The sequence below is a fragment of the Quyinboa mangrovi genome (assembly GCF_042219825.1).
Lineage (GTDB): Bacteria > Bacteroidota > Bacteroidia > Bacteroidales > UBA5342 > JBHJHP01.
Genome location: NZ_JBHJHQ010000007.1, coordinates 1 through 57,671 on the forward strand (window position 1 = coordinate 1; position 57,671 = coordinate 57,671).

The window sequence follows — 57,671 nt, forward strand, 5'->3', positions numbered from 1 at the left end:
AGCAACCTGGTTTACAGAGACAGTATTAATGCACTGAGCACAGCCATTGCTTCTGCCGGAACAGACAACACAGCTCTACAGAGTGAAGTTGATGCGATTGAAACAGGTTCAGGACTTGGAACAGACGGAACCTATACCGCCAATGGAACAGCTAACTACATTAGTGGTGCCACCAGTCTGGTGAATGCAGATGATCTGCTGGATGCAGCCATTAAAGAAAATGCTGATTCAGTAGCCAACTACTCAACATACTTTGCATCACAGTCAGACAGCAACCAGGTTTACCGTGACAGCATCAATGCACTGAGCACAGCTATCGCTGCTGCCGGAACAGACAATACAGCTCTTCAGGGCGAAGTTGATGCAATTGAAACAGGAGCCGGTCTTGGAACAGACGGCACTTATACCGCCAATGGAACAGCTAACTACATTAGTGGTGCAACCAGTCTTGTTAATGCAGATGATTTACTGGATGCAGCCATAAAAGAAAATGCAGATTCAGTAGCCAACTACTCCGCATACTTTGCATCACAATCAGACAGCAACCAGGTATACAGAGACAGCATTAATGCACTGAGCACAGCCATTGCTGCTGCCGGAACAGAGAATACAGCCCTTCAGGGTGAAGTTGATGCGATTGAAACTGGTTCAGGTCTTGGAACAGACGGCACATATACCGCCAATGGAACAGCTAACTACATCAGTGGCGCAACCAGTTTGATGAATGCAGATGATTTATTGGATGCCGCGATAAAAGTAAACAGCGATTCTGTGATCAACTATGCATCATATATCAGTGCATTACATGATAGTGATCTGGTTTACAGGGATAGTATTAATAACTTAAGTGATTCCATCGCAGCACTAAGAAGTGATCTTGCAGGTCTGGATCCATTACCTGATCAGACCGGTGCTAATAATCAGGTGCTGATCTCAGATGGTACAAATGCAGGTTGGTCTTCAATTGACAGTGCAAATATTGCGGCTGCAGGAATTTCTATAACCAACATAAAAGAAGGTTCGGCAAATCAGTTGTTGTCAACGAATGCTGCCGGTGACGGTCTGGAATGGATTGAAAGAAATACGGTTGGTAAACCAATTGAAGCCGGTGATGGATTAAATATTACATCCTTGAGTGACAGTGACAGTATCGCTGTAAATATTGATCCGACTCAGCTTGAAATTGCAAATGATACCATTCGGATTAAAGATGGTGGTGTAAATACAGCACAAATTGCGGATGGTGCAGTAACCAGCGTAAAAACATCAGTTTCTTTCCCGTCAATAATTACTGCAAATACAACATTGACTGCTGCACAGCAGGGGGTTGTACTGGTAAATACTTCAGGTGGAAATATAATTGTTACACTACCCGCTGCAGCTGCAGTTCCGGGTGCAAGTTTCACGCTTAAGAATACCGGAACCAATACACTGACAGTAGACGGAAACGGAGCTGAAACCATTGATGGTTTGACAACTTCCGATATTTCATCTCAGTATGGTTATATAACTGTTGTTTGTGATGGTTCATCATGGTACAAAGTAGCGGATTATATCCCGTCATATTTCCAGAATGTAACACCGGGCGTTGTTCAGGCAAACAAAGCTGTTGTTGTGGATAACAACCGTGACATAACTAATTTCAGAAGATTAGCAATAGAAAATACCGGTGCCAACGAAAATGATGCATTTTATTGGGGTGATCCTGATACCGATGGTACCTGGAGGGCAACCAGAACAGCTGCAGGTTTAAAATTTGAAAAACGTGTAAGCGGTTCATGGGAATATATGATGGAAATTGAATAAGGAAAAGGAATACTTTTCTGGTAAACTCTTAATTAGCAATATGCGTACAGGTAAAGGAAAATATACCTATAACATAAAAAGTATGAGGTCAGTTGTAACCGTATTATTGTTGGCATTATCTTATGTTGTTGTAACCGCCCAATCCACACTGCAACCGGCAGGGAATACCTTAAATTACGGAACGGGAAATGATTATGTAGTTATAGATAACCTTAAGAGTTATGATTTTGCCAACAACGACTGGACTATTGGTTTCTGGGTGAAACCGGAGGCAGGTGCTGCGGCAACTGTTCAGGGATTGATTACCAAACGGAATAACGGGACCAATATCATGATTCCGACTCCGCAATATAATGATTGGTCCCTGTTGTATGAAACAACGACGGGCTTTTTGAAATTTTCGTATAATAATACCGCGTCCTTTTCAAGTTCTTATGCCGTCCTTACAAATGATGTCTGGACGCATGTTGCTTTAAGAAAGTCTAACGATACAATTTATTTTTTATACGATGGCATCGCCAAAGATACACTGGCACTATCACCATTAATGTCGCACAGGGCAACCATTCCGGTTTATATAGGTTCCGCTCCGGTAGGAGGAACAAATTATAGCTCCGGATCGTTTTGTGGTTCAATAGATGAGGTTGTGTTCTGGGACAAAGCTGTTTCAGATGCTTCCATTAATCAAATGATGAACCGGACCCTTACTTCAACATGGGTTAATGCAAATCTATTGGATGCAACCTGGAGCGATATTCTTGCGTATTACAGGTTTGACGATGGGACTCCGTCCGGTGCAAATGCAGCCGTTGATACCTTAGCATCGGAACTGGATATCATAGCAGGCACTAATACCTATAATGGTGTTTTGAATGGTTTCACATTGTCAGGAGACAATGCAAACTGGATTAACTCAAGTGCACCGTTAGGAGTAATTACAAATACGGGTTTATCATTTCCAAGTTACAACAGTGTTATTATTTCCGGAACACAAACCGGTGACTGGTTGGGATCTGATCCGGTTATAGAACGTGGTGTTGTTTATAGTACGCTGGATCATTTTGACCCTTATTTTACGAGTGGTTCCGAAATGACTTACGTGGCATCTACGGATCTGCTGTCTCAGAACAGTTTTTCCACACAGATAAACGACCTTGTACAGGGGCGGGTGTACACATACAAAGCCTATATTCTGACCAATTCAGGACATTATGCTTACGGACAGGAACGTATACTTGCGATGGGTGAAGAACCATCCGGTAATGCCATTAATCTGGACGGAACAGATGATTATCTGGATATCTTTCTGGAGTCAGCACAGAACACGTCTGAGTGGAGCATCGACTTCTGGGTAAAACCTGATTTATCCATTTCGGGTACCGATAATGTGATCCTGTACCGTTCGCTGGAGGCATATGGTTACAATACGCTTAGGTTAAATTACGATGCAACGAACGATGAATTTGACCTTAGAATAAGGGAAGGAAGTTCTGCTTCAGATGCTACAGTAACGGCTAACCTCACAGTTGATCAGTGGAATCATGTGGCCATTATTTTTGATGGTTCTGATATAAAGTACTATCTGAACGGAACAAATCAGGGGAATATATTTACAGGAGTTACTCCGGCCATATACAATCTTGAGAAATTAATTATTGGTGCTGACGCTGGTCCCGCTAATTACTTTAAGGGTGAGATTGACGAATTGCATTTCTGGAATGCAGACATATCAACAGATATTAATTCCTTAAGATTTGTTGAACCGGATAAAGAAACCCTTGATGCTGCTGGTTATGGCGTTGGATACAGCGATCTTTATCTGTATTATAATTTTAATCAGGGAGAAGCTTACGGAAATAATTCAGGAAGCGGATCCGATCCACAGATTTCACAGTTAATCGATCAGTCTCAGAATGGTTTTAATGCCACAATTCATAATATGGCCTTGGGTAACTCTGCTTATGGAGATTATCAGAATGATACCATTTCCAACTTTACGGTTTCAGGACTTTATAATCTTCAAACGCTTGAAACGGTACTGGATTTAAGTCTGACATCTGCGACACTGACCGGATATATCGAAGGACCATGGTTCGATAATGGTCTGACAACAAGAGGTGTGGTGATTTCAGAACTAGATAATTTTGATCCGAGAAACAGTGCCGCGGCCGATACCATAATGTTTTATTCAACGGATCCCTTATCCAAAGACACGTTTACGATACAGGTTGACGGACTGGAAGTCAATACCCGGTATTTCTATCGTGTTTTTGCCTTGTCAAATGAAGGGGTGCTGACATATGCCAATCAGGAAGAGTTAATAACAAGTATTGATCCTCCCGGTTATGCTTTAGATTTTGACGGGAACGATGATCGTGTTCAGACTCCTGTTACAAAAAGTGATCTGGGTAATGATTATACGATAACTCTCTGGATGAAATACGAAGGAGATCCGACCGGTAATTACTATTCTCCGATTATTGGTGCTTATGAAGCTGCAGGGAACTCTGATTTTTCAATTGCAAAAGATTATGGCAATGCACAGTTTTATGTGCGTGACGGTTATGCCAGAGATAACTGGGGTGCAGGAACAACTGCATTTGATGGAAAGTGGCACCATCTGGCGTTCCGAATGGTTGATGGCATTGGATACCTTTATATAGACGGAGAACTGCTTTCATTCGATGATTTTAATGGTGCTGCCGCAGCAGAACAAATCAACATAGGTTGGGATCAGCGATACAACAGGGCTTTTGATGGAAAAATTGATGAAGTCCGTATATGGAATGTTGCACTTGATATGGATGACATTCGTAATATGATGGACAGAACCATCGATAACGATTACATCACGAATAATCTTTCAGGTGTATCAACTGCATCATTGCTTGCTTACTACCGTTTTGATACCGGATTACCGGAAGGTGATAACTCAACAATTTCTGTTGTACAGGATTTCAGTAGCAGTGGTAATACTGCCACAATGTCGAATTTTGCACTGACAGGTGGAAATTCAAATTTCGTATATTCTGAAGCAGCCTTAGGTCTTCAGACCATGAATCAGAATATGCCTGTATCGGGAACGTCTGCTACGCTGAAAGGTGCAGTAACGGGGATATGGACAGTTAACGCTCCAACATCCGGTGGTTTTTGTTATTCTACTACAAAATCATTTAACTATCACAGCCAGTCAAAAGTTGCAGTTACTTTCAGTAACGATACACTCACAGCTACTATAAATTCACTTACCAGAGGTGAAACGTACTATTACAGAGCTTTTGGGGTCAACGGAACAGATACAGTATGGGGAAATGAAAACAGTTTTGTTGTGGAAGACGACGTGCCGGGAAATGCCATTTGGCTCGACGGTACTAACGATCTGATTATTAGTTCAGATAATATTGATATCAGTAGTCAGTCGTTTACACTTGAAACATGGGCAAGAAAGTCTGATGTAAACGCCAGGGGTTATTTCTTTGGACAGGGAATTGCCGGTACAAATGAAGCTTTATATGTTGGTTACAGAGATGCTAATACACTCACCATTTCATTCTACGGGAACGATGTGAATATTGATGTTAACCCGGATGATCTATGGCATCATTATGCATTTGTGTATGATGCGGCAACCAAGACCCGTCGCATCTATATGGATGGAAATTTGTTGACAACATACGCCAACACAACCAGGGAACATTTCCTTGGAACAGGTGATTTTTATGTTGGCGGTGGTTTCATGTATGCAGGTGGCTATAATGCGGATGAATTTAACGGCGAAATGGATGAAGTTCGTGTATGGAAGGCAGTGCTTGACCGGTCGGATATCCGCAGCTTAATGACCCGGACTATCGATCAAACCTGGACTGATGCTAACCTGTCAACAGCCACATGGAGTAATCTACAGCTGTATTACAGACTGGATCAGGGTATCCCGTCCGGCGACAATAATCAGGAAAGAAGAGTTTTTGATTATTCAGGTAAAGGAAATGACGGGTATGCCGTTAATATGAATTATGCAGGAAGTTCATCAAATTATGTGGCTTCCGGTGCAAACATTGGTGTTGAAATTACAGATTTAACAGTTGGTGAGACAACGGCATCATTTGATGCAGAAACGACAGGGATTTGGGTATCCGGTGCTACACCTGATGAAGTAGGATTTTATTATTCTACCCATTATGCATTTCAGGCTGCCTCGGGAACACTGGTTTCTTCAACTTTGTCTGGAAGTACTTTTTTCGGATCAATTTCTGGATTAGACAGTGCAGAGACTTACTATGTAAAAGCATTTATAAAATTTGGAACAGATACTACTTGGAGTCCGATGAAACCTTTCGTGACTGCAAGCAATCCCCCCGGGAATAATCTGCTGTTTGATGGCGCAAATGATTATGTATCTGTTCCCTTTGACAATACCCTGGATGTCACATCCAACTTTACGGTTGAAGCCTGGGTAAAAGGAACCTCGGAAAACTGGACCGGTTGGGATGGCATTGTTTATAAACCCAACAGTTATTGGCTCAGAACGCAGGGTGGACAGAAAAATATGTACTTCTATGTGTACGCTGATGGTGGCTGGCGTAATGTTCAGTATGTCGCTCCAACGGGTTTCGATATAAGGGTATGGCACCACTACGCCGGTGTTCTGGAAAATGATACACTACGCATTTTTGTGGATGGCGTGATGTACAATGAAGTAGCCATGAACAATACCATTGACGCTACCGATGAGAATTCTTTGTATATTGGATATACAGGATATTTTGATGGTAATATCGATGAAGTCCGGATTTGGGATACCGATCTTTCGACCGATGACATTAAAGAGATTAAAAACCGTACCTTAACCGAAAGTTGGGTTAATTCCAACATGACCAGTGCTAACTGGACAAACCTTAAAGCTTACTACCGTTTTGATCAGGGAATACCCGGCGGCGATAATACAGATGAGACCTTCTTCTACGATTTTTCTTCTTACGGGAACCACGGCTCTCTCATGAATTTTGATTTAACAGGTTCAACTTCCAACTGGGTGGCTTCGTCAGCTTTTCTGGGAGTTGAAACTCACGAAGTTGTAGCCATAGGGTTTGATAATGCAACTATCAGGGGTAGCCTGACAGGAACCTGGTATGATAATGTTGATGCTGTTGGTTTGGTTTACAGTGCCACCCAGGGATTTGATCCTTCTTTGGCAAATGGTGTGGATATTTTTGAAGAAGTTGCACAGCCTGAGGAAATAAACGGTGATGAATTTACCATTGATATCGCCGGTTTGGTTAGCGGTAAAAAGTACTTTTTCCGCGCTTTTGCACGAATTAATGGAGTAACAACATATGGTGAAGAAAAATTCTTTGCCACAGCTATTAATCCTCCCGGTAATGCGTTGGCCTTCGCTGGAGATAATGACTATGTTCGGGTATATAATACCGAAACCATTTCTCCGACCGATGAAATAACAATTGAGTTATGGACTAAAAATATTGGAGCAACCTGGTCAGATTATTATTGTCTGGTCACTAAAAGAGATGCTTACTGGTTGCTTCCTGTCAGGGGTTCAAAGCGGTTATACTTCAGGGTATATAATCAGGACTTATCTTACAGACAAATCAACTTTTACATTCCGCAGGGAATTGATCTGGAAGATTGGCATCATTATGCCTTTACCTATGACGGAAGTACCATGAAAATGTACATCGACGGAAAGTTGATGCAATCAGGAAACTTCGGAACAACATTACCTATTAATCAGTCAGACTACAATCTTAGAATTGGTCGTTCTACCGGAAATAACTATTATGAAGGTAGGATAGATGAGGTGCGTATCTGGCATAAGGCTTTAACTGCCAGCCAGATAGATTACATTAAAAACAGAACAATAGATAAAGAACTTGTGAATGATATGATCGGTTTGAACTGGACCGACCTTGGGGTTAACTTCAGATTTGATCAGGGAATAGCTGACGCAGAGAACCCGGGAGAACATTATCTGTATGATTTCAGCGGTAACGGCAACCGTGGTATTCTATTCAACTTTGACCTTGTTGGATCTGCCTCAAACTGGGTTGGTTCAGATGCTGCATTGGGTGTTACAACCTTAACTGATTTTGATTTTGTAACAGGAACCGGAACGTTTAATGCTGTAACCACAGATTTGTGGCATGGCAACTTTACTGACAGAGGAATTGCCTATAGTGACATACTGAATTTTGCGCCATCAGAAGGCGATGCTTTTTCAACAAGATCGAGTTCAACGCCTTTGGCTCAGGATACTTTTAATGCGGTTGTCAATGGGCTTACTTCCCGTGAAATGATATTCTATCGCGGATATGCTACTACTGATAATGTTCATTATGCCTATGGTGAATCCCAGGCCTTTGTTCCTGGAATAAATCCTCCTGGAAATGCTCTGGATTTTGATGGATCAGACGATTATATTCAGGTTGGCCACTCCGGTTCTGTAAGTCCGGAAGAGGAATTAACCGTTGAATTGTGGGCAAAAAGTGATAATGCATTATGGTCAAGTTACGGTATGGTTTATAAACCTAATGAATACCGTTTGTTACCTTATCCTAACAGCGACAGGATTAACTTTCTTGTTTATACATCTGATAATTCATACCGTCAGGTGACTTATGATCCGCCGGAAAGTTTTGATCTGACACAATACCATCATTATGCCGGAACTTACGATGGATATGAAGTAAGAATTTATGTGGATGGCTTCCTGAAGGCTAGCGAGGATTATGGTACATTTATGCCAATCAGGGATGATCAGCAAAACGATCTTTTGATAGGCCGCTACAATGGTACCAACCATTTTCAGGGTCAGATGGATGAACTTCGTATCTGGAAGAAAGCATTAACAGCCGAAGAGCTTCAGGAAGTGATGAGCCGGACTATTGACAGGTCATATGTGGATAGTCTAGGACTGACGACCCTGACCTATGATGATCTGGGCATGTATATGCGTTTCGATCAGGGTGAAGCGGGTGGTAACAATACCAAAATACCAATTGTATACGACTATACCGGAAATAAAAACTTTGGTGGTTTTAACAACTTTACACTGTTGACAACGAACTCTAATTTTGTACAGTCAACGGCAGGAATTGGTGTGGCTACACAAATTGCTACTGGAGTAAGTTTTGATCAAGCGACTCTAAACGGTGAACTGACAGGTATTTTCTACGAAGATGTAACCGAAAAAGGTTTTGTTTATTCTGATGTGTCATTCGATCCGTATGCTCCGGGTGGAGCCTCATTAACCAAATTAAGTGTACCTGGTATTGAACCGGGTGATTATAATGCTGATCTTACAAATCTGGGCTTTTTGACTGATTATTATTACAGGGCATATTATAAAACCGGTTCATCAGATTACATCTATGGTAATGAAAGAAGATTTTCAACAACACTGAATCCTCCGGGATATGCACTGCATTTCGACCGTTCAGACGACAGGGTAAACATCTACGACCTTGAAATTAATGATAAGGATACGGTTACAGCAGACTTCTGGATGAACTGGGAAGGTAACTATAATATGATGCCGGTTGGTTTTAATAATTACGGTTTAAGGTTCATAGGTGGATTTTTTGGCTTCTTTACAAACAGCAATGACCTTTACGGTATGGCAAATGCCGATGAGTTGGCCAATAAATGGGTTCATGTTGCAGCTGTATTTGTAAGAAACGATGTGGAAGCATCGAAACTGTACATTAACGGTGTTGAACAGAAGCTTGAAAGACGATATACGCCACCAACTGAACGTGAGCTCAGCGTGGATTTCAGAATCGGTACCATGAATAACTCCAATGGTGATGACTTTCAGGGAACGATTGATGAATTCAGGTTCTGGAATAAGGAACTTACTTCAGTTCAGGTCAATGAGGTAATGGACAGAACACTGGATAAACCTGATGTGGATTCCATTGCAGGTCTGTCATGGGATAATAACCTGCTGGTTTATTATCGTTTTGACCAGGGTAATGCCAACGGTGACAATACCGGCATGACAGAAATACGTGATCTGAGTAATTACGGACATAATGGGGAAGTACTCAATTTTACACTGACTGGTGACAGAGGAAATATTATTGTTTCCAATGCACATATTGGTGTAAAAACAGTACCGGATGTAACCGATCAGGTGAATGATGAGGTAAAACTTTACGGAGAAATAACAGGAATCTGGAATACAACATTTACCGACAGTGGTTTTGTATATTCCACAACAAAATATTTTGTACCTGAAACTGAAGGAACATACGTGGGTGCTGATCTGGCTGAATCCGGAAATCAGTATGCAAAAGTTGTTACCGGATTACCGAATTCCACCAAATATTATTTCCGGTCTTACGTGGTTTCGGAATGGGATACACCAGGTGGTACAGTGAGTGATACGGTTTACGGTATTCAGAAAGAATTCCTGACAGCCGGGGTTTATACTACAAAAAAATATTACAACCTTCAGGATGACCAGATTGAGCTTTATTATCAGCTTGTTGGTACACCGTTGTCAGGTTCTCTTACATCAGGTATAAAGTACTCTACTACAGAAGGTTTTGATCCTGTATCAACGGGAACTTCCGTGGTTGGATCAGCATATGCGTCTGATACCTTGTCTTCGTTGTTAACAGGATTAACCGAAGGAACAACTTATTTCTACCGGCCTTATGTGACTAACGGAAGTTCAACACTCTATGGTGATGAAGCATTCTTTGTGGCAGGATGGAATCCTCCGGGAAATGCACTGGTTTTCGCAGGTTCAGACGATCATATTGTTGTTGGCCCTGCAAACGAAGTGATTACTTCGCAGAACTTTACGCTTACAACCTGGATTAAATACAGTTACACAGGTCTTGGTACAATATTTAAAGCACCAAGGTTCGGCAGTACTGCTTATACCATTGCACTTTATATAAACCGAAACAGTCTGAACCAGACAGTCCCCGGAAAACTCAGTGTTCAGTTCCTGAATGAATCGTATGATTCCGAAGAAGTAGCTTCTGTCAGCAGTGATTTTAACGACGACAAATGGCACTTTGTGGCTGTTACCATGGGAGAGGAAGGGCTGAAGCTGTACGTTGACGGCGTACTTGAAGGTGAATCTACTTACCGTTTATATACTGCAGGATTTGGATCAAGCCCTGCTTATATTGGTATGTATGATCCAAATTATAATGAGTATCGTGGTGAAATGGATGAGTTCAGAATTTGGAAAAGGGAACTGAATGTCTTCCAGTTGGATCAGATGATGTATCGTACCATTGATGAAGATTATGTGAATGACAGTATTTCAGGTATTTCCTGGGACGACCTGTTGCTTTACTATCGTTTCGATCAGGGTGTGGCAGGCGGAACCAACACTACAGAAGATCAGGTATTTGACTATTCAAAATATGCATGGCATGGTACATTGAATTATTTCGATTTGACAGGAACCAATGCTAACTGGATTGAATCTACGGCTCCACTGGGCGTTGAAACCATGGATGCCAGCGCGGTTTATACATTGGGAGAAGCAACTATGCAGGGTAATCTTACCGACTTATGGTACACTGCACCCGTTGATACAGGTTTTGTTTATTCCAATACGCAGGGATTTGATCCTCCTACAGGAACTGCTATTGATGCGAACGTGCATGTTAATGATTCATTGTTTACAAGAACATTGACAGGCCTTGATCCGGTTCTGAAATATTATTACAGAGCATATGCTACTGCAGCCAATGGAAGAACAACATACGGAATTGAGAGAACATTTATACCCGGTGGCGTAAATACCCTCGATACACTTGGATTTATTGATGGCGATAACGCAGAGGTGTTTGGTATGGTAACGGGAGACTTTACAGGAATAGCCGGAGATACCGGTGTGTGGTATGCACCTGTTCCAGATTTTAATCCTGCTTCATATCCTTCGAATTATGCAGTGTATAGTGGTGGAAGTACCGATACCTTTATGGTTGACCTGACAAATCTGGATGCCGGTAGAACTTATTACTATCGTGCGTTTGTTGATGTAACCAGTGGTTCTTTTACGGGAAGCCGTGTCTTTGGAGAAGAACGTTCATTCCGTACGCTGTCAAATCCTCCTGGTAATGCAATTGATCTGGACGGAGCGAATGACTTTATTAACATGTTCAGTGTAGGTGAAGCTATTGGAGAAACTGCAGCTAGCGGATATACATGGGAGGCATGGGTGAATTCCGGAATCGAAACCGGTGATCGTACCTTGTGGAGCATGACAGACACACTTGGTGATTATGAACGTGTCTGGCTCCAGTCTGTTAATCATAATTCAGAAAGACATCTTAGATTAAGACTCGACAATACATATTATTACTCTACAACGACAATTGAAGATTCTTTATGGCATCATATCGCGTTAACCGTTGATCCGGTCACACCTAAAACAAGGCTTTATGTGGATGGAGAAATGGTACTTGATCTTGATGTGGCTCATACCATTGAATTGTATGATATTGCGGCTGTAGGAGCCCGGTTGTATGATTTAAGAAATGTGGACAGGTTCTTCGATGGTTCATTTGATGAAATCAGAGTCTGGGATCATGCTTTAACCCAAAGCCAGTTGCAGCAAATGATGTATCGCACTATTGATCAATCCTATGTTGATACAGATGTTTCTGCATTGAACTGGAGTGATCTGATTGCATATTACAGAATGGATCTTGGGTTGCCGGGTGCCAATAATGATGAGTATTACGAATTGCATGACCTTTCGGGGAATAATGTAAACGCATATCTTACAGATTTGGCATTGAGTGGTGCCACTTCAAACTGGATTTTCTCCGGAGCACCGTTAGGTGTGACAACAGAATCTGCAACATCTTACACGGATGACGGTGGAAACTTTTACGGTGCCATAACAGGTGTGTGGTATTCCGCGCCTATGGATTCGGGTATTGTTTACAGTGTTGTTTCAGGTTTTGATCCGGATACTGCGACAAAAGTAAGCAGTGGATTATATACAGCAACCGATACCTTTAAAGTTGAAATGCGTGATATCTTCACTCCGGGTCAGTATTACTATTACAGGGCATATGTTCAGGTAAGTGACAGTATATGGACATATGGAAATGAAAATGCTTTTTACGCCGGTGGCGTGATAACTCTTGACTCGGTCGCTAATCTGACCAGCGTGGAAGCGACTTGTTTTGGTGAAGTTGTTTCAGCTTTCCCAACTGCGGTGGATACGGGTATTGTATATTATCTGGTTGAAGGTTCTGATCCCGATACGGTTAACTCATCACAGTATGTTTCAACCGTACAACAGAATGTTTCAATGTATCAGTCTGTGCTGACAGGCTTAATACCGGCTACAAGATATTATTACCGGGCTTATGTTGATCTGGGAAGCGGAAATTATGTGTTTGGTGATGAGTATTCATTTATTACAGTTTCCACACCTCCTGGCAGAGCCTTGGATCTGGATTTGACAAATGATTATGTGGAAATCAGTCACTCTACCGATCTTAACCCAACTACTCAAATGTCCTATAGCTTGTGGGCTAAAAGTAATTATGATCTCTGGACAACAGCCAGTGGCTATGGTGTGATGTTGAGCAAAGGTGAGGCATACTTGTTTAGAGGTTCGAGAAATTCTAAACAAATTCAGGCTTACTTTTATTTTGAAGGGTCAGGATGGCGTAGCCTTACCTATAACCCGGAAGAATATTTCCAGATTGATGAATGGCACCAATACGCTGTAACATTTGACGGGAATACGTTTGCACTTTATGTGGATGGTGATCTGAAATCATCTACTACTAATTACAGTGGATATACGATAAGGGCTAATAATACAAGTGTTCAGATTGGACATGATTCACGCTATACAAATCAGAACGATCAGAATTTCAGGGGGCAGATTGACGAATTGCGGATCTGGAATATCGGATTAACCCAGTCTCAGATTGTTGCGATGATGGATCGCAGCATCAGTGAAGACTATCTGGCAGCAGATGTTGCTGGTGTTGACTGGACTAACCTGGAATTATATTATACCATGGATGATGGTACTCCTGGTGGAGATAATACCGGATTACTCAGTATTAACGATGACAGTGGAAATGGACAGATTGGAGCGTATATCAATATGAATCTGACTGGTAACACATCTAATTATGTTGCTTCCGGTGCTCATTTTGGTATTGTAACCGACACACTGATTTATAATCCTGATCTGACAACTCATATTCTGACAGGACACATTACAGGCATCTGGTATACCTTGCCTGATCAGGTAGGATTCCAGTACAGTACTGCAAGAGACTTCAGTGTAGCTCCGGTAAAAGTATACGGAACTATTCAGAGTGACAGCAGTTTCACTGCAACTGTTACCGGATTAACTTTGGGAGAAACCTATTATTACAGAGCAATAACTGAAGTTAGCGCTGTAACATCCTATGGATTTACACGTGTGCTTCAAACTATGGAAGGAAATCCGAATGGTTTTGTTTCCAATGGAAATGCCCTGGCTCTGGATGGTAATGATGATTATGTTTTTGTTGAAAATCCGTCATTGCGTCTTGACAGCCGCTCATTTACAGTTGAGATGTGGAGCCGCAAACGTTACAATGATTCCTGGGGATATCTGTTCAGTCAGGGATCCGGCACAACAAACTACGGTTTACATGTTGGTTATGCGGATTATAATACGTTACGATTTAACTTCTGGGGAAATGATGTAGGTGTTGATGTGATTCCGGATACATTATGGCATCATGTGGCGTTTGTGTATGATGCTACTACAAAGACAAGGGATATATATTTTGATGGTCGTTTGATGCGTAGTTATACCAATGTGTCAAGGGAACATTACCTTGGTACAGGAGATGCTTATGTAGGTGCCAGACTTAACGGAGCTTATGAATTTGAAGGTGACATGGATGAAGTTAGGGTGTGGACTGCTGCACTTGACCAGAATCAGATTAATACCTTAAAAAGCAGAACTGTTGATAGTCTGTATATCTCAAATTCAGGTTTAGGATTATCCTGGGATGACCTTAAACTGTACTACAGATTTGACCAGGGAACACCTGACCAGAATAATTTTGGTGAATATTATGTATATGATTACTCAAATCCGAGAAATGAAGGAGCCTTGGTTAACTTCAGCCTTGGAGGAGGGGAATCGAATTTTATAAGACGCTCTGCTCCAATTGGTGTAGAAACTACTGAGATTTCAAATATCGGTACAACCTTTGCACATGTTGAAGGTCGTGCCACAGATGCATGGAATAACAACATCATTATGCGTGGTGTTGTTTATTCCCCGCTGAATGATTTTGATCCGGAAAATGTTGCTGATCCGGCTGATACAACGCAGATTTGGTCAACAACCGATCTGGTTATAAATACCTTTGAGGTGGACCTTTCCGGGTTGAATGTAGGTGGTCAGTACAGCTATGCTACTATGGTTGTGGCTGATAATGGCGATACTGCTTACAGCACGTTGAATTCTTTCAATACGGTAATGGATCCTCCGGGGCATGCTTTATCACTGGATGGTGGTAATGACTATGTTTCAATTACCGATACACTGGATCTGGCTTCCCGGTCATTCTCGTTTGAGATTTGGGCGAGAAAGCGGACAGAAAATGAAGCAGGTTATTTCTTAAGCCAGGGTCAGACTACAACAAATTACGGATTACATATTGGTTATCGTGACTGGAATACGGTAACCATGGCATTTTATGGCAATGATGTGAATGTGGATGTGGTTCCGGATACTTTGTGGCACCAATATGCATTTGTATATGACGCGGATACCAAAACACGTACCATTTACATGGATGGTGATAGCATATATGAATATACCAATGCTGCCAGAGAACACTATCTGGGTACAGGTGAAACATTTATCGGACGCTATTTAACCGGAAACTATTTCAACGGAGATATTGATGAAATACGTATCTGGCACACGGCTCTTACTGATGAACAGGTTTCAGATCTGGCATTCAGGACCATTGACAGCACCTATGTGAACAATGAGGTTCCGGGATTACACTGGGACAGCCTGTATGTAAATTACAGGTTCGATCAGGGTGAACCGTCACTGAATAACAGTGGAGTAACTACAGTAACGGATCTTTCAGGAAATCTGCATACCGGTTTACTGACAGATATGGCACTATCAGGAGAACCATCCAACTGGATTAAATCCAAAGCAGGAATTGGTGTGAAAACAGTAAGAAATGCCAGTCCGATTTTGGCATCTTTTGCTACACTTCATTCTCAGGTTACGGGCAAATGGTATTCTGCAATTGTGGATAGCGGTATCGTTTATAATACCGTACCAAACTTTATTCCGCGTGATACAGCCATTGCGTTTATTTCTGCAAACCAGCCCTCGGTAGTTGATACATTTGTGACCCTGTTATCAGGATTGGAGCATTCTACGGACTATTACTACAGGCCATTTGTAGTTTCTGCTCTTGGCGATACAGTTTATGGTCTGCAACAGATGTTTACAACATCAGGTATTGAAACTCTGGATTCTGCTGAAAATGTTTCAGGAACCAGTCTTACGCTTTTCGGAAGACTGAACAACCCGGTTGCTTCTCCTTTGGACACGGGTATTGTGATCAGTGAAACGAGGGATTTTGTTCCGAATTCCGGAACATTTGTACCTGGTTCATTACTGCCGGCAAGTACCAATACGTTTGGTTCAGACATTATAGGATTAAAACCATCAACCGTTTATTTCTTCAGAGCATACATATATAATGCAACTGATACCTTATATGGTGAGCAACGCATGGTTCGTACGCTGAGTAATCCGGCAGGGAATGCCGTAAATTTTGACGGTGTGGATGACTGGATTGAATTGCCGTCGAATCTGATGAGCGCATCCGGACTAAGCGGAAGTGATGAGTTGACGATTGAGTTCTATTATAAAGGTACGGACCTGCAATCAGCCATCCGTATTCAGGAAGGTACTGATAATTACATCATCATTGGATTTAATAATCCACCAATGGCAGTTATGTCGAATAACTCGGGTGTGAGCGGTGCTTTGAGTATCTCCAATGTTCAGGATGTGGAAGATAATGAATGGCATCATATAGCGATGACCTGGAAACGCAATATTGCTTCAGGATTCCGCGTATATGTGGATGGTGAAATGGTGGATGACAACTCCAGTACTAATATTCCGATTCCTTCATTTACCTCAAATGCAACAGTTTCAATTGGTAGTTATAATGGTAACGGAGCATATCCTTTCCTGAGTGGTACCATGGATGAAATCAGGATATGGAATAAATCGCTGACACAGAATCAGCTGCAGCAGGTATTTGAACGTACCTTAGATGCAGATTTTGTTAACAGTAAGGTCGCAGGTCTCGCATGGAGTGATCTTGTAGCTTATTATCGTTCCGATCTGGGAGAAGCGGGACTGGATAACACTTCCATTTATCAGTTTATGGATTTTACGTCCAACGACTTTGACGGGACGCCGACAAATCTGGCATTGAATGGTTCAACCAGTAACTTCATTGAATCTGATGCATTCTCCGGTGTAATTACTACCCCGGATTACTATACCATTCCTTCAGCCAGTGAAGCTGATGTTTATGCGCATTTAACCGGTATATGGTATGATGCTGTTATTGACAGTGGTGCGGTTTACAGTGCAGTTCAGGGTTTTGATCCGGATACTGTACCTTCCGGAAGGTTTATCACTGCCTTTACAACACAGACAGATACCTTTGTGACACGATTACCAGGCTTGAACAGCGGACAGGAATACTATTACCGTGCATTCCTTATTACAGAAACCGGAGATACAGCGTATGGTAACGAGTCTGTATTAATTGCAGGTGGTATTGAAACACTGGAACAGGCAGACAGGCTTGGTGCTTCGATCCTGACATACGGACGGATGACCGGTGAATTTGCTACGGCTTCGGATACAGGAATGGTTTACAGTACCGTTAACGGATTTGATCCAGCAGATTATCCTTCCAACTTTGTATCTACCTTAGATGGCGGACAGGATACCTTCTCGGTTCAGATTAATAATTTACAGGTAAATACAGATTATTATTACCGTGCTTATGTTATAAACGGGACAGATTCGATCTATGGATCTCAACGTATGTATCATACGGCTGATAATCCTGCGGGTAACGCATTGCAGTATGATGGAACAGGTGATTATGTTCAGGTTTTGACTCCGATAGCAAACGAACTGAATGCGGCAGGAGAGATGACCCTTGAAGCTTGGGTTAAACCGGATGATGTGGGAACATTGCGAACGATTCTTGGTTTCACCTCGTCCAACGGAAGTGTGAACCGTATAATTCTTTCGGTTGATGTTAATAATCATATTACGGCAATTATCAATTCAACCAACTATCCACTGATTGGTGGAGGCGTTGATCTGGCAGATGGTGAATGGCACCATGTCGCAGTAGTTTCAACACAGTCTCCTGCCGCAACAGAGGTTTACATTGATGGCTTACTGGTGGGTACTGCTAATGAATGGGCCGGATTTAATCCGACAGACATCCTGGGAGTAGGTGTTGAATATAACTATGTTTCAGGACGTCTTCCGGTATCTCATTATCAGGGCGGTTTGGATGAAATCCGCATCTGGAACAGGGCATTAACAGACGATCAACGATATAAATTCCTGTACCGAACAGTTTCTGAAGAGTATCTTGATACAATTCCGGGTATTTCAGGGGCTAACCTGATTGCATATTACAGGTTTGATCAGGGTATAGCCGGTGGAAATAATGCGGGTGAAACAAGGCTGTTTGACTTCAGTGGAAATGAGAATCATGGCGACCTGATGAATTTTGCCCTGAACGGAACAACATCCAACTGGGTACAGTCAGGTGCGTTAACAGGTGTGGTTACTTTGGATGAATATGAACCACAGTTGACGACAGCACTGACCAAAGGTCTGAAAACAGGAATTTGGTTTAACGGACACGACAGTACAGGTGTTGTTTACAGTGCTGTTGACGGCTTTGATCCTGCCACAGGAATCAGTTTCAGGGATGATGATCATTTATTAAACAATGATACAATTGAAGCTACAATAACCGGTCTTTCAGAGGGAGGAATTTATTATTACCGTTCTTATGTTGCTAAAGACGGTGTTGTTAAATACGGTCAGCAGAAATTGCTGCAAACCGGTGGAGTTTACACCTTGAATCAGTATGATTCCATCAGTGGAGACAGCATCACTTTGTATGGTTCGATTGTCGGAAATGTATCACCTGTGAATTACGGGTTTGTATATTCTGTAAACAGTGATCTGTCAGGTGCAACCACCGTTACAACGACAACGATAACAAATGACACATTTAATATTACTGTGACCGGTTTAACTCCGGGTCAGACCTATTACTTTGCTGCCATTGTGAATACGACTGCTCCGGCTACGATTTATGGTGATACGCTTAAATTTGCCACCTTATCAAATCCGGCGGGTAATGCCCTTGACTTTGACGCAACGGATTCATATATAAGTTTTGATAATAAGTCGATTCCTCAGGCACTGTCAGCTGTTACCAATGGTTTAACTGTTGAAACATGGTTTAATACGACCCAGATAGTCGATCAGCAGGCGCTGTTTGGATTCCATAATACAACAGGGTCCGTTAACAGATTCATTATTGATATTACCAACGACGATCGTCTGGCGATGTATGTGAACGATGTTCAGTATATTATAGGCAACGATGTGACCGATGATGCATGGCATCATATTGCTGTCGTTTCTGAAAAATCACCGGCTGAAACCCGTGTTTATCTTGATGGAAATCTCGTTTATACCTTAGGTGAATGGGTCGGAATATTATCGGCTGATCAGATGGTAATTGGAGGTGAGCTGGATAACAGCGCCATTGACGAAGTACTTTATGGCAGACTGGATGAATTCAGAATTTGGGATATGCCGTTAACAACTGCTCAACTGGATGAAGTTTCGATTGCTTCTCTGGATCAGACGTATGTAGATGGCATAAGCGGATTAAACTGGAATGATTTGGTTGCTTACTATAACTTTGATTTTTCTGACGAGGCCGGAGATAACAGTACATGGTTGCCTTATCTGCTTGATAACTCAGGAAATGGTAATAATGGTACATTCAATAATTTTGTTCTGACCGGAACAGACGGAAACTTTATTCTTTCTGACCTGAATATTGGTGTGAAACCGTTAGGTGTTACTTCTGTCGGTTCGAATGATGCAGATGTACAAGGCGAAGTAATCGGAGCCTGGTACGATAAATCAAATATCAGCAGAGGTGTAGCTTACAGTCAGGTCAGTAATTTTGACCCGAATGAGCCGACTGATGTAGAAGGAACTCAGGCAGCATTAACCGACGGATACGGTTTATTTACAGTAACCTTAAGTGGGTTAATGGATGGAACCAAATACTACTTCAGACCTTATGCAGAATACAACGGACAGCGTGTTTATGGAGCAATTGACTCCCTGAATACCAACAATACCAGTTTGTATTATGTGGATATTGATGCGGCAGGTGCCAACAACGGAAGTAGTTGGGCAAATGCATATAATTCATTATCAGATGCGCTTGCTGTAGCGGGTGCTTCCGATACTGTATTTGTGGCTGAAGGAACCTATTACCCGGAAACAGATGTAAGCGGTAATGCAACACCTGCAGATAACCGCACAAAAACATTTACAATCAGACCGGGTGTTTACCTTGTAGGTGGATTTAATGGTACTGAAAGCGATATTGCTTCTCGTGCAGCAACAGGTCTTACTGTAATAAGTGGTGATCTGGGTACGTTATCCGATAATTCTGATAACAGTTATCATGTAATGACTGTTAACGGATTCTCGCTTGACACACTAAAACTGGAAGGAGTGACTATTGAGGATGGTAATGCTGACGGTACTTTGCTTAACAGTTATGGTGGAGGTATTTATGCTCCGGGATTCCATATCGATATCCATTCTTCAACCATCCACAGTAACACAGCTGTAAATGGTGGTGCCATCTATTTTGATGCATCCAACAGAGGTTGGCTGAATATCGTAAATACTACAATTTACAATAATGCTGCAACAACTGACGGCGGGGCATTATATCTGTATGGTTTGCCGGAACAAATGGAATTTGACGGGATTAACGACCATGTACAGGCTCCGAACAGTGTGGACGGCAGAAGGTATTATACCTGGTATGCAAGAATACGTACTACTGATACTCAAACATTTGTAGATAAGACACAGAGTCCGGCAATAATAAGTGCCGAATCAGGTGACGTAAGTTTCTTTGTAGACAATGGTTATCTGGGTTACTACGATACATTTGGTTCTGTAACCTCTGTAGTTACATCTGCTTATGTGGCAGACGGACTGGATCATGAGATCGTGATGGTGCGTGAAAACGGCGTGGTTCGGTTGTATGTGGACGGTGCTCAGGTGGATGGAGATATAACAACGGGAACAACAGTATTTAATTCGGCTAACCTGCTTTTCGGTACCTTAAATACACATTATGCAGGAAATATCTTTGAGATTAAGATTTTCAGCCGAAACCTTTCCGCTGCAGAGGTGGCTAGTATTGGAACCGTGACCACAAACGTGGAAGCATATTATATTAATACCGGTAATACCGGTGGTGCAGGTGGAACATGGGCAGACCAGACAGGTAATGCCAATCACGGTATCGTGTTTGGAACACCGGATATCATCGGTTCAGTAGATACTACGGTTTATATCGTCAATACAACCATTGCTGCTAATACCTACGGTGATGAATCAGCAATTTATGTTGACGGATCCAAAGTATCAGTTTCAAATACTATTTTGTGGAACCAGGGTTCAGAAATTACAGGAACAGATGTGGAAATCAGAAACAGCATTGTCCGTGGTGGAACCGGGGATAATACATATGACCTGAATAACAATATATGGCCTTATGATCCATTCCTGGATCCGGCCGGCCTGACTGATAACGGAGGTTATGTTAACACTGTAAATCTCTTCTACGGTCCTGCTGTAGATGGTGGAATAACATTGAATGCTCCTATAGTAGATGCAACCGGGGCAGTCAGAACAGCCGTACCTGATATTGGTGCAGTTGAGTTTGGTGTGAAAACAACAGGTCAGAGTTTTGATATGACACCGGCTAATGTAAATGTAACCTCAAGCGGATTTACAGCTTATAATGCACGAACTGTTGAATTCTGGTTCAAACCGGAAACTACAATGCAGGGCGATTATATTAAACTGAGTGGATCTGTTGTAATATCCGTGAATGCTACGGAACAGGTAACTGTAACAGGCATGACGTCCCCGACAATCTATATTGATGGAGTGGCAGGTAATGTTTTGACAGCAGGTGTATGGCAGCACGTGGCCGTAGTGAGTGCCGCAGACTTTACGGTTGATGATATTCAGATTGCAAATGTGAGTGGTGAAGTTTCAGGTCTGGTCGATGAAATCAGAATATGGAATCTGGCGCTTTCAACCACTCAAATGAACGCTGTTCGCTTTGTAGAACTGACTAATGACGGCATAAATCTTGTAGATCCTGTTAACCGGACTGCTGTTCTTACGGGCACTGTATCCTGGAGTAACCTTAAAACATATTACCGGTTCTACAACAGCCAGTTTAATGATGTGGCAGGTGGTATAAACGGTACGCCACACAGCGGTGCTGATGTTACAGCAGTTGTTCCTTACACGCACTGGTTACCGCTGGCAGATATGGCAAACTGGGATGTGCCGGAGAACTGGTACTTTAACTTAATACCGGATTCTGCTAATACAGGATATGTAGTTCTGAACCAGGCAACAAATATTCCGCATGTTAATGTTACAGGAAATGCATCATCAGAAACATTAATTTATGGTTTACTTCTGAATCAGAATGCTACATTTGTGGTCGATAATGGCGCGCTGGTTATTACCGGCAAAGTGTTAAAGACTCCGTCTGATATCAGGGTTAAGCTGCCAAAAGGCAAAGTGATGCGAATCTTCAACACATTAAATGTATGGGAGTAAAGTTAAAATATGTTAAAATTAAACATTAAGTTAACATGTATTTGTAAATTAGCTTTAATTTTAATGTGAATTAATGTTTTTGGGGTCTAAAATGATAAAAAAACACAAAAAATTAATATTGTCCGTTGTTTTTGTTCTGACTGCACTTGTGGCATTCGGACAACGATCACTGGAACTGTCAGTAATATCTTCATTTGGAGAAAATTCGGAGAGTACTTCCTATAATATTTCTCAAACCATGGGAGAACTGATGACTGAAACTTTTGAAGGTCAATCCGGTAGTTATTTTTTAACCCAGGGTTTTCATCAGGAAACAACTGTAATTACAAGCATTAATCCTGAAGAGAGCGATATTGGTTTAGTCTATCCGAATCCAACAAGAGACAGGGTTTATGTAGATTTGAACAAGACAAGTAAAAAGATTGTAAAACTGGATCTTTATGATATTACCGGAAAGATGATTAAAACGGAGTTAGCAGATTTAAGGTTTAATGAGGGAATCTCACTTTCGGAGTGTGAGAACGGTATTTATTTGTTACGGATTTCAGATGTTAACGGGAAACTAATACAGACTTGCAAAATAGAAAAAATACAATAGAATGAAAAAAATTACTTCGTTGGCATTATTGTTATTCATTGTAATAGCAGCTAATGTAAGCTCGCAGGGTTTTAACTATCAAACGGTACTAAGAAACAGTGCCGGTAAAGTAGAAGCCAATACTGCTGTTGTGCTTAAGTTTACCATAAAGCAGGGATCGGAATCAGGTACATCCGTGTATTCAGAATCACATGACGTGAGTACCAATACATTTGGTGTTATCAGTGTTGTGGTTGGAGAAGGAACTTTAATTTCAGGAGATTTTTCCACTATTGACTGGAGTAACGGGCCATATTATCTGAATGTGGATATTGATGGAGAAGATATGGGAACTTCTCAGTTGAACAGTGTACCGTTTGCAAATTATGCTAAAAAGGCTGAATCAGCTCTTACTGCTGATGCTGCAACTTCTGCGACCAATGCCGATCATGCAACTTCAGCAGATAATGCAACCTCTGCCACGAATGCAGACTATGCAACCAATGCAGGTCACGCTACGAATGCTGATAATGCAACATCGGCAACTAATGCAGATCATGCAACCAGTGCTGATAATGCTACCTCAGCAACAACTGCCAATGCTGCCAATAATCTGAATATTTCCGGTGCAGCCACTGGTGATGTCCTTTATTATGACGGATCAAAATGGGTAAGGCTAGCAAAAGGGACTGATGGTCAGGTATTAACTGTTGAATCCGGTATTCCGGCATGGAAGGATGCAGCAGGCAGCGGTTCCACGGGTCCTGAAATAGGAGAAACATATGATGGTGGAACCATTGTTGAAATATATCCGAATGGTGATGTGTTGTTGGTTTATAATACACAACTTCTATATGACGATGGAGGAGGAAATATTAGTGCCACCTTTGATTATGCAAAAGCTACAGCATTGGTTCCATCAGGATGGCATATACCTACAGTGAAAGAGTTTACGGTTGTAGAATCACATTCAGAGCTTTTGCCTTATGTTGTTTGGGTGAACACGGATGATTATTTAACATTCTGGACCGCCAGTGACTTTAACGGGGGAGGAAAATTTACTTACTACAGTGGTTTTTACAGTCCTTTACCAACAGATGGAGCCGGTCGTTTACTGGTTGTAAAAAAGGTTCCTTATAATTAGATTCCTTAACTACTTTAAATAAAAGCCAAAAGGGCGGTTGCATAGTTGTAATCGCCTTTTTTATTTTAGAATGAAGGCTGGTTAGAATCTTTTAATTAATCCCAGGTAAACCCGGTTATACAGGTTGCTGTCTTCGAGTGTAGCTTCATAATTAGCTGTGATCTGAAGCTTTTTCAGAATTCTATAGGACAATGAAAGTTCGCCAATCTTCTGGAACATGCCTGTCGGGGAGTTGGTAAAGTTGTAATCAATCACCCTGAAATTGAGCCTGCTGTAGAGTTTGCCTTTGCAGAAATCGCGGGATAGATTAAATGCATACTGCATCCCATTCAGGTAGCTGGTGTTCAGCATTGTGACATTGATGGCTGCTGTGGCATCAATCCACGGCACCTTGCTGTATGTGATGTACGCGGATGCATTATTTGTAGGAGCCGGATCACTTTTACGATAACGATACCCCGCATTGAGCGATGCCGTAAAATAATTAAAGGGTCTTAGTAAGACCTGAAAACGAAATCCCTGCCGGGTTTCATTCTCAAGAATGCGGTCTGCCAGGTTTTTAAAGGATTCAAAATAGATAACGTTCTTACGTGCATCGTAGGAGGTAAAAAAAGAAATTTTCCGCCAGGGGCGGTAGCGTAGTGACAGGTACAACCCCGTTAAATCGAGTGTGCTGGTTGGAACATCATTCTCCAGTTTGTACAAATCCAGTTCACACGATGCAAAAACATTCAGGTTTTTAACCAACGAGTTGCTATGCTGAAAGTAGGCAAACCTGCGGTCTGTTTTGCTTCCGTTCATTTGTTCAAACATCGCCAGGGAAGTACTGGCATTTCCTGTTTTAGTTTTAAAACTGTGTGCTACAAAGCCCCCAAACTGAGGCAGATTTGTATTTATGCTGTAATCTGTGTAATCCGGTCTGGTTCCACCGGCCAAACCGAAGGTGAAGTTTTTGTACCTGGTTTGAACCTGAATGCCATCAATGGCTCCTATATTTGCTACGTGTGTGTTTATTTTTCTTCCGAACCAGACATCGGTATTATCCGAGATATCGTATTTAAGAGCCAGAGAATAAATCTTAAGCCCGTTGAAAATGTTATCCTGTATCTGGCTCCATTCTCCCGAACGGTGTGTAAAACTTATGTATGCATCTGTTGATACTTTGGATCCTCCAAGATGGTCTCCCTGGAACGAAAGCGTATAGCGCATCCGTTGGTTATCTGATACATCTGTATTTGAAAAATTTGAATAAGATGCAACAGCAACCCGTCCGTAAATGCGTTGTTTTTCTTTTCGTTTAGCGCTTATTTTTTCTTTTTCAGCGCGTTCTGTTTCCGGTTTCTTTGTTACAATTTTTACTTCCGGTGCTTTGTTAACAACGGTAGCACGTCCTATAACAACATCATCTATGTCCGGTTCAATACCTGCTAAAGGTTTTGTAACACAGGAAATGGAGGAGTTTTGTGTGACTATCAGCGATGGAATAAGTTTGTCCCCTGATTTAATCGATAAGGTATCTCCTGTTGATATGCCTTCTGTTGAAGGAAAGCTAACGTAAATATTTTGCATGCTGACGTAGGAAACACGACCTTCTATGGTCTTTTGAAATACTTCCTGAGCATTTCCTGTAAATGTAAGGAGAAATATAGCAGATATGGTGGCAATCAGTTTCATCATAACGTAGTTTTAGTCTTCAGCTCTTCCAATAGGGTGGCAGCGGTAACATACATTGCTTTCCCATGAGTAATCTCTTACTTCATCGTGTTTTCTGTCCATGGCACTTTTGTTATGTTCATGGCAATCTGTACACGTAAAAACGGAATAATTCTGCGCATCATTGTGGCATGTGACGCACGAATTCCAGACATTTTTGTGTTTTCCCGAGTAAATCGGAAAATAGACGTTGTCATGTTCCCTGTAATCTGCAGGATTCCAGTTTTCTGCCAGCGTATGGCATTCTTTACAGTTCTGAGAAAATCCCAGGTCCGGATGATTCGGGTTTTGTGTCATCTCATAATCCGATGCATGGCATTCATAACAATCTGCAGTAACCGACTGAAAGGGTTTATCCACACCGTGACAAGTGATGCAATCAACCCCGGAATGTCCCTGAATCAGTGGGAAAAATCCATGTTCAAATCCGGTAGCATTCCATTCTGTTGAATGCAGACTGTGACATACTTCACATTGGGTAGAATAACCTGCGTCGGAATGATCCGGATTTGTTGTGGCCTGGTAATCCTTCTGGTGACAGCTGTAACAATCAATACCTAAAACATTGAACTGTAAAAATGAAGCCGATGGATGGCAGCTGTAGCAGTCTATGGCATTATGAGCCCCTGTTAAAGGAAACCGGCTCATTTCGTGAACTTCTGATATGTCGCTGACAATCCATGTGGTTGTGTTGTGACAAATTTCACAGCTTTGCCCTACAGTATTCTGATGGATATCGGTATGACAATCCATGCATTCGGTTCCTGCATCTTTAAAAACCAGTGAGGTATGACATTGTCTGCACGTATTCATTTTATGCTGGCCTGTAAGTTTGAAGCTGGTGGTATCATGATCAAATCCGGATTTAGCCACAAGATCCCATTCATCAGCTGTATGGCATACAGCGCAATTCACATTAAAGTCGTCACCATGCGGAGACTGGCTGTATGTTAGGCGAGCAATAAGCAGGATAGATACTATTAAAATCTTTTGACGCATTTATCTAATTTAATCAGACCTTCCGTTAGGATGGCATGAGTAACAACTTTCGCTGGCATACACATAATTCCTTACTTCCCTGTGATGACTATCTGTATCTGTCTTATTATGTTCATGACAAGTGATACAGGAGAATACACCGAAGTTGGACGCATTGGTATGACAGTCGGTACAATTATTCCATTCACCACGGTGTGCCCCGCTGTAAATCGGGAAATACTGTGCATCATGGTTGAATGTGGATGGTGACCATGCACTGGTCGTATGGCAATCCTCACACACTTTCGGGAAATTCGCCGCTGCATGATTTGGATCTGTTGCTGAATTATAATCGCCGGCATGACAGCCATAGCATTCAGATGGTGTATTGGTATAACCTTCGGAATGACACCGGATGCAATTATCGGCTATCGTTGCATGCGCACCTGTCAATGGATAAAAACTGTCGTGATTAAATGTGGACGGGCTCCATCCGGTTGTGTTGTGACAGGTTTCACAGGTGGTTGGAAACTGTGCATCCGCATGGTTCGGATTTGTGGTTGTATTATAATCCTGTGCATGGCAACCATAACAATTGTTTGGTGTATTGGTATAACCATTGGCATGGCAGGCATTGCAGTTATCTGCAATTTCAGCATGTGCTCCTACCAGTGGATATAATGTGGAATGATCAAACGTTGAAGGCGTCCAGCTGTTCGGACTGTGACATGTTTCGCATGTTGTTGGGAAATGCGCATCAATGTGATTTGGTTCCGTAGTTGCATTATAATCCTTCGTGTGACAGCCGTAGCAATTATTTGGTGTGTTGGTATAGCCATCTGCGTGGCACAGCTTACAGTTGTCTTTAATTTCGGCATGTGCACCAATAAGAGGATAGAACTGATCGTGGTTGAAGATGGAAGGCGACCATCCCTGATCCGTGTGACATATCTCGCATTCGGTCGGGAACTTAGCATCAACGTGATTGGGATCAGTTGTGGCATTGTAGTCCTGTGCATGGCAGCCATAACAATTGTTCGGTGTATTCGTATAACCATCTTTGTGACAAAGCATACACTGATCTGCAATGGCCGCATGTTCTCCGCGCAACGGATAATAATTATCATGGATGGCAAATGTGGCTGGTGACCAATCCGGGTTTGTACTATGGCACTGATCACAGTTGTCAGGGAAGTTCAGGTCCCGATGAGGCGGATTCTGTGATGCAATATAATCCGCCGTATGGCAATCCTTGCAAACGGTTGATGTGCCTGCATAACCATTGGTATGGCAATTGAGGCACTCGGCATCCCTGTGTGCTCCTGTAAGCGGGAAGCTGGTAAGATCGTGATTAAAAGCGCCTGTTTTTGATCCGTCCGGATGACAGGCAAAACAAGCCTGATCGTTATAACTGTAACCACTTACATCGCTGTGTTCTTCGTCCGTATCAGCCTTATTATGTTCATGACAGGCCGTACAACTGAATTGTGTATAATCACCGGGTACCGTATGGCACTCGGTACAGCTTTCCCATGTACCATTGTGTGTGCCTGAATAAACAGGGAAGTAGCTGGCATCGTGAGCTTCAAACCTGGCTGGAGACCATCCCGGATGCGTGGTATGACATTCTTCACATTGTTGTGAAAATCCTGCATTTACATGGGATGGATTATTTGTTCCGCTAAAATCTTCAGCATGGCAGGAATAACATTCTGCTGACGTATTGGTGTAGTTATTATCCTTGTGGCATGAGGAACAATCGTTCAGATTATGTCCTTCTGTTAAAGGGAAAAAGCTGTGATCAAAACTCTGTGAAGTCCAGTTGGTGGCATTCATGGAATGGCAATCAGTACATTCAGTAGAAAAACCTGAAGTCACGTGGTTTGGATTTGTGGTGGCCATAAACTGTTCTTTATGGCAGTCGTAGCATTCCACGCCCTGTGGATCAAACCGTAACATGGAGGCCGATTTATGGCAATCGTAACAATCGGCAGTGGCATGTGCTCCAACCAACGGGAAGCGACTGTTCATGTGCATTTCCATAACATTATTCATGATCCATGAACCGGTATTGTGGCAACGGTCGCAGTCCTCGCCTACTGTATTCTGGTGAATATCGGAATGGCATGAAATACACGTTGTTCCTGCCCTGGAAAATTCGAGTGAAGTATGGCAGTACCGGCAGTCTACATTCTGATGCTGTCCGGTTAACTTGAAACCTGTGGAATCGTGATTAAAGGTTGATTTTTTAACCAGATCCCAGCTCTCCGGAGAGTGACATACATCGCAGCTGATGTTGAAAATGTCTCCGTGCGGCGACTGCCCCTGGCTGAATAAAGCAACAGGAAACAGCAGTAAAACGATTATTTGTGACAGGTTGCGCATTCTATCTTTTCATTATCGTAAAGGTATTTTACATATCTTCCTTTCAGTGTTCTTACTTCGCTGTGGCACTGATAGCAATCCACACTGGCATGTGCTCCTTCGAGTTTGAACCTTGTGTTGTCGTGGTTAAACTTACCGGCTTCCCAGTTGTCAAAACCATGACATTGTTCGCAACCTTTGTCCCCGTATTTTTCAAACTGACCGCGATGTTCATCAGTATGGCATTCCAGGCAGGCACCTTTCAGCGATGCAAATTTCTGTTCTTTAACCTGATTTTCATTTTTGGGGAAGTGGCAGCTGCTACAATCTGTTTGCGCATGTACTCCGGATAGTTCAAATCCGGTCTGATCATGATCGAATGTTACTTTGGCCCAGGTGTTTACGGTATGGCAATTCATGCAGCCATTGTTGTCGGTGTATTTGGCCTCCATGTAATCCTGGTGTATATTTTCGTGACAATCAGCACAGTTGGTGCCTATTTTTCTGAAGTGCCAGTCTTCCTGTTTTTTGTGACACGCAAAACAAGGCGTAGCCAAATGTGCACCTTCCAGTTTAAATGCTGACTCGTTATGCATCTCGATAGTGAAATTTGAGCGTTTAAAACCCTTTACTGTATGGCAGTCGCTGCAATCGGTATATTTTTTTTCTGCTGTAAATTCTCCTTTATGGTAGTCTTCGTGACAATTGTTGCAGTATTTGTGCTGTAAAGGATCGGTATATTTTCCTGTGGTATGGCATTCTTTACAATCCACATTTACATGCATGCCTTCAAGCGGATAACCGGTCTTGCTATGATCAAAAGTATTCATGCCCTTGATAATTGTAAAGGATTCCTCCGTGTGGCATTGTCTACAGTTCTGTCCGAATCTGTTGTTATGGACATCTTCGTGACAGCTGGTGCAATTGCTGTGATCTACGTTGGCAAAGTGCTGAAATTCTTCACCGTCAATTATCTCGTCTTTATGGCACTCAATACAATCCACCTGCTGATGTTTGCCTTTTAACACAAAATCTGTTTCATTGTGATTAAACCCCGGTGCAGGTCTGAACTTTTCATAGTTGTGACATTCCAGGCAGTTATCGCTTAACGTTTCGCGATGAAAGTCCTTATGACAGGCCAGACATTCCTGAACAAGGCCCAGATAGGTCATGGTTTTCTTTTTAATCTCCTTATCCTGTATAAATTCTTTCTTGTGGCAGGCTTCACAATCCTGATCTGCATGTGCACCTTCAAGTTTATAACCCGTAAGATTATGGTCGAAAGTTTCTGTGTTAAGATCGGTAAGGTCATATTCCCTGCCGTGATGTTCATTATGGCATTCAAAACAAGACTTCCCTTTTACTTCGGTAGATGAATGGAAACCTTCTCCTGTATCAATACGTACTGCTACTTCTTTATGACAATCGAGGCACTTTGCATTGGAAACCTTTTTCCCAAGTTCGTGGCATTTAGTACAGTTGCTGATCCCTTCGAGATCCTGATGAAACGAAGATAAATCACCGGGGGAGATCTGTCCGAAAGACAGGATCATCGGTATGAGAAAAAGATATATAAGTAGGATTTTTTTCATTTGGGGACTTTTAGTGCTTTAATAATGCCTCTCCGTGTTTTCGCGTGATTTTTATGCCAACCTTTTCAAGAAATTTGGTTGGTAATTCACCGCCGGCAAAAATATATACAAGGTCGTTGGGTATGATTTCCTCTTCGCCTGTTACGCTGTTTTTAAGGATGACACTTTCAGGATGTATTTCAGCTACATTTGTGCTGAACCTAACTTCCACGTCTCCCGCTTCAATAGCTTTAGTGATGCGTGTGCTGTTGCCAGGTTTAATTCTGCTGAATGCATCACTGCGGTAGGATAGGATTACTTTATTGTTGTCGGCAAGTAACATTGCGGATTCCACTGCGGAATCACCACCGCCAACCACCATGATTTTTTTATTATGAATATCTTCCGGTTCAAGCAGACGGTAAGCAACTTTTTCAGATATTTCACCGGGAACGCCAAGTTTTCTCGGAGTTCCTCGTCTTCCTATCGACAGAAGAACCCGCGATGTTTTTAACTCATCACCCGTTTTTGTTTTTATGATAAAGGAACCATCGTTATGAATGATTTCTTCCACCTTCGTTTCCTGACGAATCTCAATGCCATTTTTCGATAAGGCATTATTCCAGAGCTTCAGCAGTTCTTCTTTAGAGGTTTCATGCAGTTTTACTTTTCCCCATCCCGGCAGATCCATCTGATTGGTCATTACAATCTTTGAACGCGGAAAGGTATAAACAGTTCCTCCTAGTGTATCCTGTTCAAGTGTGACAAATTTCAGTTTGTGCTGTTTCGCCGTCAGGGAAGCTGAAATGCCAGCCGGTCCGGCTCCGATAATAACCAGATCAAGCTGATCGGGTTTTGATTCCGGAAGATCCTTCATAATATTCTCTACCGCCTGACGTCCCTGCTCCACCGCATTTTTGATAAGACCCATTCCGCCAAGTTCTCCGGCTATGTAAATCCCTTTTATGTTGGTCTCGAACTTTTCGCTCACATGAGGAAGGTCCACACCTCGTTTTTCCGTTCCAATACAAAGTGTGATGGCCTCTACCGGACAGGCGTGAAAGCATGCCCCATGTCCGATACAACGGGATGCATTGATCACGGTTCCCCTTCCACTGCTAATTCCCAGAACATCTTTTTCCGGACAGGCCCTGACGCAGGCACCGCTTCTAATACAGCTGTTAATGTTGATGACCGGATGTAATGACACGGGTTCAAAGAGTCCGTGTTCCTTGGCAAATGAAATCTTTTTTTCCGTCTGTTTGGTTTCACGGCGTAACTTGAAAAAGTAAATGCCGAGTATGACCAATACGATAAAAGCAACCGATCCGTAGATGATTACTTTTTCCAGTAATATGCCTTCCATTAAAATACCCATCTGTAACCAAATATTATGGTAATAACCACGTGAATGACCATGATGATTATCATGATCAGTGCAAAAGGAAGATGAGCCACATGCCAGTAACGGAAAAGGTTTTGCATCCGTTCCAGACGTTTGATTCGTCGTCCCAAACTTTTTTCAGACTTGAAGTGTGAAAGGGCTTTACGGATTTCCTGACCTGAAAGCTTCTTTGCCTTAAGCTCTGCTTTAAGTCTGTTGACCGCTTCCCTGCTTTTATTATCGGGTAAATCAAAAAGTGCTTCTTCAACGCCATAATCCTGTGTGAGTTTGAGTTTGAACTCATCTTTCAGATTATTCACTTCATTTAAACTAAGCGCCCTTCCTTCTATTGTTCTTGGTATCTGAAGATAGATGTAGCGTCCCAGAACGCCACTCAGAACCACGGCAACCATGCTCCAGAAACTTACCGACACAATGCCTCCGAATTTAAAGGAAGTATGGTATAGTACAAGTATTGGTCCAAGCGAACATAAGAATATATGGAACTCCAGCCAGTATTTAAGAACGCCAACTCTGGAAAATACTCTTAAACGTTTTCTGGCCATGTAAGTAAATATGCCTGTCAGAATAAGAAGTGTTCCGATAATGCCATAACCATGACCAAGAAGTCCGCTGGGTTTCAGCTTATCATAATCCGCATGATGAAACCGGTCTGCAATATCCACATTGTAAAATGCCCAGCCCCTGACAGCCAAAATAATCGCGATAGCGACTGTTATAAAAACAAATGACCAGATATAGAATTTATGAAACTTAGGTGACATGGTTTATAATACTGTAATTTTTATATCAAATATAACGATAGATGCTTAATAATATGTTAACAGTAAGTAATTTATAGGCAGTCTTAATAGGGATAGCCTATAGAATTGCTAGGATAAATTTTTCGGTTTTTTAGAATGTCAGGATTTAATATTCCTGACCTTTGTTATGCTCTCTTTGTAGTATGCTGCTGAAATAATTACAATTATAAGTATTGCGGTTATGTATACAGCATTAGGTATCGGAGGCGCATCTCCCTGGGCATAGGAATGCAATCCTGACAAGTAATAATTTACGCCAAAGAATGTCATCAACACCGAGCTGAAACTGATCAGTGTTAAGCCGTTAAACAACGCTGCACTTTTAAATGATGGAATTTTTTTAAGATGTAATACAATTGAATACACCAGAATGGTTACCAGTGCCCAGGTTTCCTTTGGATCCCAGCCCCAGTAACGTCCCCAGGATTCATTAGCCCAAATACCTCCGAGAAAAGCTCCGGCAGTCAACAGGATCAGACCAATAATCAGTGATATCTCGATGATAATGGATATCTCCCGAATATTGAGTTCGATATTCTTTCGGTTGTTGTTCGTTTTAAAGGTGATCAGAATAAGGTTTAACAGCGCAAGCAGTGCTCCAATGGCTAAAAATCCATAGCTTGAAGTAATTACAGCGACGTGAACAATAAGCCAGTATGATTTTAATACCGGCACCAGTGGTGTGATTTCAGGATTCATCCAGCTGAAACTTGCAACCATAAGCATGATACCTGCCAGAAGATTGGTTACTGCCAGGGTAATACCCGACTGACGGGCAAAGATCATTCCGGCAAGTGCCGTAGCCCATCCTACGAATATCATGGTTTCGTAACCATTGCTCCATGGGGCATGACCCGAAATATACCAGCGCAGGCCTATTCCTGCAGTATGAAGTGCAAAAATCAGTGCAGATACCAGTATGGCTCCTCCGTTCACATACTTCAGTGAAAGCCGGGGCTTGAATACAGTGAGCAGGTTTATTATCAGTAGAATCAGTCCTACGGTCTGATAGATTCTTGAAAGTTTTCCAAACAGGTTCAGCTTGCTGTAAAGCACTTCAGACTTTATTTTAAATGATGATGGTATAATTTTGCTGCCATGCATCAACTGGTAGGTTTTTATGCTGAGTAATAATGAACTGGCGTTGCTCCAGTTTCCGGAAGACATAGCTTTGGCAGCTTCCTGCAAATATGCATTGTACATCTGAACAGGAGAGCTCTCACCTTCTCCTAAATGGTTTGAAGGGAAAGTTTGGGCGGTTGTCCAGTTTTGACGGTCATCATCCGGTAAAGGGAAAAATTTAAAGAATGAGTTGTTGTAGATTTGGTAACAGATGTTGATACGTTCGTCAAGGTTTATCACTTCCTTATCGTATTTATTCCTTGTATTAGGATCTTTTTGATACGTTGAACTGACGAGTTTCTGTAGTTTATAATCACCCGAATTATCAAACATATTATGATAGCTGATATAACCGGATGGAGCACCAAGCTGTTTAGCCAGACTACCGTTTGAAATTTTGATAATCGGTTCATCCTGCCAGCGAGTCGGATCAGTCATCATGCCAAGAATGACCTCTGTAGAGGATAAACCATCATATGTTTCTTTTTTATATAATTTCCGCATTAATTCGGATGTCAGAGTTGCAAATGGTTCAACCCTGCCATTTTTATCCTGAACCAGAAGTGAGTTCAGCTCTTTAATGTGTTCTTTTTTAGTGGATGCAAAATCAGCAGGATTGTTTGCAAATGTCGTTGCTGGCATTACCATCATTAACAGCAGAATTGCCGGGAGAGCCGCCCGTTTCAGTTTACGTATTTCACTGCTCTGACGGATCAATGAACGAAGTTTACTGTTTCGGTTAAACAGCGTCAGTACCATTCCCAGGCCTAAAAGGAAATACCCCAGATATGAAACAAATGTTCCCCAGTAATCGTGGCTGACAGATAGAATTGTTCCTTTTTCATCCTGATCGTAAGAAGACTGGAAAAAGCGGAATCCATCGTATTTAAGAATGTGGTTCATATAAATTCGAAAAGGAAATGACGTATTGTTTTGCGGATCATTCAGTACTACATCACTTGCATAGGATGAAGGACTGTGCGATCCGGGATAGCGTTCCAGATCAAAATCCTTTAACTGAACAGAGAACGGAAGCTTTTTGGTAATGGATCCAAAATAAACTTTCAGATCAATATCGTCCAGGCGGGTTTCAGTTGGGATTCCATCACCGTTTTGATTGATCAGACTAATCCTATCCGAGGCATTGTCGGTTGATACCGACACAACCAACCCTTGCGAACCGGTTTGCATTTTGGTATTTGTTGAGATACTTTTTTCGGCATGCGGCATAAATGATTTGATGACAAACACATGCCCACCACCCCGGTAAATTGTTTTTTCCATGGCATCGTGGCGTTCACCGGCAGCCAGAATAGTCGTGTCGCCTTTGGCCATCATGCTGGTAACAATCACATCTGACTTTGAGATAAACTGAGGCTTGTTCTGATCGTATAAGAATGTAATCATTCCAGGCTGATCCGGATCAAATGAATACGTATGCATGTCTACGGTTGCTTTTTCTCCCTGAAGCAGATCAAATTCGTGCCCTGCTTTTCGCATATCCATAATAAACAGCGAAACACCGGGCAGCCCAACATTGGATGGTTTCAGAACCTGTTCTGCATTTGGAAGGAATAATTCAGTTTCAAGGTTAACTTTGCGTCCGCCAATTTCAAGGGATTCTGTGTAGCGGTTTGATCCTTTGTGTGTCAATCGGATTTTTCGCGACACTTTTTCATTTACGCCTTTATAGCTGGCTTCCATGGTTAGGTACGTATGACTCAAGGTAATGATATCCGAAGATTCACCTTCACGAATATGCATGGTACCTTCATAGCTTATATGTCGGGTGATGGCACCTCCTCCCAGAATCAGAAGAAAAGCCAGGTGGAAAAGAAGAATCGTCCATTTTTTGGGTTTATAAAGCTTGTTTTTGATGACATTTCCGGTCAGATTTATGGCAATAAGTCCCAGGAGAACTTCGAACCATGGTGCCACGTAAACCAGTTTTTTTGCGGTTTCAGTTCCATAGGCACTCTCAATAAATGTGGCCCAGCCAATGGCAACAGCAAAAATAAGCATCAGCACAACTGCAGTTGCCATAGAAAACAGAATATTTCCCAGCTTCTTCATTTTGTTCTTTTTTCAGGAATAATTTGACAAATGTATATGTTTTATTCAGAAGATATTCATATTTATGTTCATACAATGCTAGTTTATCGGTAGTATAAATTAACGGGATTAAATGTTGCTTATTATTTTGAACGTATATGAATGTTCCAAGCCTGCATCAGCAGTGAATTTACACATACATACGTTGGTTTTTCTAAGCATTGTTTGAATTATTTCTAAATTTGGTTATCCGGTTGTATGCCGAACATTAAATTAATACATTTAAACCAATTAGTTTAATATTTTTACCCATCGGAAAATATCAAAGATAAAATGACACAAAACCAACTTTCCTACACCGGCGAATTTGAAGTCGCGGCAGAACAGCAACGGTTTATAACTAAAGTATATGGCTGGATGACCTTTGCCCTTGCAATAACCGGACTGATCGCTATGTGGATTTCATCCACGCCTCAAATTGTAAATGTTATTGCAGGTAACCGGTTTTTATTTTTCGGGCTGTTGATTGGTGAACTCGTATTGGTTGGAAGTCTGGCCTCTATGGTACAACGGATATCTGCTCAACTGGCCACCTTACTTTTTGTTCTTTACGCCGTATTAAACGGACTGACATTTTCGGTTATTTTTTTGCTTTTCACAACTGAATCCATAGCCTCAACTTTTTTGATTACCGCAGGAACCTTTGGCGTGATGAGTTTTTACGGATACGTCACAAAATCAGATTTAACCCGGATGGGTAATCTGCTGTTCATGGCTTTAATCGGGTTAATCATTGCTTCTGTCGTCAATTTCTTTTTTCAGAACGAGATGTTGTACTGGATCACCACTTATGCCGGGGTATTCATTTTTGTGGGGCTGGTGGCCTATGATACCCAAAAGATCAAAAAGATGAACATCATAGGGAATGAAGGCACTGAAGAGGATAAAAAGGAAGCCATTATGGGAGCTCTGACTCTTTATCTTGATTTTATCAACCTGTTCCTCTTTTTATTGCGTATTTTCGGAAGAAGGAGGTAGTAAACAACAATAATAGGTTCAAAATGAAAAAATTATTTCCAATCTTCATTATTATACTTCTGTTTCATTCCTGTTCAGATAAATACCGAAAGGTATCTAATGATAAATTTATCGGTACATGGGAACTGCAGGGTGCTTCAATTTTAACAGGGATTCATGTCAAAATAACAAAGGAAGATGGAGGATTAAAAGGACGGATTGTAAAACTAAATGAGAATAAATATGTAACCCTGTTCGCAGATTCAGCAGATACCTGGATTTCTGGAATTGAACGGAGTTCAAACTTCTCGTTTATCATTACTGAAAATAAGTTGGGTAAACCGCTGTTTGGATTATATGGTCTTCCGACTTCTCAGCAATATAAGGCAGAATTTATTAATGATAATACTATTGGTTTAGCTATAGACAGTTCTGATCCGAAAAGGTCTTCAAGAGTTTATGTGCGTATAAATAATTAATCATTAAATTTGATGAATTAAGTAATTTGCTCAAACATACCTTAAAACAATATTATGAAAAAAATTATTTTTATCAATGTATTTATCGTTTTTACCCATTTGGTAAATTCCCAAATTTTTGATTGGGCTTATACTAATGGCGGATTCACTGACAATTTTCTGTTCTGTTCTGAACTTACAAAAAACAATGAGGTTATTTTAGCTAGTAATGGAATAATACGTGGCATAGAGAGTGAGGTGATTTTTTGCAAACTTGATCAAAATGGCAAGATTTTTTGGATGTTCTATCCGGATTATTCGTCTTTCTGTGTTCCAACAGATGTCGTAATTGATAGCAATGAAGATGTTATTTTTACGGGATACTATTCTTCGATGACAATAGGTGATAGTGAGTTGACACATTCTACACAGCCGCGTTCTTTTATACTTAAATTGGATAAGAATGGAAACTTAATATGGATAAAAGATTTTGGTTCTCCCAGCGTAACAAACGCGACTTATTCAAATGCTGTTTCAGTTGATTATGAAAATAATATTTATCTAACGGGTACTTTTAATACATCCCTTAATTTTGGTGATAATCAGTTATTGAGTAATGGTTCTACAGACATATTTATAGCATCTATAAATGCTGAAGGTGATCCGTTATGGGCAAAGTCATATGGCGGGATTAGTGATGACTGGACTTATGATATAGATGTTTTTGGTGAAACTATGTGTATTGCAGGTGCATACACAGATAATAATGTTGTATTTGATACAATTGTTCCTCCAAATATTGAAAATGCATCAATTATAGGATTTGTAGCAAATTTTAATCTTGATGGATCAATAAACTGGATTACCACCAACGAGTCATATAAATGGTCATTTAGTGAAATTTTAGATTTAGCGCATGATACAAATGGGAATATATACGGTTATGGACAATATGAAGGAGAATTAAAGTATCACAATGATACCTTAAAATCTCCTTCAAGTATTGCCGGCAGCATGCTGTATAAAATGGACAGGAACGGACATAAAATTTGGGCAAGGCAAGTTGACAACTCCGTTTATGAGTTTTTTAGTGATCATTTAGAAGGAACAATATACAGGAAAAACGGAGCTATTACATGTGATGATAATAATAATCTTTTTTTAGGATCAAGCTTTAAAGATAGCTTGATAATTGCAGATAAAAATTTGAAAAGTGGAAATGAAGACCAATATTGGGATTCAAGAGATATTTTTATAGCTAAGTTTAACGAGATTGGGTATGTTCAATGGATGAGGATAATAGAAGGTGCGTCTAATGATAGAATTACATCAATCCATTCATCAGGGGATAAGTTCGTAGTAGCAGGGATATATAAAAGTGATAGTTTACGATTTGATACTACGCTTATAGAAAATTATGCTGGCAAAATGAGTTATGATGTTTTTTGTGCAACTTTCGGAGACACAACAACTAATAAATGTCCAGTTTTTAAATCTAAAATCACATCAATTAGGGATTATGTATGTGAAGATCATGAACTAGCTATTGCTTGTAACACAAATTATGGGAATACGTATTCGCTATTTCTTAATGATACACTGTTAGGTACATCCTATAATATGGACTGGAGTGTAAGTAAATCTGGGCAGTATAATTTTATTATCAACAAAGATTTGGTATGTTCAGACACGACACTTTCTAAATTAATTAACAAAAGAGACAAGCCTCAGGTTGATCTTAAAGCAGAATCAATTCTTTTTGATTGTTATGCTGATAGTGTTAAATTGGAATCTAAGGATAGTGTAGTTTATTTATATTCATGGTATCATAAAACTGATTTGCTTAATTCAGACACCAGTATATTATTTATCAAAACCCCCGGATTGTATATTTGTGAGATTAATGACGGTTATTGCATAAATAGGGATACGTTGCTGGTTGAAATGGATAATCCTAAAATTAATATGTATTCAGATAATACAGTTATATGTCCTGGAGATACTGTTGTATTATTTACAGAATATGATACATCCTATATTTATTCCTGGTTTTTAAACGATTTCGATTTAAGTTTAGATAGTAATAATATTCGCGTGGAAAAAGGCGGTAAATATACCGTAAATGTTAATAAGGGCAAATGTAAATCATCTGATTCTGTTACGATTATTTCCAGTTATGCACCTGTTTTTACTTTCGAAAAGGATACAATTTATTCGGATGTGCTACCAATTCGTCTTTCTCCTGAAAATGATTCAACCTATGAATACAATTGGTATTTTGAAGACACAAACTTTATTTCTTCGAATTTTACTATTGATGCTTCTAGATATGGGAAATATAAAATCATTGTAGAAAATAGATGTGGAGCAGTTGCTGATAGCATTTATGTGATTCTCGATGTTACTGATAATTATCAGGGGATAGATAAGGAAGGAAATATTCTTATTTATCCAAATCCAACTAAGGGACTATTTACTATTTATAGTACCAAAGATAATTATACATTTGAACTTACCGATATTAATGGAAGATTGATCGTTGAAAATGATATGAATTTTAATAAAGTTGTAGATATTTCAAAAATGTCAAGAGGTGTATATATTATTAATATTAAGAGGGATAATATTGTTGTAAAGCAAGTTAAAATTTTAAAGAACTAGTTCATTATTAGATGTTTAAAAATATTGTATAGAAGTTCGACTTGAACCAGACTAAAAGATTAAATGCTATGTTTTTTGTTAAAAAAATCGTATTCTTTGTGCTAAGTGCAATTGTGATGTCTTCCTGTCATAATAAGCTCCCTGTGGATTCAAATTCTCATATAATTAACAGGATTGACAGCATGAGTTTCACAGATACCGTGTATGAAGTGACCTTTAATGCAGAGGACATCATACAGGACACAATATCCATCAGGTATATAAAAGAAAATGACTCAGGTCAGGTCGTATTCGAGCGGTTGGAATCACTACATCCCAACTTTTATTCCGTTAATGAATCTTATTATAAAGATGGGCGTTTAGTATTACGCAACGCGCAATTAAACGGGCAACCTTATTCAAAGTATGAGAATTTTTTTGATAAAGATACCTTACTTATCAGGTCAGACATGATAAATTTTGACAGTGGAAGAAACGATACATTTATCATTCGCTACAATTATACTTACTTTCCTGATGGAACTAATAAAACCATTAAATCCTTTACCGAAGGTGATACAACGGATACCTATCAGTTGACCAGGTACAATGAAAAAGGTAAGGCAGTTTCAGGGATATTTGTTTTAAAGGGCGATACGGTTCAGGATATGACGTATTTCTATGACAATGGTAAATTAAAAAAATCTGTTCTGGAGTTTATCGGATCAAACCGGAAAGAAGTTCATAATTTTAATCGCGATGAAAAGGAAGTCTTAAGAGAATATTATGCGCTAATCAATAATAAGCCAGTTCTCACTAAAGAAAAGAGCTGGGAATATGATCGTGATGGAATCCTTCTTTCGTCGGAAACAAAATACATGGATAACAGAAAACCGGAATTGAGAAGATACATTAAAACAAGTGACTGAGGGAATATAAAGTACGCCGGCAGAGTGAGTGTTTTAACTTAGGTCGGGTTATTAATACAATAAAATCTGATACGTAACATGAAGAAGCTAATCCCCTTATTTGTAGCAGGAATATTACTTTTATCCTGCGCCCCAAAAACTCAACAAACATACAGTGAGGCTGAAACAGAAGCTAAGATTGATACGCTTCTCAGCAAAATGACCCTTGAAGAAAAAGTAAATTATATAAACGGAATAGACAATTTTTATATCCGCCCGATGGAAAGGCTTGGGTTGCCAGCCGTGAAGATGACGGATGGTCCGGTTGGAACAAGGGGACATGGTCCCGCTGTATCCTATCCGGCCAGTGTGCTTTCTGCTGCCAGTTGGGATACGGCACTGGTCTATCAACTTGGTGAGGCAATTGCCAAAGACTGCAAAGTGCGTGGTGTCGATATTTTGCTGGCACCAGGCGTCAATATTGCCAGAAATCCGCTTACAGGAAGGAACTTCGAATACCTGGGTGAAGATCCTTTTTTGTCGTCTCGCATGGCCGCAAATTATATTCGTGGCGTACAGGACAACGGCGTGGTGGCAACCATTAAACATTTTGCGTGCAACAACCTGGAATACGACAGAAACTGGACCAGCTCGGAAGTGGATGAGAGAACCTTACACGAAATCTATTTGCCGGCATTTAAGTATGCGGTTGAACATGCAGGTGTCAGTGCGGTTATGAATAGCTATAATCCATTGAATGGCATCCATACTTCCCAAAACAGCCATTTGAATAATGACATATTAAAAGGAAAATGGGGCTTTAGAGGGATTCTGATGTCCGATTGGGGGTCGGTTCATAACGGTGTTGCTGCCGTTTTAGGCGGAACCGATCTCGAAATGCCGGGTAACCAGCACATGGTTCCAGACACGCTTATTCCTGCCATTGAAAGAGGTGAAATTACGGAGGACATGATTGATGCAAAGATCCGAAGGATCATGAGAGTGTGCTACCAATACGGATTTTACGACAAAAAAGAACTTACCGGCGATACAATAAAAACGAATGAAGAGAATGCTGCCATTGCACTGGAACTGGCCAGGGCTGGTATTGTTCTGCTGAAAAATGATTCAGGTATTTTACCTCTGAATTTGACTAAAACAAAGCGCATTGCAGTAATCGGACCCAATGCAGATAATTATGCCGCCGGTGGTGGCAGTTCATTTGTACCACCAACGGATCCGGTAAGTTTATTGAAGGGACTTAAAACCATGGCTCCTGATGCAGATATTCGCTATGCTGCTGGGGTTAAGAACTTCAGTGCACTGGCGCGCTCATCAGTTTTTTATGCCAATCCGGGCTCATCAGAAAAAGGTTTAATCGCAGAATATTTTAATAACAAGTCTCTTAAAGGATCGCCGGTTGCTGCACGAACAGAGCAGATTGTGAATAATGACTGGGGTCAGGCTCCCGGCGTTAAGGGTATAGGTGAAGATAACTTTTCGGTGAGCTGGACCGGTGTCATCCGGCCTGCAAAATCCGGGACCTATAAATTTGTGGTCCGGGGTGATGACGGCTATCGTTTATGGGTCAATAATAAAAAAATAATAGATAACTGGAGCGATCATGGGACAGAACAGCGTAACAGCTTATTGCCCCTGACGAAAGGCAAAGATTACAGTATAAAACTGGAATATTACGAAAACGGTGGCAGCGCGGTCATTGATTTTGCCTGGTATATGCCTGAGGATGAGAATGAAGATGATGAGGTGATCCGGATTGCATCCGAAGCAGAGGTTGCCATTGTATGCGTGGGATTCAACACAAATACAGAAAGTGAAGGCCATGACAGGACATTTGCTTTGCCGCAAAAGCAGGAGCGCTTGCTGAATCTTGTTACGGATCATAATCCGAATACCATTGTGGTTTTAAACAGTGGCGGAAACATAGATATGCAAGCCTGGTATGCTAAAATAAAAGGATTGATCCACGCCTTTTATCCGGGACAGGAAGGAGGAACCGCACTGGCAGAGATCCTGACAGGTGAAACGAATCCATCAGGGAAACTACCGGTCAGCTTTGAGAAAAAATGGGAAGATAATCCAACGTCTGCCACTTTTTTTGACGGGAAGAAAAATAAGAAGGTGAATTATACCGAAGGTATTTTTGTGGGTTACAGATATTACGATGCCAAAGATGTGGAACCTCGGTTTCCATTTGGCTTTGGCCTGTCGTATACAACTTTTGACTATTCCAATCTGAAGGTGCAGAAATCACAGAACGGATCTGATATGGCCGTGACCCTGACGTTTGACGTGACAAATACGGGTCCGGTCGATGGCGCAGAAGTAGCTCAGGTTTATGTGGCTGATAAGGATTGTCCGGTAGAGCGTCCCGTCAAAGAGTTGAAAGGTTTTTCTAAGGTATTTCTGAAGAAAGGGGAAACAAAAACAGTCACTGTTAAACTTGACCAATCAGCATTTTCATACTATAAGATTGATCAGCATGATTTCGGGTATGATCCAGGTACATTTGAAGTGTTGGTTGGAAGTTCATCCCGTGATATCAGGTTAAGTTCAGCTGTTGACATCGATTGATGAAACAGGCTGTCTGAGCCGTTAATATTTCAAAATTTTGGGAGCCAATCGGCTTAATCCAGCCAGATTACGTTACTTTTGCCCTGATGTTATCCGATATTGACATACAGAAGGCGCTGGCCTTGCAGTGGCCAGTTATCGATGTGCGTTCACCGGGCGAATTTGAGCATGGTCGTATTCCGGGCGCAGTTAATATTCCCTTGTTTTCCAATGATGAAAGAGCGCAGGTAGGAACTGTTTATAAAAAACAGTCCAGGGAAGCTGCGATTGAGCTGGGGCTAACTTTTGTAAGCCCTAAGCTGGATGACTTTATTACGCAATCGTTTCAGGTCGCACCTGACGGAAAGGTTATTGTGCATTGCTGGCGTGGGGGCATGCGGAGTCAGGCTTTTGCCAGGCATTTAGCGGATAACGGCTTCTCTGATGTCAGGGTGATTACCGGTGGATATAAATCGTACAGACGGCAGGTATTAAGCGATTTTACTATTCCGGTTCATCTGAATGTATTGGGAGGATATACCGGGAGCGGCAAGACTTATATTTTAAAGGAGCTCAAGAAGAACGGGAATCAGGTGATCGATCTGGAAGGTCTGGCACATCATAAGGGATCAGCTTTCGGTGGAATTGGACAGGCTAAACAGCCAACGGTAGAGCAATTTGAGAATAACCTCCATTCGGTTTGGCGTCAGCTTGATTTAAAGAAACCCATTTGGGTGGAGGATGAAAGCATTGATATCGGGAGGGTTAAAATTCCGGTACCACTGTTCAGGCAAATGACAGATGCACGTCTTGTTTTTATAGAGATTCCAAAAGAACAGCGAGCCCTGCATTTGGCAGCGGAATATGGAAGCTGTGACACAGAAGCACTGGCAAATGCCGTTCAGCGGATTTCAAAACGGTTGGGCGGATTAAGGGTGAAGAACGCTCTCGAAGATCTCGAAAAACAAAATTATTATGATGTTGCCCTGAATACGTTGCATTACTACGATAAAACATATTTAAAAGGCATGCAAAGGAGGAATAGACAAAACGTATTGCAGATCACCCTTCCTTCGACTAATCATGCAGAAAATGCCACAAAAATTGAAAAATACTTGAACATGATGGAGAATATTAAACTAACACAATACAGTCACGGTGCAGGTTGCGGATGTAAAATATCACCAGCTGTGCTATCCGATATTCTGAAGACAAACCAGGTGGCCACGCCTGATGCCCGTCTGCTTGTAGGTAACGACAGCCGGGATGATGCTGCTGTATATGATATGGGTGACGGAACATCCATCATCAGTACCACCGATTTTTTTATGCCTATTGTTGATGATCCGTTCTCTTTTGGTAAAATAGCGGCCACCAATGCCATCAGTGATGTGTATGCCATGGGTGGAAAACCGCTTTTGGCAATTGCTATTTTAGGATGGCCTGTGGACAAGTTACCGGCAGAAGTGGCTCAGCAGGTTCTTGAAGGCGGACGGCAGGCCTGTAAAGAGGCCGGGATTTCCCTGGCGGGCGGACACAGCATTGACAGTCCCGAACCGATATTTGGCCTGGCTGTAACAGGACAGGTGGATCTGAAGAAACTTAAACGCAATGATACCGCAACAGAGGGATGCCGGCTTTATCTGACTAAGCCACTTGGTGTCGGGGTATTTACCACCGCTCAGAAACAGGGGAAACTGCTGCCGAAGCATCAGAATATTGCACCCGATTCCATGTCGAAGCTGAACAGAATAGGACAGGAACTGGCTGAGATAAATGGCATCACGGCCATGACTGATGTGACGGGATTTGGTCTTCTGGGACATCTTACCGAAATGTGTGAGGGCAGTAAGCTTTCTGCAGAAATTATGTTTGATAAAATACCGGTCTTTCCGGATGTGCAACAGTACCTGGATCAGAAATGTATCCCCGGAGGAACACACCGCAACTGGGTAAGCTATGGACAGCATATTCAGTTAAAATCAGAAAGCGACAAGTTTATTTTATGTGATCCTCAAACCAGCGGAGGACTACTGATTGCTGTGGCAGAAGAAGCTGTTGATGCCGTGGAGGTGTTGTTGAAAAGTCACGACATTGAACCGGTTTCATTTGGAAGGTTATACCCGCAATCAGATACCCTGATAAAAGTAATTTGATTTTAAAGCATGCAATTATTTTAGGTAATTTCAGAAAGTTTTGTTGTCCACTAGTATTTTAAATCAGGGATTACTTGTCAAGTACTCACTACTGGACTTTAGTAGAGCCTTTTAAAGTTTTGATTTCCCCGGATACGCTTGAATAAAATTTGGTTTCCCGGAATAACTTGTTGCAATATTTGCTACCTTGTTACACTTTTACCAACTTACTTAAAAAACCAACCGTTATGATTGTTAAATTCTTAGGCGCGGCTCAGGAAGTTACCGGAAGTAAGCACCTTGTTATCACCCAGAAAAACAAAAAGATATTATTGGATTGTGGCATGTATCAGGGCAAAGGAAAAGAAACCGATGCCATGAACCGTGATCTTGGCTTCGAGCCATCCGAAATAGATCATATCATTCTAACCCACGCACACATCGACCATTCGGGCCTGATTCCATATGTATACCGGCGCGGGTTTTGTGGTTCGGTGATCTGTACACATGCCACGCTTGATTTGTGTAAGATTATGCTGGCAGATTCAGGTGCCATACATGAGGCTGATACGATATTATTTAACAAAAAAATGCTGGCACGCGGTCTTCCACCGGTTGAACCGATTTACACCCGTAAGGATGCTGTGAAATGTATGGAGTTGTTTATCGGTGTGGCTTATGAACGAAAGTTTTACATTGACCCTGAAACAAAAGTGCGGTTTACAAATACCGGTCATATGTTGGGAAGTGGTACCGTAATGCTGGAAATACTGGAGACGGATGGGTTGAAAAAACTGGCCTATACCGGTGATATTGGACGAAAACACAATAAAATACTACGTCCACCCGTGCCTTTCCCGCAATGTGATTTTCTGATTACGGAATCCACTTATGGAGATCGTCTGCATAAGGATCATAAGGAAGCACGGAATGAACTGCTCCACGTCATTAAACATACCTGTATTGAAAAGAAAGGGAAACTGGTTATTCCTTCGTTCAGTGTGGGGCGTACCCAGGAAATTGTGTATACCCTGAACCAGTTGTTCAATGAGGGCAAACTGCCACGGGTGGATATCTATGTGGATAGTCCGCTGGCAGTGAATGCCACAGACGTATTTCGCCTGCATCCGGAGTGCTTTAATGATGAGATGCTGGACGAGATGTATTCGGATCCTGATCCGTTTGGCTTCAACCGTCTGTTCTATACCAGAACGGTGGCAGAATCAAAACGCATAAATGAACGCAAAGAACCCTGTGTGATTATATCTGCATCGGGCATGATGGAAGCCGGACGTGTAAAACACCATCTGGCCAACACCATTGCAAATCCACGGAATTCAGTTCTGGCAGTAGGATACTGTGCGCCGCGAACGCTGGGAGCTAAAATATTGCGGGGGGACAAAGAAATCTCAATTCATGGCAATGTTTACCCGGTGAATGCTGAAATATTCAGGATTGATTCTTACAGTGGGCATGGCGATTATGAGGAGATGATCGATTTTTTGAATTGCCAGGACAAGGAGCAGATTAAACGGACCTTTATCGTTCATGGTGAGAAGGATGCCCAGGAAACGTATAAACAACATCTTGAAGACGATGGCTTTGGCAATATTGAAATTCCGGAAAGAGGATATTGGGTGTCGTTGTAAAAAATGCTTGGTGACCTTTGTGCGATACTTCGTGACCTCAGTTGTAAATTTAGCCACTAAGCAATACCAGTGTAACTCACTAATGTCATAATGATTTCAAGTATACACTGTAGACTTTAGATTTAAAAAAAGTTTGTAACATTTCGGGCTCAGGTTAGTTTTAACAGTATCGCCAGACATTAAAATATTTAAATTACCGCTTATGAAATCAGTTTTTCTAACAGCCATTGTAATTGTATTAACTACTTCATGTATATCAAACCGGTACATGCTGAATGATAATGGTTATAAAAGCACAGCATTAATTTCTGTTATTAAGGAAGCAAAGACAAATGGACAAAAAATCCATAAACCTCTCATTGTACTTGACGGTATACCTTATCGCTATGATGTTGAGTTGAAACAAAGCAGACTTCCTGTCAGGCCGGACGATATTGCGAGAATGTCTGTTCTGAAAGAAAACATGGGAGCATCTATTTATGGTGAAACTGGCAAAGGTGGTGTAATTCTGGTAACTACAAAGCAAGCAGCTATAAGTCCACAAAAAAAAGAGGTTAGAATTGACTGTTCTCAGCCGGTAAAACAGGACAAGTTATTGTATCTGGTGGATGGAAAGATCACCTCACAATCGGAGATGAACGTTATTGATGCTTCGTCTATTGATTCCGTTAATGTGATCAAAGATCCTGATGAGATTAAGAAATACACCACTGAAGATTATGATGGGGTGATCGTTATACGAATGAAACAATCGGATTAATTTTATCATCAGAACATGGAAGCTAATCTTCCAGTATATGCTTCACCCGTCCAACTTCTCCCGATTCAAGCATCACTTTAATGCCGTGGGGGTGATTCGGGGATTTAGTCAGAATTCTGGCAACACCTCCTTCCGTTAGTTCTCCGGTTCGCTGGTCCTGCTTCTGAACCACTTCAACCAACATCCCAATTTTTATATTATTTCTTATGCGGCCATCTTTACACGATTCATTCATCTTTTTACCTGATTACTGATATGTTCAAATATTATAGCGCAAATCTAAGTGTATTTTCTTTGATTTATATCCTGATCCTTCAACGGATTTGTAAATCAGGTTTTTTATATAAAATTTGTAACTTTTCTTTCAACTTCTGTACTAATGGGTAAACCAAAGATTAACATAGTGAAGAAAGAAGACACATTTAACCGGCTGGTGTCAGAGAATAGCGAACGGATCAGGCGCATCTGTTGCTATTACAATAGCAATCCGGATGATCAGAAGGATATGTACCAGGAAGTCCTGGTGAATGTATGGAAGAGCCTGGACAATTTCAGGGGTGATGCCAACATTAACACCTGGATCTACCGTATTGCTGTGAACACCTCGCTCACCTTTACCGGTAAAGCATTTAAGGAGATGAAATTGCTTGTCAGACAGGATGCTGAGAATCTGAGCTCTATTTTGGATGACGAAGATCTGGCAGCAAAAAAAGTACAGGAGACACAACTGGAGAATCTGCAACTGGAACTGAATCAGCTATCCGTTATTGATAAGGCTTTGATTTCTCTCGTGCTCGAAGGCCTGAGCATGAAGGATATTGCCGATATCATAGGGATTTCTGAAGCGAATGTGAAGGTTAAGATTCACCGGATCAAACAACAATTAAAAGAAAATTTAAAAGCGTTTACCCATGAAAAATGAAACAAATAAAAATGGATCTGTCAATCTGGAATCCTTAGTTGGCCGATTGAGAAATGAAGATCAACGTTACTCAAGATTGAGTAAAGGGATACAAATTGTTTATTTTGTATTGCTACCTATTTACGTGTTATTATTGATAGTACATATTATTGAAGGCAGTACCTGGTACGAAATTTTTGGAAGCGTGTGCTTTGCATTATCCATGCTTATTTTTGCCCTTTTCTTCCGCAGATACTATAAAGAATATAAATATGTGGATTATGCTCAGCCCACACTATCCATGCTTAAGGATGCAGCTTTTCGCTATCAGCCGTTTCAGTGGAGGATGATCTGGCTTGTGTTGGCACTCTTCTTTATGGACATAGGATTAAGTCTCACAACTTTTCAAATGGCATACACAGTCCTGGTACAGATTTTGTTTTTAGGAAGTCTTGGGATTGCAACAATTATTGGATATATCATCTGGTGGTTTCGCTACAGACCCTTAAGAATGGATACTTTGAAACTGATTAAGGAAATAGAAGAAGATTAATATTATTTAGGCTGTCCAAAAAGACAAATAAAAATATTAGAAACTTATAAATTGAAAGTAATCCTTGTTTTACCCCTCCAAACCTCTCCGTCAGCTGACGGAAGGCTTTTGGTCCCCTTTCCGCGTGTCGCCGAAGCTATTGTGGAGGAACAAGGGGATTTAGGGGTAATTTTTTAAAAAACTACTTACAATCTGTAACTAAAGTTTATACAGATATTAATTTTGGACAGTCCCAAGTCGGATGTTATTTCGCTGCACATTCCATGCACACCTTTTTGTCTCCTTTAACGCGTCCGTATTCCATTACAGTCATTTCTCCGCATTCTTCGCATACAAAGCTGTTAAAAGAGTGAACCGGTTGTTTCCACTGGTATTCAAACACCTCTGAAATTTTCATCATCTTATCTTCCGGTGCATTCATTACTTTAACTACCAGAGGTTCTACCACGTCGTCAGGAACCTGTGTTGGGGGCACTCCTTTTTCCCTGTAATCTTTAAAAAAACTTGTTTTTTTATTGGCCAGCATGGCTTCTGCTGTTGGAGTAACCCGTACGGCACGGTTTGTTTTTTTGTCGATCAGGGTTAAAGCCCATTTCCCTCTGTGGGTTTTCTCAATATTTCCTTTCCCAAACGTACAACCTGTTATGACCTGAATACCATCTGCAAAACAGGTGGCGCAGTGATTCTCTCCAAGGTCGAGGATGGCGTGTAGGGCGCTGTCGCCGGTCCGTTCAACACCAAGTGCATTCATTGCTGCTGAACCAACCCGTAAGCCGTTCGGCATTGCAGGACATTTGTGTCCGTGAAATTTTTGCCCGAATTCGAGCCAGTCTTTTGGATCTACCATAATTTTTAATTTTATAGTGTTTAAAATCGTTTTACGTTAAATTTATTGTCATTTTCATCTAAAAAATAACTGTAACTGAAGGTTGACAGAATAATTATTAAGTTTTCCATTAGCTACCTTCATCCTGTTATCAAGCATTACTTTAAGTTTATCTCCATTTAATTTATAGTTATATCCCAGGTGAACTTCCGGATAATTTTCTGTTTCGCTAATAAGGTCATTGTATTGATTCCATGAAGCAACCAGTTGATTTTTTCCGAAATTTGTATTCACTAACACATACCATCCATTTGCCATGTTGCCATCAAGGTTTGCCTGTAGATATTCGGCCTGAATATTGAATCTTTCGGTATGCCACTGAGCAAAGAGATTAAATCGAAAATCATTTCCTGAATAGGAAACGGAATCGGGAAGCACATTGGAAATTTTTAGTTGGTCGGCTTGCCGGATCATGACAGAGTAACCAGCATAGAGATGGTTACTGAATATATCAAATGCTGTTTTTTGAGTAAAAAGAAACCCGGTATTATCAAGCCGGTATTCCTTAATGCCGTATCCATTAAATGCTCCCAACCAGACTGTTACATGCTTTTTCCGGGTTGTGTACTGTGCTTCAATACCAATGTCCCGAACTCCCAGTGTTCCGTTTGGTATCAGGGCATTTATTACACCGGTTCGCTCGGTAAGAGGAATTTCATAATCGTGTTGAAACCGTTGCAAACTGTAATGAGGAACAAATTGTCCCATATTAACCCGGAATTGACCTTGTTCATAAAAAGCCATTACGTCCTGAAGTAAAAACTTTTCATTTTGCAGACTTGTGATAGTCGTTTGCAGATGAAATCCCCAATGATTGCTGAACTCCGGAGCTGAACCGATCCAGAGTTTCATTCGGCGCATGGCAAAGTTGTTTTCAGAATTTAAATTACTGGTGAACCTTAATTGTGTGTACCCGTCCCATTCTATAGGAGAGGGTTCATTTATTGTTTGGGCCGGAATTGACAGACTTATCAGCAAGATTAATATTGTATATATTTGTCTCAATGTCATTCATTTATTGATGAAATGCAGACGTAAGGAGCGGCCAGCTCAATTTAACAGCCATCAGTAACAGGATAACAGCAAGGATCTTTTTTACTGTTTTGGGATCAAGCTTTTTATGCATGAATATGGTTCCTAAAGTGGCACCTGCCAGTCCGCATGCTGCAGCTATAAGCGATACCTTCCAATCCACGACACCCAGGCTCCAGTAAGTCAGAAATCCTGAAAATGACGAAAACGGAACGACGAATGCAGTTATCGTTGTTATTTTTTTGGGGTTGAACCCCAGCATTAATAAGAGCGGAGATATTATGCTGCCACCACCAATTCCCAGGATACCCGATAGCAATCCGGCAAAGATGCCTATGAGAGTTAAGGCTAATATGGGATTGTCTTTCCGGTACACATCCAATTCTTTCCGTTTGTGAAAAAGAAACATGAATCCCGAGAATACTAAAAAAGCGATAAAAAGTCCCAGAATTATCTGTTTTGGGATGAATTGAGAAACCCAGGCTCCAACAATAGCAAACAGAAATGATGAGATGATAATGGGAATTGCTCCTCTGAAATCAAGAAGTTTGTTCCTGATATTGCTGATGCTTGCACCGGTTAAACTAATCGTATTGTAAAATAACCCGACCGGTCTGGCAACATTAATTGGAACTCCCAGAGATATGAGAATTGGAATGAGTATAACGGCACCACCAATCCCTCCGAGAGAAAAAACAAAAGCGGCAATAAATGATATGATCCCAATTAAGTAATCCATCGTTCATCGTTAATATTCTGGCTGAGATTTAAGAAGCAATAAAAATGATATATGTTTCATAAAGTCCGATCCCAATAAATAATACGGCAACAACTTTCCGGAACCATGTTTCAAAAACTTTTATCTTGTTGTACAGATTTCCGACTGATCCAATGCTGAAAGCAACTAACCATGCAAAAAGAATAACCGGAATCCCTGTAGCAATAGCAAATGCCAGGGGAAGGAATAATCCACCGGGACTGCTCATCGTCATCGGGATCAACATACCAAAATAAAGCACGCCACTATACGGACAGAAGGCAAGGGCGAAAACAAGGCCAAGTAACAATACGCCCCAAAATCCAGAGTTGGATTTGCGTTCCATTTTTGAAGTGAGTATGCTGATGCCCGGTATACTTAAACGGAGAACACCCAACATAAATAAGCCGATAATGATAAGTAAGGGTCCGAGAAGTTTTTCGCCCCATTCCTGCAGGAGTGAAGAAACCTCGAACTGGCTGGCCCCCAAAAAGAAAATGATTCCGATGGAAGTATAGGTGATTGCTCTCCCCAGCGTATAAACCACACCGTTGATAAAAACTGTTTTCCGGTTCTCAATATCTTTACTTATAAACCCTATTGCCGTAATATTAGTCGCTAAAGGACAGGGACTTATGGCAGTCATGAGTCCCAGTATAAAGGCTGATAATAACGGAATTTCTGATGACTCAAAAAAGTTTTGAAGCAGCTCCATTACTATAACATTGCATCGACCGTTTCCTTAATCTTTTCTTTTAATTTCTCTGGTTTGGTTCGTGCATTCATAAATGCATCATTGGTCAGATTTACGACTTCATCGCCTTTAATAATCAATAATGTAGTGCCACTGACCTGGTACTTTTTGATCAAAGGATTTTCTTTGTCCTTTTCCCTGTTTATTGACTGGAAAGGAATTTTGTCTCCGTAATTCTCTTTCAGTGTTTCCTTTGTTACTTCTTCTACCGCCTGACAGGTAGCACAGCGTTGGGTTGCGTGAAAATAGTAGGCTTTAACAGCAGATTCAGCATTTTTCTGATCCGCTTTTTGTGCGTTCTCTTTGCAGGCCGGATCAGGGGTGCTGCAACATTGTGCCTGTATGGCTACAAGTCCGGTTACAAATACAAAGCAGAATAAAATGAGTGTCTTTTTCATGATTCTAATTTTAATGAGTTAATCTGAGTGAGTTTTTATTGATTTTATCGTTTTCAAATTATATTCGAAGTTCGCAAAACACCGAACAACCGGATTAAATTTTTTTAGAGCTTTAAAAATTTCTTAAACAGTTCCTGTGCTTCATTCCAGTTTTCTTTATTAATGCAATACTTAACCTTGGGTGTTTCAATTTCTCCCTGTATTAAACCTGCCTCTTTTAATTCTTTTAGATGTTGCGAGAGGGTTGATTTAACAACAGGTAGTTCTTCCGAAATATCGCCACTGTAACAACAACTTTGTTGGGAAAGCAACTCCAGCACATACATACGTATCGGATGACCCATGGCTTTTGCATAACGGGCCATTTTCTTTTGCTCTGTTGTTATGACGTCTTTCTTTGTCATTATTGTTCGTTAATTAACGAACAAATATAATTACTTTTTTTATATTGATTGCCGGTAAGATGTTAATTTATTTAATGATCCGATGACTTTAAGTTTATCTGATCACTAAATACTACAAATAAAAGGAGTACTGGCGTAGCGCTTTGTACTCCTTCTCAAATCCATTTTCAACAAAAACAGGGCTTGTAATTATTATATTCAGATTAGTTTTCAAATACAAAATTCTTGTTATTTGCCTGAATCTTAATGGCATTTAACATCACATCATCCAAAACTGAATCTTTTGATTTTTCGGCTTGTTGTTTATGAACATATTCTTCGCGCATTGCGTTTAAAGCAAGAATTTCTTTCTGGATTTGTTCCCTCTCAATTTTACGTGATTCTATATATTTTACTTTGTCTGTTTCGCTCATACCTTTCATCTCCTGTGGCAGTTCTGTATCTTTAATTTGTTTGATGTCAAAATCTTCCTGCTCACTGGCATCGACCAAATCCCATGATTCGTTTTTGTAGACATACGATGCTTTTGATACGGACCGTTTTACAGCATTTACTTTACTTATGCTACCCGCATTGGCATCCTGTCTGATCTGATTTTCTTTCTTTTTTATTCCCAGTTTCCCGTAGGAAATATACGTGTCATTTAAATTTTCGTTAAGTTCTGATATACGATCATCATAAGGCGATGAAATGTAAACCGTTTTGCAATTTTGGTTGATGCTCATGTATTTGCCTCCGGTGATATCTGAGCCTTTTTTCCAACTGGTTCTTACGCCTTCGTTAAAATCTCCGCAATAAATCGTATTGACAATGATGTCTTTATTTCTTGCACGGTAACAGGCATCCCTGAAATCTACCGAACCCTGGGTAAATGGTTCATTCCCGGCAATAAAAATTAACTTTAAATCTTCTTTTGATGCATTCCATTCCAATTGATCCATAGATGAGTTTATTACCTGACCGCAAAATTCATTGCCTCCATTAGTTCTTAATTCGAATAATTTTTGTGATACCATGTCAAGATCTTTCGTTAGGTAAATAACCTGACGGATATAACCTTCCTTTGGACTGAGTCCATCATTTCCGTATTCGTATAATGCAATTTGCAAATCCGGTTTTTCGCCATCGCATCTGGCCTTAGAAAGTTCATTCACAATAGTCCACAGTTGGGATTTGGCCTGCTCTATCAATCCATCCATACTGTTGCTTGTGTCAAGCAACAATGCAATTTTTATAGATTTTTTTTCATTGCCGTATGCATTACTCTTTATGCCAATGAAAAGGAGAACAATGAACAATCCTGTAATGATGAGATTTTTCTTTTTGGAGATAAGCATTTTTGTTTTCATAACGATACTTTTTTACTGATTTATGACGTAAATGTATCCTCAAAAAAATGGTGAGAAAAGCAAGAATTAGGGAACGAGTCGTTTGAATTAGTAAAACAAACTTTTTACAGAGTTAACGATAAGAATAGTGCGTTAATCATTGATTATAAACGGATTTTAGCGGATTGACAATTTTTTGTTGTCTGTTTTTGTTTGTACTTTTATCTTGAAATAGAAAAATATCAAGTGAAGAACTTAATAATTATATTCGTTTTTGCTATTTGTTTCTGGCAGGTTTCTGTGTCTCAATCTAAAATCAGAAGTTATGGTTCAAATAATGCCGCTGCACTACTGGATTCTGCAGAGTACTGTAAATCAAAAGATGCAGTTAGAGCCTACAATTTTGTTGAAAAAGCACTTGAGGTCATTCTTCAGACAAATGATAAAATAAGTGAGGTCAGGGCTTACAGCACACTTGGTGATATAAATTTAAATTCCGGACAATATGATTTGTCTACTGAGAATTATTTAAAAGCAATTCAACTCTCGAATTCAATACAAAAGAAAGATCTTTCGTATCATTCTCGAAAAAATATTGGGTTGGCATATCAAAAAAACGGGGATTATGATAAAGCATTATACTATTTAAATTCATTTTTAGCTGATAAATCCAATAAATTAAGTTTGGATGATATGGTTTTTGCTAAAATTCATATGGCTGAGATATATGAATTAAAGGGTGAAAACTTGCTTGCAGAGCAGACCTATAAGGAAGCTTTGGAGATTGAAAAAAACAGAAATAATACTGATGGTATTATTCTGATTCAGGACAAACTGGCAGACCTAAACATAAAGAAAGATGATGCAGCCGGAGCTATCAGGTATTACGAGGAATCAGAAAGGATTGCAAAAGAGGCTTCTGACCAGAAATTGTTTATGAATTCAATACGAAAAAAGGGGGACGCGTATAGATTGCAGGATAAAGTTAATGATGAGCTTAAGGCCAGACAACAAGCGCTTGAAATTAATGAAAGTCTTGGCGATAAAGATGCACAGAGTGAAGATTTGCTGAAAATTGGGAATATTTATGTCGATCAAAATCAGGAGGGAAGAGCTATTCCGGTTTTGGAGAAAAGCGTTGATCTATCAGACCAAACACGAAATATTGCTCAAAAGAAGGAGGCATTATACTCTTTATCAAAAGCGTATGAAAAACTGGATCCTAATAAAGCTTTGGAAACTTACAAGGAGTATTTAAAGGTTAATGACAGCCTGAATACAAACCGCGAAAAAGAACTTCTCAGCAGAATAGATATGGCTACATCTTTGAACAGGAAGCAGCAAAGAATTGATCTGCTGGAAAAGAATAAAGAGCTAAATGACAAAACCATCGAAATTTTAACCCAGGAAAGAGAATTAAAAGATCAGGCCATAAAAATGCAGCGGATTACCATTGTTGCATTAGTTATTATTTTATTGGTTCTAACTGTTTCATCCGTACTGATTTTAAGAAGTGTAAGACAAAAACGCTTCGCAAATCAATTACTTGCATTAAAATCTCTGCGAAGTCAGATGAATCCACATTTTATTTTTAATGCTTTGAATTCGGTGAATAATTACATTGCCAAAAATGATAAGCTTTCAGCAAACAGATATTTATCAGACTTTGCTTTTTTAATGCGTTCGGTTATGGAGAATTCAAAATATGACTTTATTGCTTTAACTGATGAAGTTAAGATTATAGAATTGTATTTAAAACTTGAACACGAAAGGTTTAAGGAAAAATTCGATTATATGTTTAGTATTGATGAAGATGTCAATACAGAATCGTTTATGATTCCCCCAATGCTGATACAACCATATATTGAAAATGCAGTGTGGCATGGCTTAAGATACAAAGAAGAAAAAGGAATTTTGCAGGTTGAATTAAAGCAAGTGGATAATTGCCTTG

The 57,671-nt window shown here is 40.7% G+C and carries 30 protein-coding genes and 1 pseudogene (1 of these 31 running past the window's edge); 16 read left to right on the forward strand and 15 right to left on the reverse strand.

All coding sequences use genetic code 11. From position 1 onward, the window contains the following. From ACE1ET_RS15280 to ACE1ET_RS15295, 4 genes are all read left to right on the forward strand, one after another. A partial coding sequence (locus ACE1ET_RS15280; protein ID WP_375729293.1) for a hypothetical protein occupies positions 1–1,806 on the forward strand: 1,806 nt, incomplete at its 5' end. 82 nt (positions 1,807–1,888) lie between these two features. Continuing rightward, the gene (locus tag ACE1ET_RS15285; protein WP_375729294.1) at positions 1,889–22,837 is read left to right on the forward strand and encodes a LamG-like jellyroll fold domain-containing protein; all 20,949 of its coding nucleotides are present in this window, start codon (positions 1,889–1,891) and stop codon (positions 22,835–22,837) included. Between the two features lie 91 nt (positions 22,838–22,928). After that, the gene (locus tag ACE1ET_RS15290; RefSeq protein ID WP_375729295.1) at positions 22,929–23,435 is read left to right on the forward strand and encodes a T9SS type A sorting domain-containing protein; all 507 of its coding nucleotides are present in this window, start codon (positions 22,929–22,931) and stop codon (positions 23,433–23,435) included. 1 nt (position 23,436) lies between these two features. Further along, positions 23,437–24,558 carry a hypothetical protein gene (locus ACE1ET_RS15295; RefSeq protein WP_375729296.1) on the forward strand — a complete coding sequence of 374 codons (1,122 nt, stop codon included), beginning with the start codon at positions 23,437–23,439 and terminating at the stop codon, positions 24,556–24,558. An 81-nt stretch (positions 24,559–24,639) separates the two neighbouring features. Here the strand turns inward: ACE1ET_RS15295 and ACE1ET_RS15300 are convergent, their stop codons facing one another. The 7 genes from ACE1ET_RS15300 to ACE1ET_RS15330 form a co-directional block, all read right to left on the reverse strand. After that, a complete protein-coding gene (locus ACE1ET_RS15300) occupies positions 24,640–26,235 on the reverse strand; it encodes a hypothetical protein (RefSeq protein ID WP_375729297.1) in 1,596 nt (531 codons plus the stop codon). 9 nt (positions 26,236–26,244) lie between these two features. After that, positions 26,245–27,270 (reverse strand): hypothetical protein, encoded by a 1,026-nt coding sequence (locus ACE1ET_RS15305; RefSeq protein WP_375729298.1) that lies wholly within the window; start codon positions 27,268–27,270, stop codon positions 26,245–26,247. A gap of 9 nt (positions 27,271–27,279) precedes the next feature. Continuing rightward, on the reverse strand, positions 27,280–29,634 hold the full coding sequence (locus ACE1ET_RS15310; RefSeq protein WP_375729299.1) for a hypothetical protein: 2,355 nt from the start codon (positions 29,632–29,634) through the stop codon (positions 27,280–27,282). After that, entirely contained in the window at positions 29,613–31,205 is a 1,593-nt protein-coding gene (locus ACE1ET_RS15315; RefSeq protein WP_375729300.1) for a hypothetical protein, read from the reverse strand. The genes ACE1ET_RS15310 and ACE1ET_RS15315 overlap by 22 nt, the downstream gene beginning before the upstream one ends. 10 nt (positions 31,206–31,215) lie before the next feature. Continuing rightward, positions 31,216–32,562, reverse strand: coding sequence for an NAD(P)-binding domain-containing protein (locus ACE1ET_RS15320; RefSeq protein WP_375729301.1), 1,347 nt, complete (start codon positions 32,560–32,562; stop codon positions 31,216–31,218). Then, positions 32,550–33,353 (reverse strand): hypothetical protein, encoded by an 804-nt coding sequence (locus ACE1ET_RS15325; RefSeq protein ID WP_375729302.1) that lies wholly within the window; start codon positions 33,351–33,353, stop codon positions 32,550–32,552. The genes ACE1ET_RS15320 and ACE1ET_RS15325 overlap by 13 nt, the downstream gene beginning before the upstream one ends. A 138-nt stretch (positions 33,354–33,491) precedes the next feature. Continuing rightward, positions 33,492–36,587 carry a cytochrome c biogenesis protein CcsA gene (locus ACE1ET_RS15330; protein ID WP_375729303.1) on the reverse strand — a complete coding sequence of 1,032 codons (3,096 nt, stop codon included), beginning with the start codon at positions 36,585–36,587 and terminating at the stop codon, positions 33,492–33,494. A gap of 312 nt (positions 36,588–36,899) precedes the next feature. Here ACE1ET_RS15330 and ACE1ET_RS15335 point away from each other — a divergent pair, with 312 nt between their 5' ends. The 9 genes and pseudogenes from ACE1ET_RS15335 (at position 36,900) to ACE1ET_RS15375 (ending at position 48,707) form a co-directional block, all read left to right on the forward strand. Continuing rightward, positions 36,900–37,604 (forward strand): Bax inhibitor-1/YccA family protein, encoded by a 705-nt coding sequence (locus ACE1ET_RS15335; protein WP_375729304.1) that lies wholly within the window; start codon positions 36,900–36,902, stop codon positions 37,602–37,604. A gap of 23 nt (positions 37,605–37,627) precedes the next feature. After that, positions 37,628–38,062, forward strand: coding sequence for a DUF2147 domain-containing protein (locus ACE1ET_RS15340; RefSeq protein ID WP_375729305.1), 435 nt, complete (start codon positions 37,628–37,630; stop codon positions 38,060–38,062). A 54-nt stretch (positions 38,063–38,116) separates the two neighbouring features. Then, positions 38,117–40,702 (forward strand): T9SS type A sorting domain-containing protein, encoded by a 2,586-nt coding sequence (locus tag ACE1ET_RS15345; RefSeq protein ID WP_375729306.1) that lies wholly within the window; start codon positions 38,117–38,119, stop codon positions 40,700–40,702. A 68-nt stretch (positions 40,703–40,770) separates the two neighbouring features. Next, positions 40,771–41,610 carry a hypothetical protein gene (locus ACE1ET_RS15350; RefSeq protein WP_375729307.1) on the forward strand — a complete coding sequence of 280 codons (840 nt, stop codon included), beginning with the start codon at positions 40,771–40,773 and terminating at the stop codon, positions 41,608–41,610. 78 nt (positions 41,611–41,688) lie between these two features. Beyond that, positions 41,689–44,184, forward strand: a complete 2,496-nt coding sequence (locus ACE1ET_RS15355) for a glycoside hydrolase family 3 C-terminal domain-containing protein (protein WP_375729308.1) — start codon at positions 41,689–41,691, stop codon at positions 44,182–44,184. 86 nt (positions 44,185–44,270) lie between these two features. Further along, positions 44,271–45,272: pseudogene (gene mnmH, locus ACE1ET_RS15360) on the forward strand (tRNA 2-selenouridine(34) synthase MnmH); the annotation flags it as partial. A gap of 12 nt (positions 45,273–45,284) precedes the next feature. After that, positions 45,285–46,319, forward strand: coding sequence for a selenide, water dikinase SelD (selD, locus tag ACE1ET_RS15365; protein WP_375729520.1), 1,035 nt, complete (start codon positions 45,285–45,287; stop codon positions 46,317–46,319). A 227-nt stretch (positions 46,320–46,546) separates the two neighbouring features. Next, complete coding sequence (locus ACE1ET_RS15370) at positions 46,547–47,947, forward strand: MBL fold metallo-hydrolase (protein WP_375729309.1); 1,401 nt, start codon at positions 46,547–46,549, stop codon at positions 47,945–47,947. 202 nt (positions 47,948–48,149) lie between these two features. After that, positions 48,150–48,707 (forward strand): hypothetical protein, encoded by a 558-nt coding sequence (locus ACE1ET_RS15375; RefSeq protein ID WP_375729310.1) that lies wholly within the window; start codon positions 48,150–48,152, stop codon positions 48,705–48,707. A 22-nt stretch (positions 48,708–48,729) separates the two neighbouring features. Here ACE1ET_RS15375 and ACE1ET_RS15380 read toward each other — a convergent pair whose 3' ends face one another. Continuing rightward, positions 48,730–48,942: a YwbE family protein gene (locus ACE1ET_RS15380; protein WP_375729311.1), complete on the reverse strand. Its 213-nt coding sequence runs from the start codon at positions 48,940–48,942 to the stop codon at positions 48,730–48,732. A 144-nt stretch (positions 48,943–49,086) separates the two neighbouring features. Here ACE1ET_RS15380 and ACE1ET_RS15385 point away from each other — a divergent pair, with 144 nt between their 5' ends. Together ACE1ET_RS15385 and ACE1ET_RS15390 are read left to right on the forward strand one after the other, a co-directional pair. After that, positions 49,087–49,629: an RNA polymerase sigma factor gene (locus tag ACE1ET_RS15385; protein WP_375729312.1), complete on the forward strand. Its 543-nt coding sequence runs from the start codon at positions 49,087–49,089 to the stop codon at positions 49,627–49,629. Further along, on the forward strand, positions 49,619–50,161 hold the full coding sequence (locus ACE1ET_RS15390) for a hypothetical protein (RefSeq protein ID WP_375729313.1): 543 nt from the start codon (positions 49,619–49,621) through the stop codon (positions 50,159–50,161). The genes ACE1ET_RS15385 and ACE1ET_RS15390 overlap by 11 nt, the downstream gene beginning before the upstream one ends. Positions 50,162–50,405: 244 nt before the next feature. Here the strand turns inward: ACE1ET_RS15390 and ACE1ET_RS15395 are convergent, their stop codons facing one another. The 7 genes from ACE1ET_RS15395 to ACE1ET_RS15425 form a co-directional block, all read right to left on the reverse strand. Next, positions 50,406–51,008: an FmdE family protein gene (locus ACE1ET_RS15395; RefSeq protein ID WP_375729314.1), complete on the reverse strand. Its 603-nt coding sequence runs from the start codon at positions 51,006–51,008 to the stop codon at positions 50,406–50,408. Positions 51,009–51,062: 54 nt separating this feature from the next. Further along, positions 51,063–52,058, reverse strand: a complete 996-nt coding sequence (locus ACE1ET_RS15400) for a porin (RefSeq protein WP_375729315.1) — start codon at positions 52,056–52,058, stop codon at positions 51,063–51,065. Positions 52,059–52,062: 4 nt separating this feature from the next. Then, on the reverse strand, positions 52,063–52,818 hold the full coding sequence (locus tag ACE1ET_RS15405) for a sulfite exporter TauE/SafE family protein (RefSeq protein ID WP_375729316.1): 756 nt from the start codon (positions 52,816–52,818) through the stop codon (positions 52,063–52,065). A gap of 28 nt (positions 52,819–52,846) precedes the next feature. Continuing rightward, complete coding sequence (locus ACE1ET_RS15410; protein ID WP_375729317.1) at positions 52,847–53,551, reverse strand: aromatic aminobenezylarsenical efflux permease ArsG family transporter; 705 nt, start codon at positions 53,549–53,551, stop codon at positions 52,847–52,849. 2 nt (positions 53,552–53,553) lie between these two features. After that, positions 53,554–53,988: a nitrophenyl compound nitroreductase subunit ArsF family protein gene (locus ACE1ET_RS15415; protein ID WP_375729318.1), complete on the reverse strand. Its 435-nt coding sequence runs from the start codon at positions 53,986–53,988 to the stop codon at positions 53,554–53,556. Positions 53,989–54,092: 104 nt separating this feature from the next. Continuing rightward, positions 54,093–54,392, reverse strand: coding sequence for an ArsR/SmtB family transcription factor (locus tag ACE1ET_RS15420; RefSeq protein ID WP_375729319.1), 300 nt, complete (start codon positions 54,390–54,392; stop codon positions 54,093–54,095). Positions 54,393–54,595: 203 nt separating this feature from the next. Then, positions 54,596–55,741 carry a vWA domain-containing protein gene (locus ACE1ET_RS15425; RefSeq protein WP_375729320.1) on the reverse strand — a complete coding sequence of 382 codons (1,146 nt, stop codon included), beginning with the start codon at positions 55,739–55,741 and terminating at the stop codon, positions 54,596–54,598. 225 nt (positions 55,742–55,966) lie between these two features. Between ACE1ET_RS15425 and ACE1ET_RS15430 the strand changes: the two genes are divergently transcribed. Next, positions 55,967–57,671, forward strand: partial view of a tetratricopeptide repeat-containing sensor histidine kinase gene (locus tag ACE1ET_RS15430; RefSeq protein ID WP_375729321.1) — the 5' portion only. The gene runs 230 nt beyond the window's last position; the window shows 1,705 of its 1,935 coding nt (coding positions 1–1,705); its start codon is at positions 55,967–55,969; its stop codon lies off the right edge, out of view.

What these genes read in the sequence shown, in the direction of transcription:
- ACE1ET_RS15285 (WP_375729294.1), top strand. Translation starts at nt 1,889, where the DNA reads ATGAGGTCAGTTGTAACCGTATTATTGTTGGCATTATCTTATGTTGTT.
- ACE1ET_RS15290 (WP_375729295.1), top strand. Translation starts at nt 22,929, where the DNA reads ATGATAAAAAAACACAAAAAATTAATATTGTCCGTTGTTTTTGTTCTG.
- ACE1ET_RS15295 (WP_375729296.1), top strand. Translation starts at nt 23,437, where the DNA reads ATGAAAAAAATTACTTCGTTGGCATTATTGTTATTCATTGTAATAGCA.
- ACE1ET_RS15300 (WP_375729297.1), bottom strand. Translation starts at nt 26,235, where the DNA reads ATGATGAAACTGATTGCCACCATATCTGCTATATTTCTCCTTACATTT.
- ACE1ET_RS15305 (WP_375729298.1), bottom strand. Translation starts at nt 27,270, where the DNA reads ATGCGTCAAAAGATTTTAATAGTATCTATCCTGCTTATTGCTCGCCTA.
- ACE1ET_RS15310 (WP_375729299.1), bottom strand. Translation starts at nt 29,634, where the DNA reads ATGCGCAACCTGTCACAAATAATCGTTTTACTGCTGTTTCCTGTTGCT.
- ACE1ET_RS15315 (WP_375729300.1), bottom strand. Translation starts at nt 31,205, where the DNA reads ATGAAAAAAATCCTACTTATATATCTTTTTCTCATACCGATGATCCTG.
- ACE1ET_RS15320 (WP_375729301.1), bottom strand. Translation starts at nt 32,562, where the DNA reads ATGGGTATTTTAATGGAAGGCATATTACTGGAAAAAGTAATCATCTAC.
- ACE1ET_RS15325 (WP_375729302.1), bottom strand. Translation starts at nt 33,353, where the DNA reads ATGTCACCTAAGTTTCATAAATTCTATATCTGGTCATTTGTTTTTATA.
- ACE1ET_RS15330 (WP_375729303.1), bottom strand. Translation starts at nt 36,587, where the DNA reads ATGAAGAAGCTGGGAAATATTCTGTTTTCTATGGCAACTGCAGTTGTG.
- ACE1ET_RS15335 (WP_375729304.1), top strand. Translation starts at nt 36,900, where the DNA reads ATGACACAAAACCAACTTTCCTACACCGGCGAATTTGAAGTCGCGGCA.
- ACE1ET_RS15340 (WP_375729305.1), top strand. Translation starts at nt 37,628, where the DNA reads ATGAAAAAATTATTTCCAATCTTCATTATTATACTTCTGTTTCATTCC.
- ACE1ET_RS15345 (WP_375729306.1), top strand. Translation starts at nt 38,117, where the DNA reads ATGAAAAAAATTATTTTTATCAATGTATTTATCGTTTTTACCCATTTG.
- ACE1ET_RS15350 (WP_375729307.1), top strand. Translation starts at nt 40,771, where the DNA reads ATGTTTTTTGTTAAAAAAATCGTATTCTTTGTGCTAAGTGCAATTGTG.
- ACE1ET_RS15355 (WP_375729308.1), top strand. Translation starts at nt 41,689, where the DNA reads ATGAAGAAGCTAATCCCCTTATTTGTAGCAGGAATATTACTTTTATCC.
- selD (WP_375729520.1), top strand. Translation starts at nt 45,285, where the DNA reads ATGATGGAGAATATTAAACTAACACAATACAGTCACGGTGCAGGTTGC.
- ACE1ET_RS15370 (WP_375729309.1), top strand. Translation starts at nt 46,547, where the DNA reads ATGATTGTTAAATTCTTAGGCGCGGCTCAGGAAGTTACCGGAAGTAAG.
- ACE1ET_RS15375 (WP_375729310.1), top strand. Translation starts at nt 48,150, where the DNA reads ATGAAATCAGTTTTTCTAACAGCCATTGTAATTGTATTAACTACTTCA.
- ACE1ET_RS15380 (WP_375729311.1), bottom strand. Translation starts at nt 48,942, where the DNA reads ATGAATGAATCGTGTAAAGATGGCCGCATAAGAAATAATATAAAAATT.
- ACE1ET_RS15385 (WP_375729312.1), top strand. Translation starts at nt 49,087, where the DNA reads ATGGGTAAACCAAAGATTAACATAGTGAAGAAAGAAGACACATTTAAC.
- ACE1ET_RS15390 (WP_375729313.1), top strand. Translation starts at nt 49,619, where the DNA reads ATGAAAAATGAAACAAATAAAAATGGATCTGTCAATCTGGAATCCTTA.
- ACE1ET_RS15395 (WP_375729314.1), bottom strand. Translation starts at nt 51,008, where the DNA reads ATGGTAGATCCAAAAGACTGGCTCGAATTCGGGCAAAAATTTCACGGA.
- ACE1ET_RS15400 (WP_375729315.1), bottom strand. Translation starts at nt 52,058, where the DNA reads ATGACATTGAGACAAATATATACAATATTAATCTTGCTGATAAGTCTG.
- ACE1ET_RS15405 (WP_375729316.1), bottom strand. Translation starts at nt 52,818, where the DNA reads ATGGATTACTTAATTGGGATCATATCATTTATTGCCGCTTTTGTTTTT.
- ACE1ET_RS15410 (WP_375729317.1), bottom strand. Translation starts at nt 53,551, where the DNA reads ATGGAGCTGCTTCAAAACTTTTTTGAGTCATCAGAAATTCCGTTATTA.
- ACE1ET_RS15415 (WP_375729318.1), bottom strand. Translation starts at nt 53,988, where the DNA reads ATGAAAAAGACACTCATTTTATTCTGCTTTGTATTTGTAACCGGACTT.
- ACE1ET_RS15420 (WP_375729319.1), bottom strand. Translation starts at nt 54,392, where the DNA reads ATGACAAAGAAAGACGTCATAACAACAGAGCAAAAGAAAATGGCCCGT.
- ACE1ET_RS15425 (WP_375729320.1), bottom strand. Translation starts at nt 55,741, where the DNA reads ATGAAAACAAAAATGCTTATCTCCAAAAAGAAAAATCTCATCATTACA.